This is a genomic window from Streptomonospora wellingtoniae (assembly GCF_031845375.1).
Lineage (GTDB): Bacteria > Actinomycetota > Actinomycetes > Streptosporangiales > Streptosporangiaceae > Streptomonospora > Streptomonospora wellingtoniae.
Genome location: NZ_JAVREK010000021.1, coordinates 56732 through 114402, shown reverse-complemented (window position 1 = coordinate 114402; position 57671 = coordinate 56732). Strand labels below are relative to the sequence as shown.

The following is a 57671-nucleotide window of genomic DNA, read 5'->3' as shown; positions in this document are numbered from 1 at the left end:
TCGGCGTGGTCCGCTCGGAGGACATCACCGACCTGGACGACCTGCGGGAGGCCCGCTACGGCCGCATCGACGACGAGTCGCTGCAGAAGACGGAGGCCAACGGCTTCCCGGCCTACGTTTCCGAGAAGACCGGCGAGCTGTTCTGGGTCCCCGAACGGGGCGTGGCCGTGGAGGCGTACCTCCAGCCGGACCGCTGGAAGGCCGACGAGCTGGCGGCCTTCGCCGGGGGTGTGGAGCGGCGCAGCGCCAACGCGGACTCGGAGGGCGCCGAGGAGGCCGCAGGCGCCGGACAGGAGGGCCAGGAAGGCGCGGACGCCGGCGGCCAGGATGCCGGTTCCGCGGAGTCCCCCGGATCCGGTGAGGGCGCCGCCGAGAAGCCGGAGGAGGAGGTGCCGGAGCAGGGCGCCGGCGACCCCGCCCCCGGCTCCGGCGGCGACCAGCCCGCCGAGGAGGTACCCGGCACCGGCGACCAGCCCGCCGGGGAGGCGGGAGCCGATCAGCCCGCGGAAGCCGCCGAAGACGTGTTCGGGCCGGGTGTCCGGCCGGCGGAGGTGCGCACCTGCGTGGCCGAGGCGCTGCTGAACGGGGACTCCGAGGCGACACCGGCCCGGGTCGCCGCGGACGACGGCGAACTGCTCGAACTGTGGCGGTCGGTCGGCTCCGACTCCCGGGACGAGGCCGCCCGCGCCTGCGCCGAACGCTTCGGGGCCGAACCCGCGCAGGTCGAGCGGATGATGGCCGGCCTGGCCGCCGAGACGGGGGTGGACACCGCGTCGGAGGACGCGGGCGTCCAGGAGGGCGCCGAGCAGAGCGCGGAGTCCGGCCGCGGCGGAACCGGGGACGGGCGGCAGCAGGAGTCCTCGGGCTCCGGGAACCCCGAAGACTCCTCGGACTCCGATCCGCTGGGCCTGTGGGAGGCGATCCCGTGGTCCCTGCCCGACGCGGCGGTCCGCCTGTAGCACGCATGCAGCGGCCGGAGGCCGCAGGGGCGGAACCCGGCGGGCCGATGACCCGGTCGCCGGCCGCCGAGCGGCGGGATCTCGCGCGGGACCCCGCCGCTCGCATGCCGGGCCGCGCCGCGATCGGCGCGTCAAGCTCCGGATCACTCTTCGGAGGGCAGCACCGTGGCGCCGACCTCGCCCAGCCGGATGGGGCCGCCGCCCATCCCTCGCGCCCAGGCGCGGATCCCGACCGTGTCGCCGTCCTCCAGATAGCTGCGGGCCGCGCCGCCGGAGAGCCGGACCGGAGCCTCGCCCGCCGACTCCCGCTCCAGCAGGCTCCCCCGCTGACCCTCCACTCCACCGGACACCGCGCCCGATGTGAAGAGGTCGCCGGTGCGCAGCGCCGCCCCGTTCGCGGTCAGGTGGGCGAGCAGCTGGTCGGGAGTCCAGTACATCGCCGCGTACTGCGGCCGGGAGACGACGTCGCCGTTCAGCCGCACCTCGAACCGGACGCGCAGGCCCCAGTCGGCCACCCGCGCCAGGTTCGGCATCGGCGGCGGCGCCTGCGCGCGGCCGGCGAACCGCGCCGCCCCAAGCGCGTCGGTGGGCACCACCCACGGCGAGACCGGGACGCTGAACGACGATCCGGTCAGCGGGCCCAGCGGCAGGCCCTCCCACGCCTCGACGTCGCGCGCGTTGAAGTCGGCCACCAGCACCGCTCCGAAGACGTGCTCGACGAACCCGGAGACCGGCACGCGGCGTCCCGGCGACGTGGGTACGCCCACGACGAGGCCCAGGTGCGCCTCGGCGTCCACCCGGGTGCTCGGCCCGACCTGCGGCGTGGGACCGCCTGGACCCGCGTGCTGGCCCCCGGGGCGGCGCACACCGCGGCCGCAAGCGGTCAGGGCGCCGGCTCGCCCGTGCCGACCGGAGGGCTGGCGGAACCATGGGGCGGGCAGGGAGGTTCCCGGCCGGAGCAGTCCCTGCACGGCCGCGGCGTGCTCGGCGGAGCCTTGGAAGACGGTGTAGTCGGCCGCCTCGAAGGGGCACAGCAGCCGCACCTGCGACAGCGGGACCAGGTGGGGTTCGGCGGCCGCGCGGCCCTTGTCGGCGGCCAGCATTCCGGCCACCTTTGCCCGGGTCGCGCGCCAGGCCGTGGATCCGCGCGCCATGAAGGGGCCGAGGGAGGGCGCCGCGAACACCGGGTCGCCCAGCACCCCCGCCAGGTCGAGCACCCACCGGCCCACACGCACGCCCACCCGCGGGGGCTCCCCCGCGCGCGCGAACACGCCATAGGGGAGGTTGTCCGCACCGTAGCCCGCGCTGTCGGCCGCGGGCACCCACGTCGTCCGCACGGTCCTCCTCGTCGCTCGCCGCCGCCGCGCGCGGCCCGGGCCTGATAGCGGATCCGGGCGCGCCCGTGCGCTCACACCTGCCAGCTGCCCAGCAGGCCCAGCGCCGCGGCCTCGCGGACGGGGTCGCCGGTGCTACGCGAGGCGTAGCCCGTCAGCACCTCGCGCGTGTGCAGCGCGGTCGCGGGGTGGAGACCGCGAGCGAGGCGGGCGAGGCACCGCGCGTCGGTGGTCGACAGCAGGCCGGGCACGCTGCCGTGGTCGCCGTCGACGGCGGAGGCCGTGGCCAGCAGCAGGTTCAGGTAGCCGTACTGCGGCGCGCCCGTGGCGGGGTCGGTGCAGCCCGCGGCCTGCGGCGGACCGCCGGCCGCCACGAACGGGACGCCGCGCTCCACGCAGGAGCTGATGAACGCACCGAGCTCGCGGACGCCGGGGACCAGCTCCGGGCGAGGGCCGCCGCAGCGGATCTTGACGCCCAGCGGGCGCGCGCCGCTGAGAACGTCCACCGCGTCCAGCCAGCCCGGTTCGCGGAACGGCTCGAAGTAGACGACCCGCCCTGCGGCGCCGATGTCGCCGGTGCGGAACAGCGCGGCCACCAGACGCAGGTCCTCGGGGCGGGCTCGGGTCTCGTAGTGGGAGATCCGCACCCGGGGGTCGCGCTCGGGCACCTCGCCCGCAAGACCCCGGTCGGCGTCGAGCACGAGGCCGACGTCCACCGGACCGTGGCCGTCGAGCCGCCTGAGCAGGTCGCCCCATCGGGCCACCGGGCACAGCAGGCGGTGCGAGAGCATCGGATGGCCGACGATGCTGTCGGAGCGGTGCCGCTCGACCGCCTGCACCACGGGCAGGGGCCGGAAGTCCGGCGAGTCGGCGGAGTCGCCGCGCGGGACGTACGGGCCGGGGCCGGGGATGCGTCCGCGGGCGGCGCGCAGCGCCCCGTCCGGGCGGCGGGTCGTGGCGGGCGGGCACAGCCCGGCGTCGTCGACGAGCCCGCGCAGCAGGATCTGGGCGGGGGTCTCCTCTTCGACCAGCGCCAGCGCTGCGAACCCCCCGTCCGTCGCGTCGTAGGCCCGATAGCCCGCGTAGGACGCGGCCGCCTGCTCGGAGACGCCGGCGGTCTGCGTGCGGAAGCGGCCCGTCCGGCGACGGGCGCGGCGGCCGCCGATGCGGGGCCTGCGCACCGCCGTGTCGTCAGGCCCTCCGCTGCATCCCTCCATGGCGCCTCCTCCTGTGAGGCGCGGACCGCGGCTCGTCCCCGCTCCCGCGCCCCCTGCCGGATATGGGCATCGCTTGTACCTGTATGCCTACTTCTACCCAGCTTTGCCGGAGTCCGTGCCCCTCGGTCCGCCCGATCCAGGCGGCCGGGCGAACGGAGGCGGCGCGGCGCGCCTCCGGTGGGAGGAGGCCGGGCGGGCGAGCAGCGCTGTGTTCCGCCGCCCTGCGCAGGCGTGTTGCGAACGGTTTCCGGTGGTTCCTGTTCATGCGTCCCGCGTGAGGAACGCTCGCGAGGAATACCCGAGAAATGCGGTTTCTGCCCTGTTTACGGGCTCGGAGGGCGTTGAACTCCGCCCTTGCCAAAACGGCCGGGCACTGCTTACCTTGATCCAGAAGTCGACGGGCTCCGCTTTCGCGGGGCGCCGTCTCATACGACCACAAGCAGGGCTGGTTTCGCTGGCTCCCCCTCCCTCAGTGACTTGCCCTGCGCCTCTCCTGCGGAGTCCAGCCAACCCCTCCCGGCTGGCCTCCACCGTGCAGGAGGAAAGGGGCGGTGCCGGCGCGGCGCCGCCCCTTTCGCTATCCCGGTGCGCTCCCCCGCCGGCGGACGGAGACCGCCCGCGCACAGCGGCGGTGCTGGTGCACCGCGCGGGGTTTCGGACTCCTCGGGAGCCGCTCGTCAGCCGTGCACGCGCACGACGCCGGCCATGTTGTCCATGCGGACGTCGGTGACGCGCACGTTCAGCCCCGTCCTGGGCGCCTCCAGCATCCGCCCGCCGCCGAGGTAGATGGCGACGTGGGAGATGTAGTCGGGCGCCGTCGGGTCGTTGCGCCAGAAGATGAGGTCGCCGCGGCGGGCGTCGGCGTAGTCGAGCTGCTCGCCGGCGAACCACTGGTCGTGGGTGACGCGCGGGACCGACACGCCCGCCTCTCCGAACGCCCATTGCACGAGCCCGGAGCAGTCGTAGCCGCCCTCGGACATCGACTCGCCGCCCCACACGTAGGGCACGCCAAGGCGCGTCTCGGCCGCCGCGATCGCGTTTTCGAGTGTCTGCGAGGCCAGGGCCTCGCCGGTCGCGCCGGCGGGGCGGGGCTCGGGGTCATCGGCGAGCACCTGCAGCGAGGCCTCGTCGCCGAGGGTCTTCTTCAGCCGATCCTGCAGATCCCACAGGTCGGCCTCGGGCGCCGAGACGATCAGCGCGTTGCCCCGGGGAAAGCCCAGCTCCCGGGCCAGGTCGCGGGAGACCAGCGCGTCGATTCCGGCGACGCCGGAGGTGGCGTGGGTCCACACTTCGCGGGTGACCTCCCCCTTCGCCCCGGCCAGCTCGACACTGCTGCCCACGTCCAAGCCGCGCTGCTTGCCCGCGTCGTCGGACAGGGCGACGCGGCCCTCGGCGATGCCCTGCCAGATGTCGTCGGACTTCGCGGACGGCTCGGGGGCGTAGTTGCGGAAGCCGGAAGGGTCGACCCCGAGCACGGCGGTGCCCTCGCCGTCGACGTCGAGCCGTGCGGCGTCGACGGTCTCGACGGACTCGACGCCGTCGAGGCCGGCGACCTTGCGTACGCGCTCCCGGGGGATCGACTCGGGAAGCACGGCGAAGTACTCGCGGGAGCGGGCGCGGTCGAACCCGGCGACCTCGGCGTGGTCGTCCAGCTCACCGGTGTCGCCCACGGGCGGAGAGGATCCGGCTGCAACGCCGGTCGGCGAGCCCGGATCGTCGGAGGAGGGTGCTGCGGCTCCTGCGCCGGCCATTTGCTCGCCGACGGACGGGCGCTCCTGGACGTCGGGCGAGGGGGCCGCCCAGACCGGAGCTGCACCGAAAGCGGTGAACGCGACCGCGAAGGCCGCGGTCGTCCCCGCACACGATCTCCACCGTTGACGCACGTGTACCCCGCTCTCCTGCTGTCGGCCCCGACCCTGGGCTACTGCGGCCGTTCGGCCGTCTACAAGCATGGTGTTCCCCGGGCGCCGATTTCAAGCGTCCGAAACGTGAACTGCTGGTGCCTTCCTATACCGCACCAGGTCAAGCCGCGCGAGGAATCCCCGTTGATCTTGTAGCTATCGCAAATGGAAATCGATTGCATTCACGATAGCTACAAGATCGACGGGGGTCCGGCCCCTGGGGAGGGTGGTCCTCCGGTTCCCCCAGGGTTCCTCAGGCGTCGGAGTAGCGGTCGACGACGGCGATGTCCAGCGGGAAGCGCACCGGGGTGTCGCCGAACATGAGCGCCGCGGCCTCGTCGGCGGCGGCGCGCAGGGTCTGCACCGCCGCCTCGGCCAGGGTGCGGGGGACGTGCAGCACGAGCTCGTCGTGCTGGAAGAACACCAGCTGCGGGCGTCCGGCGGCGGTGTCGAGGTCGGTCAGCCCGCGCCGGACCGCCGCCATGAGCACCAGCGCCCATTCGGCGGCGGTGGCCTGGACGACGAAGTTGCGCGTGAAGCGGCCCCGTTCGCGCGCCGCCCGGTCGCTGGGGCCGGCGGGGGCGCCCTCGTCGGGGTCGTCGCCGCCCCACATCGGCGGCGGACAGGTGCGGCCCAGCCATGAGCGCACCAGGTGGCCCTGTTCGCCCTCGCGGGCGGCGGCGTCGACGTGGTCGACAGCCCGGGGGTAGGCCTGCCGCAGCCGGGGCAGCAGCGCTGCGGCGTCGCCGCTGGTCTGCCCGTACATAGCGGCGAGCAGCGCGATCTTGGCGCGCTGGCGGTCGCCGCCGAAGGAGCCGGCCAGGCGCGCATAGAGGTCGTCGCTGCCGGCGGCGGCGGCGAGTGCGGAGTCGCCGGAGACCGCCGCCAGAATCCGGGGCTCCAGCTGTCCGGCGTCGGCGCATACGAGGGTCCAGCCGGGGTCGGCCACCACGGCGCGCCGGACGACCTTGGGGACCTGCAGTGCGCCGCCGCCGCGCGTGGCCCAGCGCCCCGAGACCACACCGCCCACGATGTAGTCGGTGCGGAACCGCCCGCCGGAGACCCAGGTGTCCAGCCAGGACCACCCGTGGGCGGAGTGCAGCCGGGCCAGCTCCTTGTAGCGCAGCAGGAGCGGCACCGCCGGGTGGTCGACGCGCTGGAGCACCCAGGAGCGGGTGGAGGGCACGGGGTGGCCGACGGCCTCGAAGGCCCGCATCAGCTGGACCGGGGAGTCGGGATTGACGGTGCGGCCGAATGCCTCGCTGATGCGGGCGGCGAGGTCGGCGAGCACGGGAGGGCGCGCGCCCGCGGTCGGGCGCGGACCGAGCTGCTCGGTGAGGACCGCGTCGTGGACGTCGGCGCGCCAGGGGACGCCGTCGTGGGCCATCTCGGCCGCGCCGAGCGCGCCGGCCGACTCGACGGCCGCCAGCAGCGCGAACCTCCCCGGATGGTCCAGCTCGGCCATGCGGCGCCGCTGGTCGGCGTAGACCTCGACGAGGGCGTCGAGCGCATCGGCTCCGGACGGCAGGGTGGAGCGGTCGGGTTCGAAAAGGGTCGGCTGGGGGGCGCGGCCCTCGGCGCTCTGGGGCACGGGGTCGGGCGGCGCCTCGCGGCCGTGCAGGCGCGCCCAGGCGGCGCCGAGCGTGTGGGCCTCGCCGAAGCGGCCGGCGTAGCCCATCAGCAGCGCCTCCACCAGGGTGCTGTCGTGGCAGCGGGAGAGGCGCACGCCCCGGCTCAGCAGCGCCGGATAGATCTGGGAGGTGTCGGCGAAGACCCAGCGCACGGGCTCACCGCTGCGTCGACCGAGCGCCTCGTGGTCGGCGACGGCGCCGGCGAGGTCGCCGACGCGCCAGAGGGCGCCGTCGCGGCCGGACGCCTGCTCGCCGAGTTCGCGCAGGCGCCCTCCGCCTTCGGACTCGGCCACCGCAGCGATGCGCATACCGCAAGTCTGCGCCACGGGGGTGACAGTTCCCAAACGGCGCGGCGGTTCAGGCCCCGGTCCGCACCGTGTTGGCCAGCGGTTCGCCCCCCGCCCAGCGCCGCAGCTGGTCGTCGATGAAGCGTCGTGCCCGCGGGTAGAAGGTGTCGGATCCGCCCGCCACGTGCGGGGTGACGAACACGCCCGGGGCCTCCCACAGCGGGTGGCCCGCGGGCAGCGGTTCGGGGTCGGTGACGTCGAGGGCCGCGCGGACACGCCCCTTCTCGGCCAGCAGCGCGGCGGTGTCCAGTAGGGCGCCGCGCCCCACGTTGACCACCAGCGCGTCGTCGGGCATGAGCGCCAGCTCCGCGGCGCCGATCAGGCCCTGGGTGTCGGGGGTGTGCGGAGCGGTCAGCACCACGATCGAGGCGCGGGGCAGCAGCCGGTGCAGCGCGTCGATGCCGTGGACGCCCTGGTCGGGGCGTGCCCGGCGGGCTACCCGCACGACCTCGCACTCGTTGGGCGCGAGACGGGCCTCCAGCGCCGCGCCGATGCTGCCGTAGCCGACGATGAGCACCCGCGTGTCGGCCAGGGAGCGGGTGTAGTGGGGCTCCCAGCGCTGGGCGGCCTGGTCGCCGGCCCAGCGCGGCAGCTCCCGCTGCGCGGCCAGGGTCAGGGCCAGGGCGTGCTCGGCGGTGCTGGCGTCGTGCAGCCCGCGGCCGTTGCACAGCTCCACGCCCGCGGGCAGGTGCTCCAGCGCGTGCTCGTAGCCAGCGGTGAGCAGCTGGACGACGCGCAGGCCGGGCATGCGCGCCATCAGGTCCAGGCGCTGTGTGCGGCCGTAGGGGACCGCCCAGAAGGCGACCCGGGAGAGGTCGGCGGCGGGCTCGCCGGAGCCGTCGAAGACGTCCCCGGCGACGCCCTCGGGCGCCTTCTCCAGGTTCTGCTCCCAGGGCACCAGTACGCGTTCGGCCATGTCTCCCCCACTGCTCGTCCCGTCGTCCCGTTCGCCTTCAGCGGTCCGCGCCCGCTCCGCCCACTACTAGCACCCGCCCTCAGTCCGCTCCGCCCGCGGGGCGCGTCAGCTCGTAGCAGGCGATGGCGGCGGCGGCCGTGACGTTGAGGGAGTCGACCTCGCGCCCGGCCATGGGGATGCCCACCCCGGCGTCCGCCTGATCCAGCCAGCGGGAGGAGAGGCCGTCGCCCTCGCTGCCGAGCATGAGCGCCACGGGCGCCTCCGCGTCCCGCGCCAGCGCCTCGGCCAGCGGGACGGCGCCGGCGGCCGGAGTCAGGGCGAGGAGGCGGAAGCCGCGCCCGCGCAGCTCCTCCAAGCCGCCGTGCCAGTCGGCGAGGCGACTGTAGGGCTGGGCGAATACCGCGCCCATGGAGACCTTGACGGAGCGGCGGTAGAGGGGGTCGGCGCAGCGCGGGGCGAGCAGGATCGCGTCCACGCCCAGGCCGGCGGCGCTGCGGAAGATCGCGCCGACGTTCGTGTGGTCGAGGACGTCCTCCAGCACCACGACGCGGCGCGCGCCGCTCAGGACGTCGCCGGGTTCGGGCAGCGGGCGTCGGTGGAAGGAGGCCAGGGCACCGCGGTGCACGTCGAAGCCCGTCAGCCGCTCGACGGCGGCGTCGCCGACGACGTAGACGGGCGCGTCGACCGCCGCGGCGAGGTCCGCCAGCGCCTCCAGCCGGCGCCGGGTCAGCAGCAGCGATCGGGGCGCGAAACCGGCCGCCAGCGCCCGCCGGATGACCTTGTCGCCCTCGGCCATGAACAGCCCGTGCTCGGCTTCGATGCTCTTGCGCAGGTTGACGTCGCGCAGCCGGAAGTAGTCGGCCAGGCGCGGGTCGCCGGGATCGGGCACCTCGATGACGTCCATGGCCATCGATTATCGGACGCCTGGAGGTCCGCCGCCGACGCAGGCGACCCCGGTCGGGCGCAATCAGCCGAGCGGCTTGGTCACCGGGCGCAGGCGCTGCCAGCGGGCCTCCTGGCAGGAGTCGGACCGGTCTACCTCGGTGTCGACCTTCTGGCCCTCCCAGGTACCTGTGATCACGGCCTCCTGGGGCCCGTAGGATCGCTCGGTGCACACGGCGCCCGGTGCGACCTCGGCGAAGGGGTTGTCGGCGCTGCCCCGGGCGGATCCGGCGGCCCATTCGGCGGCCACGCTGGCGATCTCGGAGCAGGCTGCCGGATCGCTCCCGGGTTCTCCCTTGCATGTGAGGTTCTGCACATAGGCGCGGCCCTTGTCGACGACGCTGATGCGCAGCTCACCCACCGGCGGCGCGGGCGAGGAGCCGAGGTCGCTGACGGTGTTGACCGCGGACTCGGTCGCCGGCGCCGGCTCGGGGGCCATGAGGGAGCCGCCGACGGCGGCGCCGTAGGAGAGTGCCCCGCCCAGGCAGAGAGCACCGAGCACCGTCGTCCCGACAGAACCGAGCACCCCGCGGCGGGGGTTCAGCTTCACCATAGTCGCCACTCTAGGAAGTCGAATCGCAACACAGGGCGACGGCGGGAGGAGAGTCCGCAGTACCCCTGTGCGCCCATGTCTTCCGCGATACCCCGGAAAGCGTCTCTCGCACCGGGAAACCGGCGTTCCGGAGCGGACCGCGCCGGGGAATCCCCGGCGGAGGGGGCACGCTCACGGCAAGATACCGGTCTGAGCCGAGTACGCATACTAGCCATATCCGGTAAGAGTGGCCACCGGGGCCTCTGGTTCGATCCCGTCCGTACTGTGGCACTTCTCTCCCACCGTTACCAACGAGTAAGGTCACGGCCGGAACACCGCCTCCGCCCCGGGAGCCGCGCGAACCGCGTCCGGGGCCCGCGGCTCCGGCACCCAACGCACGCCGCCCCGACCGCCGAGCCCGTCAACCGCATCCCCGCGCCGGACCAGCCGGCCGCCCCGCGCCATCCCCACCGCTTCACCCCGGAGAGCCCGTGCCCAACGGACGACACCGCCAGCCATCGCGCACCCGCACCGCACTGCGGTCCCCCCTCGGGTTCACCGCCGCAGCCCTCGTGCTCATCGCCGCTCTGACCGTGGCGGTGCCCGCGGCCGTGCGCTACGCCGGGTGCGGCGAGACGCGGTATCTGCGCATCGCCGCGGCGCTGAGCATCGCGCCGGTGCTCCAGCAGGCCGCCGACCAGTTCAACGGCGGCGACCGCGAGTACTCCGGGGTGTGCGTGTTCGCCCAGGCCGCCGAGGTCCCGCCGCACCGCGTCATGACCGAGGTCTCCGGCGGACCCACCGGCCGGTCGGAGATCGCCCCCGACGTGTGGGTGCCGGAATCCTCCGCGTGGGTGGAGCTCGCCCGCGTCTCCGAGTCGGGCGCGCGCACCATCGACCCCGACCCGCGCTCTCTGGCATCCACTCCGGTGGTGATCGCCGCACCCGAGGGAACCGAGGGCCTGCCCGATTCCGGCGCGGTCTCCTGGGAGATGCTGCGCCCCGGTGAGCGGCCCGGCGGCGCGCGCCCGCTGGTGATGGTCGATCCCAACCGCGGCGCGGCCGGCATGGCGGCGATGCACGCCGTCCGCCGCGAGCTGGGCAGCGGCGACGACGCCGACACCGCCATGACCGACTTCGTGCGCGACGCCCAGCCAGACACCGCCTTCGGCGAAGTCGACGCCGACGCCGTCTATCCGGTGCCCGCCGGCCCGGCGCCGCTGGCCGTGCTGCCGGAGCGGGCCGTGGTCGACTACAACGGCAGCCGGCCCGCCACCCCGCTGCGGGCGCTGTATCCGCGGGAAGGGACGGTGAGCCTGGACTACCCGTTCGTCTCGACCAGCGACGACCCGGCCATGCGCACCGCAGCCGACGACCTGTGGTCCATCCTGCGCACCGACCCCTACCGCGAGCGGCTGCGCAGGATGGGCTTTCGCGAGCCCGACGGCACGGCCTCGGCCGCGCTGCAGTCCGTCCGCGGCATCCGCGCCGAGCGGCCCGAGACCCACGGCGAGCTGACCGGTGACGCTCTGCTGTCGTCGGTCGAGGACTGGAACCGGCTGTCGATGCCTTCGCGCTCGCTGGTGCTGGCCGACGTCTCGCGCTACATGCGCGCCGGCCTCGACGGACAGGACACCACGCGGTTGGCGGTCACCCGCCAGGCCGCCCAGCTGGGCCTGTCGCTGTTCCCCGACGACACCGAACTCGGGCTGTGGCTGCTCTCCAGCGACTTCGGCGACTCCGGCCGGGAGGAGGTCGAAGGGCTCGCCCGGTTGGGCGCCGCCGACCGCGGGGACGGCACGACCCGCCGCGAGGAGCTGCAGGGCATCGCCGAGGGGATCGAGTCGCGCGGCGGCGAGCCGCGACTGTACGACAGCATCCTGGCTGCGCACGAGACCGTCTCGGCCTCCTACCGCGAGGACCGCATCAACAGCGTCATCGTGCTGACCGCCGGGCGCGACGGCGGCTCCAGCGACATCTCCGCCGATGAGCTGGTGGCGGCACTGCAGGACTCGTTTGACCCCGAGCGTCCGGTGACCCTGTTCATCATCGCGTTCGGCGACCAGACCGACCGCGATGAGCTGGCGGACATCGCCGCCGCCACCAGCGGTACGCTCTCGGTCGCCGACGACCCGGACGAGATCGGCGACATTTTCCTCAGCTCGATCTCGCGCCGGCTGTGCGTGCCCGACTGCGGCAGGTGAAGCCCGGGTGGAAATGCGATGCCTGGGAGGAACCCCGGAAACCGATTACGATCGGATAACGGTGTTACGCACGGTATCACTCGTCCGATCGACGCGGCACCTCCCGGTGCCGCCATCGTCCTCCCTGCGGCCACGGGCGGATCCGCGGTCGCGATCAGGATCGCCGCGCGACCGGTATGCCACCATCCGCCCTTTTAATGATCCTTCACCCTGTGATGTCGAGTTAAGTACCGTTCAGACCGCACCCCTCCAGGTAACAGACCCCCGTGAGGAACACCTTGGGACGCCATAGCGGAACACACGAAGACGGAGCGGGCAGCTGGGACCGCCCTGAGCGGCGACCCTCCGGCCGCAGCCGGCGCCGCCGCCGGCGCGGGCGCGCGTTCACCGCGCTCGCGGCCGCCTTCGCGATCATCATCGGCCTGAGCGTCACCGGCTGGTACGTGCTCGACACCAGCGGCGGCTGCGGCGGCCAGGACGTCGAGCTCAGCGTCGCCGCCTCGCCCGAGATCGCCCCTGCCCTCAAGGAGGTCGCGGCCGACTTCAACACCGGCGACCAGAACGTCGAGGGGCGCTGCGTCAGCGCCGAGATCCGCGCGGCCGAGTCGGCCAACATCACCTACGGCATCACCGGCGCGGGACCGGCCTCCGGTGCCACCGAGTCGGACGTGTGGATCCCCGACTCCTCGCTGTGGCCCAACCTCGTCAAGGGCGACTCCGGAGGCGACGCAGGCTTCACCGACACCGGCACCTCCGTGGCCACCTCGCCGCTGGTGCTCGCGCGCCCCGCGGAAGCCGACGCGCCCGAAGAGCGGCCCTCGTGGGACGAACTGGTACCGACCTCGGCCTCCGACCTGGGCTCCGAGGGACCGCAGGTCCAACTGGTCGACCCCATCCGCAGCTCCTCGGGCATGGCCACGCTCTCCCTGGTCGCCGGCGCGATCGGCCAGGAGGAGGAAGGGCGGCCGCAGCTCGTCGCGGCACTGCAGACCCTCCAGCGCAGCGTGGCCGACGACCAGCAGTCCGCGTTCGACCAGCTCGCCGAGGACCCGGAGGCCTCCAGCCTGCTCGTCCTCTCCGAGCAGGCCGCCTGGCGCTACAACCGGGAGCACAGCGACGCCGCAGCGCAGGTCGACTATCCCGAGGGCGGCACGTACACCCTCGACTACCCCTACATCGACCGCAGTTCCGACCCGGTGGTCTCGCAGGCCGCCGAGCTGTTCCGCGAGGCGCTGACCCGCAACTCCGCGCAGAACGCGCTGCTCCGCGACGGTTTCCGCACCGCAGACGGCGAGGCCGACGGCGACGTCCTCACCGAGAAGGCGGGCTTCCAGGCGGCGGCGCCCAAGGAGCTGCCCACACCCTCCGCCGCGGACGTGCAGCAGCTCGCCCAGGCGTGGAACCGGCTCAAGCTCGACTCCCGGCTGCTGACGATCGTCGACGTCTCGGGGTCGATGCTGGAACCGGTTCCCGGCACCGGGATGAACCGGATGCAGATCACCGCCGCGGCGTCCATCGAGGGACTCCAGCTGTTCCCCGAGAGCTCCGAGCTCGGGATGTGGCGCTTCTCCGTGGGCATCAACGACGACCTCGACTACGAGGAGGTGCTGCCCATCCGCGAGCTGACCGCCGAGGTCGAGGGCGGCACCACCCAGCTGGATGCCCTGACCAGCGCGTGGAGCTCCATACAGCCCGTCCCCGACGGCGACACGGGCCTCTACGACACCTACCTGGCGGCCTACCGGGAGATGTCGCGCACCTACAAGGCCGACCGGGTCAACGCCATCCTGATGCTCACCGACGGGAACAACGACGATCCCGACAGCATCGGCCTGGACGAGCTGGCCGCGAAGCTGGAGGAGGAGTCCTCGCCCGTCAAGCCGATCCCGGTGTTCACCATCGCCTTCGGCCCCGACATCGACGAGGAGCCGCTGCAGAAGATCGCCGACATCACCGGCGGAGCGTCCTACACCACCGAGAACCCGGCCGAGATCGGCGACATCTTCCTGCAGGCGTTCTCGCACCGCCTCGAAACAGGCGACGGCGGCTGACGCGGCCCCGTCCAGGGCACGCGTGCTCCCGTCCCGTCCTCCGCTCCGCGAAGGCGGGACGGGAGCACGCCTTCACAGTCAAGCGCGACGGATAGACCATCCTTGCCCACCGCACGCACCCTCTGGACTTAACCCTCCGCTTCACGTACTCAAAGGGGGTCGGAACGCGATGGAGCGGTGAGAGGTGGCAGCTGTGGTCAATGCTTGGATGCCGGGTACGAAACGAGTTCCCTGCGCAGGCCCGGCGGGGGCGCACCTGCAGGGCGGCGCTCCGCGCGCGGTATGGCTGACGACCGAGTCGGATCCGGCCGCCCTCACCGCGCGGGCGGTGGCCCAGCGGCTCACCGGCGACGGCCGCACCGGGCACCTGGTGTGGAACCCCCGCACGGGCGAGACCGCCCAGCTGCTTCCGGCGACCGCCCCGGCCGCCGGCGGACTCACCGCGGGCGCGCCCGACCGGGCGTGCGAAGGACGCGTCTGCATCGTCGTCACGGTGATCGGATGGTCCCATGCCCCCTTCACCGACTCCCCGATGTGCGGCCTTGCCGCGATACTGCGCTGGCTCGACTCCTGGGGCGTCGCCCGGCGCTGGCCGGCGGGGGCACCGGCGGCCGCACCGTCGCACCCGCGCACGCGCGGCTGCGACGAGCGCTTATGGGCGCGCGGCGGCCACTTCGGCCACTCCCAGGTGCCCGGGGCGCAGACGGCCTCCCCCGGCGCCCTATCCCCGCACCGCCTGCTGGAATCGGTGGAGCCTCCGGGGCGTGCGCGGCCGCTCGCCGCACCGCCGCCCCAGCCGCAGGCGCTGCCCGCCATCGAGTACAGCGCCAACGGCGAGCGGCACTACGCCGGTGCCGCGCACGCCTGAACGCACCGGGGGACAGCCGGTCGGGGCCGGTCCGCACACCCTTTAGTCTGTCCGCCATGGGTGGATCGATCGAGCCAGGCTGGTACGCGGATCCGCAGGGCGGGCAGGACCTCCTCCGCTGGTGGAACGGCGACGAGTGGACGCAGCACGTGCGCTCGCTGTCCGAGCTGCAGGGGGCCGCCGCGAGCGCGGACGAGGACGACGAACCGGCCGCCGGCCTCGGCGGGCAGGACGAGGCGACGGCGCCCGACCTGGGACCCGCGTCAGCGCCGGCCGCAGACGACGAGCCCAGCACCGTGCGCATCGACCCCGGCCAGTGGCCGGCGGCGGCCGCGCCGGCCGGCCCCGGCCCCGGCCCCGGCGACGAACCCAGCACCATGCGCATCGACCCCGCCCAGCGCCCCGGCGCGGGCACCGGCCAGGACGACGAGGAACCCACCGCCGACCTCGGCGGGGGCGGCTCCACCATGCGCATCGATCCCCCCGCGCAGGAGTCCCCCGCAGCACCCGCCGCGCCGGCCGGCCCCGGCACCGGCGACGAACCCAGCACCATGCGCATCGACCCCGCCCAGCGCCCCGGCGCGGGCACCGGCCAGGACGACGAGGAACCCACCGCCGACCTCGGCGGGGGCGATTCGACCATGCGCATCGATCCTCCGGCCGCATCCGGCCGGTCCGCCCCGGACGCCGGCGGCCCGCCCGCCGACGCCACCGCGCGCTTCGACCCCGATTCCACCGCTGTCGCAGGCACGGGCGGCGCCTTTCCACTCGACCGGCCCGCCGATGACGCCCCGGCCGCCCCCGCGGCCGGCTCGACCATGCGCATCGACCCGTTCCGGGACAACGACCAGCCCACCGACGACCTCGGCGGCGGCGGGGAGGGCGGCGAGGCCCCCCGCACGGCCGTCTTCAACCCCGGCGACGCGGGGCTGACCATGGGCACCGGCGCGACTGGGGCCGCGGGCGCCGCCGCTGCCGGCGCCGACTCCGACGAGGAGGGCGTGAAGAAGCGGTTCAGCCTGAACAAGCTCTTCGGCAACCTCCGGGAGGGCTGGTCGGAGATCTCGGAGGAGCGCAAGCAGCGCCAGGAGGAGCAGCGCAAGCAGGCCGCCGTCGAGGCCCGTCGGCGCGCGGAGGAGCAGGCCAAGCGCGCCGAGGAGGAGAACGCCCGGCGGGCCGCGGAGGCCCGGCAGCAGCCCCGGTCCGCCGAGCAGGGGCAGCAGGACCCGCAGGCGCCCGGCGAGGCCGGCTCCGCCGTACCCGGCGCCTCCCCCGCCCCGGACCCCGCACCGCAGCAGCAGGCACCGGGGACTCCTTCGTCCGGCCCCCAGCAGCCGGAGTCGGGACCCCAGCAGCCCCACTCACCCTCCGGTGGGCGGCCCGCAGCGCCCGGCACCCCTCCGGGTACCGCCCATCCGCCGCCCCCCGCGCCGTCCGGCCCCCAGCAGGGCTACAGCGCGCCGCCGCCGGCCTATCCCGGGCCCTCCGGCCGGCAGCAGGGCTACGGTCCCGCCCCGGCCCCGGGCGGATACCCGCAGCAGGGGCCTGCACAAGGCCCGCCGCCGGGCTATCCGCCGCCCGGGGCGCAGCCTCCCGCCGCCCCGCCCCCGGCCCGGCGCGGCCGCAAGGGCGGGCAGCAGGCTCCGCAGGGCTACCCGGGAGGGCCGGGGCCCGGCGGCTACCCGCCGCACGCCGCGCGGCCCCCGCACGCAGCCGGTCCGGGCGGCTACCCGGGGAACGGCCCGCAGGGACCCCAGCAGTGGGGCGGCCCGTCCGGCGGCCAGAGCCCGTGGGGCCGCCCCGGTCCGCCGCCTCCGCCGCAGCAGCCTCAGCAGCCCCGCCGGCGCAAGAAGAAGAGCGGCTGCGGCGGCTGCCTGGGCTGCTTCTTCTTCGTGGTGCTGCTCCTGGTTGCGGCCGTGTGCGCCGTCGGCTATCTGCAGTACACGGGACGGGTCGACTTCCTCGGCGAGTTCGGCATCTACCTGTGACCGCAGCGCCCCGCCTGACACGGATTCTTCGGGCGCGGGGCCGGCCGCCCCGCCCCGACAGGGCGGCGACACCGTCCGGCCGCCGCGCGAGCATCCGCTTCCGCTCACGGACGGCGCACCTGCGCACGCGCTGCGCAACCGGCCGCGCCGGGTTCCGGGCGGCTTGCGGACCGGACGCAGCGGGTCGGACGCACGGTGAAACGGCCTAAGCTGGCTCCTATGAACGACTGCTTGGTGTGGATCGACTGCGAGATGACGGGGCTCGACCCCGAGAACGACGCGCTGATCGAGGTGGCCTGCCTGATCACCGACAGCGAGCTGAACCAGCTCGACGAGGGGATCGACGTGGTCGTCAAGCCGCCGCAGGCGGCCCTGGACCAGATGGGCGAGTTCGTCACGCAGATGCACACCACCTCCGGGCTGTTGGAGGCGCTCGACAGCGGGGTCACGCTGAAGGAGGCCGAGGACCGTGTGCTGGAGCACATCCGGCGCTACGTGCCCGAGCCGAAGAAAGTGCCGCTGTGCGGCAACTCCATCGCCACCGACCGGCTTTTCATCTCCCGCGACATGCCGCGCATCGACGAGTTCCTGCACTACCGGATGGTCGACGTCTCCAGCATCAAGGAGCTGCTGCGGCGCTGGTACCCGCGGATCTACTACGCCAGCCCCGAGAAGCACGGCGGCCATCGGGCGCTGGCCGACATCACCGAGAGCATCCGCGAGCTGCGGTACTACCGCGCCGCGGCCTTCGTCGCGCCTCCCGGCCCCGACAGCACGACGGCGCGGGCCGTCGCCGCCGACGTCGTCGCAGGCGGGACGGGGCGCCTGGAGCAGCAGCGCTCCACCGAGGCGGGAAACTGATCGGAGCACACCCGCGAGTGGGCTAGAATCTAATCCGAACGCAGGCACGGGGTACGATCCCGGTCGGCGGTCATGGTGGGTGTAGCTCAGTTGGCAGAGCACTTGGTTGTGGTCCAAGAAGTCGGGGGTTCAAGTCCCCTCACTCACCCCAAGCGAAAGCCCCGCGCTCACGGCCCCGTGGCGCGGGGCTTTTCTCGTGCTGCGCGTCGGCTGCTCCGCCCCCGCGGGGCGGATCGTCCACAGGCGGACGCGGATCCTGCCGCGCTCCGGAAGGGCTTGGCTACGATACGAGTCCGGTGGGGCCGCTCGTCTGCGCTCCGCCTGCGACGGTGCGCCCGCGCGGCGCACCGTCCGCCCGTTCCCGACACGCACCGAAGGGAGCCGCCGTGCACGCCGACCTGCGCGCTCGGGGCGGCGCGGCGCCCGGTTCCTCCCCGCGGAACCCCGCGGCGTGTCCCGCCCGGCGCCGGCCCGGACGAACAGCCGGCGCGAAAGAGCGGTCGGAATGTCGAATGGTGTGGCGGCGCAGTTCACTTAGCGTTTTATGCCGCGGGAATGGAATCCGCCGGGCCAGGTCCGGTCATTGCCCGCCGGGGCGAACACGGCTCACCGCCGCCGCACAGGGGGATCACGGATCCGCGCAGCCGCTTGAGCACCGGGCGGCCCGCGAATACACAGGAGAGCGGACTCTCACCCATTGATCAGAGTTCCACCGTTACCATATGCCGGGACAGTGCCGAGTTGCCCCTTCGCTGTCCACAACCCGAAAATTCGATCTTGATGTCCATATCAACCCGCCCACCCCCGGGAGCCTGTCACTGTGACCCGTGACCAGACCAGGTCAGCCAGCGTCGTCGCCCTCCTCGCCGACATCCCGAGCACGGGACATCTCGGCGCGGCCCAGGCGCAACGCTTCACCCTGGACGGTCACGACCTCGCCGAACGGGCCGGACCCTTCGTCGACTACGTCGGCCACCACGCCTCTCGGGGCGTCAAGGTCGTGGCGTTGTACCCGCGCTGGCGCCGCGAGCAGGCCCGCCGCGCGGTCGCATTCGCCCGGGGCGCCCTGCGCGAGGACGCCGTCGCGGGCGTCGACGTCGACCTGTCGCCGCTGGCGCTGTCGCTCATCGCCGACCAGCTGGCCTACCTGTGCCCCTACCTGCCGGCCGGCATGATCGCCGGGCTGGCCGACGAACTCCCCCGGCACACGCTGGCCGGGGGATGGCTGCGCAACGTCGCCAACCTCGCGACCATCCCCATCTCGGTCCCCCAGCACCTGGGCTCGTTCGCGCCCGGTGTCACCTACCTGGCGCTGTGTTCGCCCCTGCCGCAGGTGGCGCGCGTGCCCAAGGGCGAGACCGCCGCCCGGCTGCCGTTCCGACCACAGGACCCGCTCCAGGTGCTGTACTCCAGCGGCCCCCAGACCGACACCTCGGCGTTCGAGCAGCAGTTCCTGGCCCCGCTGCAAGCGGTCGCCGCCCGTCGGCTCCCGCCTCAGCCGCTCGGGCCCGCCTACTGGGGCTCGCCCAAGTACGCCGAGTTCGTCGCGTTCAGCGCCCACCCCCGCGCCCTGACCGAGCCCGCCCGCACCGTTCGCCCGGCCACCTGCTCGTGGTGCGGCGAGCCCACGATCGTGCCGGTGTGCCGGTTCTGCGGCGCCGCGAACACGCTGCCGGCCCAGCGGCCCGCCGCCCCGGCGCCCAACGCGGCCCCGGCGCCCCTCGCCCCCGCCGCGCAGAGTCCGCCGCCCGAGCCAGCCGGGCATCCGCCCGCCCGGACCCAGGCCCCGCCCGCGCCGGGGCCGCACCCTGAACGGCCCGCGGCGGAGGAGGCGGCTCCCCAGTACCCGCCCGGCCATGCGCCGTCCGCTCCCGCTCCCGCCGGAGAGGACCGCGACTCGTTCGCCGGCACCCCCGACTCCGGACCGCAGCGGCCGCGTCGCCCGCGGCCGCCGGAGCCGGTCGAGGACGAGGACCTGCCGGTGCCCCAGGCGCTCCCGCCGCTGCCGCACGACCCCGACGGGCCGGCGCCGGGCGGCCGTTCCGCGTCGGCGTCGGCCGGTCCCGCTCACCCGGGGGCGGCGCCGCCCGGGTTCCGCCTGCAGGCGGCGCCCGAGGCCGCTGCGCGCCCCGCCTCGGCGCTGCCCGACACGGCCGCGGGAACCGGCCCGCGCTCTCCGGGGCCGCCGGGCGGCGGTCCCGGCCCCGACCGGCCTTCGGGCCCCCAGCCGCGGCATCCGGATCCCACCGTGCACGACACCGGCGACCCGCACCGGGATCAGGACGTGTCCGTCCCCCGTGCCCCCAGATGAGCGCCGCGGGGCCGCCCCGCCCCGGCGCCGATATCCGCAGCGGCCTTCCGGCCCCACGTCCGCCTAGAAACGGAGCGCCATGAACCCTCGTCAACGGCGCGGAATCCTGCTCATGATCGTCGCCGCCGCCGGCGGCGTCGCCGTGTTCCTCACGGTCGTCGCCTACGTGAGCAACCTCAACAGCGAGCTGGGCAGCTACCGCACGGCCCTGCGCCTGACCGAGGACGTCCAGCCCTACCAGGAGATCACCCCGGACATGCTGGAGGAGTACGAGGTCCCCGCGCGCTTCTTCGACGCCCAGCACTTCATCGGCGACTTCGGCGCGATAAACGAGCAGGCCGGTCGGCTCCCGGTGGCCTCCAGTGCGCTGCGCGAGGGCGAGCTGCTGCAGCGCAGCATGGTCATCGCCGCACCCGACCTGGAGGAGGGCGAACGCGAGATCGCCATCATGGTCGACGCCGAGACCGGTGTGGCGGGCAAGGTGGGCCGCCAGTCGCGCGTGGACGTCTACGCCGCCTTCAACCCCGGCGAGGGACAGCCGCAGGCGTGCGCCTACCGGGTGCTGACCGACATCGAGATCCTCGACATCGGCGACGTGGGCTCCACCATCGACGAGACCACCGGCGACACCGGCAGCGTCGTGCCGGTCACCTTCCGGCTCACCCCCGACCAGGCGCTCAACCTTACCTACGCCGAGTCGTTCGCCAGCAGCCTGCGCCTGGCCGCGGTCAGTCCCCAGGGCTCCGGCGACCCCGGGAACCTGGAGTTCTGCGCCGAGGACCAGCTCGATCAGATCCGTGAGCAGTCCGACGAGCCCGCCGAGTCCGACGGCGCCGAGGCGTCTCCGCAGCCTGAGCAGACCGAGGGCGACTGATGAGCGGATACCAGGTGATGCTCGGGCTCCCCTCGGCCGAGCTGGAGGACGCGCTGCGGGCGCGCTTCGACGAGCTGCTCGACACCGAGGTCATCGGGGTGCACCGCACCTCCCAGGAGATCGGCGACAGCGTCGGGCAGGTGCCCACCCTCGACGTCGTGCTCGTGCACGAGCGGCTCGGTCCGCTTCCGGTGTTCGACCTGATCCGCGATCTGTCGCGAAACCGGCCCCAGCTCGCCGTCATCCTCGTCGTCGACGAGGTCGACGCCGACACCTTCACCAACGCCATGGAGGCCGGGGCGCGCAGTGTGCTGCCGGCGCACTCCACCGTCGAGCAGATCGCCCAGCGCGTCAGCTCGGCCGCCGACTGGTCCCGCACGCTGCGCCGCCACCTGGAGGCCGCCTCCCTGGACGTTCCGATGGACGGCCGGAGGGGCTCCATCGTCACCTTCAACGGCGCCAAAGGCGGCGTGGGCACCACGACCAGCGCCATCCACCTGGCGCGCGCCGCCGCCCGATCGGGGCGCGTGGTGTGCCTGGTCGACCTGGATCTGCAGTCGGGCGACATCCCGGGCTACTTCGACCTCAAGCACCGGCGAAGTATCGCCGACCTGGTCGAGGCCGCCGACGACATCAGCGCGTCCATGCTCGCCGACACCCTCTACGTGCACCCCGAAGGCGTGCACATCCTGCTGGCGCCGCACGACGGCGAACGAGGCGAGGACGTCACGGGCCGCGCCACCCGCCAGATCCTGGGTGCGCTGCGGTCGCGCTACGACCTCGTGCTCGTCGACTGCGGCACCGCGACCACCGAGGCCGGCGCGATGGCGGTCGAGCTCGCCGACACAGCCGTGCTGCTGGCGACCCCCGACCTGCCAGCGCTGCGTGCGGCCCAGCGGGTGGTGGCGATGTGGGGGCGGCTGCAGATCCGCGACTCCCGCAACGTCACGGGGCTGCTGATCCGCCACAGCCGCAAGAACGAGATCCAGCCGGACTTCGCCCGCAAGCTGCTGGCGACACCGGTCCTGCGCACCGCGGTCCCGGCGGCCTACCGGGCGGTCGAGGAGGCCTCCAACACCGGCGACCCCTCGCGCGTTACCGATGAAGGCCTTCTTCGGACGTTCGCCCAGGTCGCCTCCGAGCTGGACCTGCTGCACCGGCCCGAGTCCCCCTACGACCGCGACGGCTCGGGAGAGCCCGCCTACCAGGCCGCTCCCGGCGCCCCCGACCCCTACGGCGAGCCCGCCGACGCGCGTGAGCGCCGTGCGCGGTCGCGGCGGCGGCGCGGCGACTCCGGTGCGCTGTTCGTGGAGTTCGCCTCGACCCTGCCCTTCGTCGGGCTGGCGCTTCTGCTGACCTGGCAGATCCTGCTCGTGGGGCTGACGGGGATGTTCGCCTCGCACGCCGCCAACGAGGGAGCGCGCCAAGCGGCGATCGACCCCTCCGACGACGAGGCCATCGCCGAGGAGGCCGCCAAGCGCATCAGTCCGCCCTGGAACGACGAGGAGACCCTCGATGTGTCGACGGTGGGCACCGGCGCCGGGCGGGCGGTCGAGGTCAGCATCGCCACACCGGTGTTCCTGCCCGGGGTCGACGGCCCTTGGGACATCAGCAGCCAGGCTCTGGTGATCTCCGAGGACACCGGCCGGCCGGGGCAGGAAGCCGGCCCGCCCGCCCCGGAGGACGACGACGATGCCTGACTCGGCCGACGCGGCACGGACGGCGCGCGCGCCCGGAAGCGCGGAGCGGCCGGTCCGCGGGCGCGCGCGCCGGCGGCGCAGAGGCGACCGCGGCTCCCAGATCCTGGAGTTCGCCGCCTACTTCCCGCTCTTCGTGCTGGTCGCGACGATCGCGCTGGAGACCTTCTTCGCGTTCATCGCCGCCGAGCGGATGGAGCACGCCGCCCGCGCCGGCGCCCGCGCGGCCGGGACCGGGGGCGTGGCCGGCGGCGAGTCCACCGCGCGCGCCGCGCTGCCGTCGTGGCTGAGCCAGGCGGAGGTCTCGGTGGGCGACAACGGCCGGGGCGGGTATTACACCGAGGTCACCGTCGACTTCCCGCTGATGTTCCCCACCCCCGGATTCGACTTCGACCTCTCGCGGCGGGTGGAGATGCCGCTATGACCGCACCGGCGCCCCGCGCGTGCCCCTCACCGCCCTCCGACCGCAGGTAGTGCCATGGGACTCAAAGACCGCCTCACCGACGACCGCGTCAACGACCACCAGACCGACCAGATCGCGCACTGGCGCCAGCGCCTCCTGCGCGAGGTCAACCTCGACGACATGGCCATGCTCACCCTGGAGCAGCGCCGAACCCGGCTGGAGAAGGTGGTCGGGCACATCATCTCCCGCGAGGGCCCGGTGCTCAGCGACCGCGAACGCGGCGGACTGGTGCGCCGCGTCGTCGACGAGGCGCTGGGACTGGGCGTGCTGGAGCCGCTGCTGGCCGACGAGAGCATCACCGAGATCATGGTGAACGGCCCCGACAGCGTCTACGTCGAGCAGCGCGGCCGCGTGCACCGCATCGACACCGCCTTCACCAGCGAAGAGCAGCTGATGCAGACCATCGACCGGATCGTCTCGCAGGTGAACCGGCGCATCGACGAGTCCAGCCCGATGGTCGACGCGCGGCTGCCCACCGGCGAGCGCGTCAACGTGATCATCCCGCCGCTGTCGCTGAGCGGTCCGGTGGTCACCATCCGGCGCTTCCCCAAGCCTTTCACCGTCGAGGAGCTGGTGGCCCGCGGCAGCGTCGACGGCACCACCGCCGTGCTGCTGGCGTCGCTGGTGCGAGCCCGGTTCAACGTGATCATCTCGGGCGGCACCGGCACCGGCAAGACGACGTTCCTCAACGCGCTGTCCAGCTTCGTGCCCTCCGACGAGCGCGTGATCACCATCGAGGACTCCGCCGAGCTCCAGCTGCAGCAGGAGCACGTCATCCGGTTGGAGGGCCGCCCGCCCAACATCGAGGGGGCGGGCCAGGTGACCATCCGCGACCTGGTGCGCAACTCGCTGCGCATGCGCCCGGACCGGATCATCGTCGGCGAGGTCCGCGGTCAGGAGACCCTGGACATGATGCAGGCGATGAACACCGGCCACGACGGCTCGCTGGCGACGGTGCACGCCAACTCCGCCGAGGACGCGGTCTACCGGCTGCTCACGCTCGCCTCGATGTCGGAGGTCAAGATCCCGTTCGAGGCGCTGCGCGACCAGATCAACGCGGCGGTCGACGTGATCGTGCACCTGAGCCGCTACCCGGACGGCTCGCGGCGGGTCGCGCAGGTGGGCGTCGTGGCCTCACAGCGCGACGAGGAGTTCCGGCTGGAGCCGCTGCTGCACTTCCAGCCCTACGCCGACGACGGCAGCGGGCACACCAACGGCGAGTTCCGCCGCTACCGGCTGCCCCACCACGTCGCCGCGCGCATCCGCGCGGCCGGCGAGTCCGTGCCGGCGGCGTTCGGAGTCCAGCGCGAGAACGGTCGCGGGCCCGCCTTCCCCGACCACGCCCCGCCCTCCCCGGAGGTCCCCCTGTGATGTACACGACGGTCATCCTGGCCTCGGCCGCGGTCGCGATCTGCCTGTTCGTGCTCGGGCTGGTCCTCTACATCGACGGCAGCGTACAGCGCCGCCAGCTCGCCTCGCGCAGCGCGCTGCACGAGGTCGAGCGGCGCGCCAACACCCCTCTCGCGCGGCTGGACGTGCTGCTGCGGCGCACCGAAGCCGGCCGGCGCATCGAGTACCGGCTGGCGCGAGCCGGGGTCAAGGTGAAGGTGTCGACGTTCGTGGTGCTGATGGCGGCGGCCGCGGTGCTGGCGGTGGTGTTCGTCTGGCAGGCGCTGGCGCCGGTGTTCGGGCTGGCCGCGGCGGTCGGCGTGGCCTTCGCCTTCTTCGCCTACCTCAAGCGCCAGGAGGAGCGGCGCAAGGAGGCGTTCACCGCCCAGCTGCCCGAGCTGGCCCGGGTTCTGGGCAACGCCACCCAGGCCGGCCTGGCGCTGCCGACGGCCGTGGACATGGCGGCCGAGGAGCTGGCCGAGCCGGCGGGGTCGGAGCTGCGGCGCGCGGCGGAGTCGATGAAGCTCGGGCTGCCGTTCGAGGAGGCGATGAACGAGCTGCGCCAGCGCATGCCCTCCCGCGAGATCGGTGTGCTGCTCTCGACCCTGCTGGTGTCGTCGCGGTCGGGTGGCGCCCTGGTCTCGGCGCTGCGGTCGATCTCGGAGACGCTGGAGGAGCGCAAGGAGTCCCGCCGCGAGGTGCAGACCATCCTGACCGAGACCACGTCGACGGCGTGGGCGCTGCTGGCCATGGGGGTGGGTGCGCTGTTCCTCGTCAACCTGCTGCAGCCCGACGCCATCCGCACGATGACCCAGAGCGCGGCCGGGACCCTGGTGCTGGCGCTGTCGTGCGGCCTGTTCCTCACCGGTTTCGTCCTCGTCCGCCGCATCACCACCCGCATCGACCTCTGACCGCCCCGGGCGGCCCGCCCGCCTCCCGATCCGCCGCCCCTGAAACCGGCTCCCGAGCCCCGAAACCCCCGGAGACCTCATGCCCTTCGCGTTCGTCCTGGCGCTGGGCCTCGGCGCCGCCGCGGTCGTCGCGGTCTTCTGCTGGGGCCTGTACCTGTTCACCAAGCAGAGCGAGGTGGCCGGCGACATCACGGCGGCGCCGCCCCGGGCCAAGCCGAAGTCGACGTTCATCCTGAACCGCCTCACCGAACTGATCGGCCGCCCGTTCCTAGGTGCGGTGCGCGAGCTCGTCGGCGAGGAGCGCCAGGAGAGCATCCGTCTGCGGATCGAGGCCGCCGGCCGCCCGGAGAGTCTCACGGTCGAGCGCTATCTGCAGCGGAAGACAGGCGAGATCCTGCTCTACAGCAGCGCCGCCCTGCTGCTGCTCTCCCGCGACCAGACGATGCTGGCGCTGCTGGCGCTGGCGTTCGTCCTGCTGACCGACGCCGAGCTGCTGCTGAAGACCCAGCAGCGCCAGGACGACATCCAGCGCCAGCTGCCCGACTTCCTGGACGTCCTCGCCGTCAGCGTGGGCTCGGGACTGGCCTTCCGCCAGGCCCTCGCCCGGGTCGCCGATGCAATGCCGGGCACGCTGTCCGACGAGTTCCGGATCGTGCTGCGCCAGATGGACCTGGGCACCAGCCGCAAGGACGCCTTCCAGGCCCTCCGCGACCGCAATTCCAACGAGTCGCTGGGGAAGTTCGTCACCGCCATCCAGCAGTCCGAAGAGCTGGGCGCCCCGCTGTCGCACACCCTGCTCAACATCGGTCAGGACATGCGCCGACAGGACGCCCAGTACATGCGGCGCAAGGCTCAGCGCATCAATCCCAGGGTCACCGGGATCACGGCGGCGACGATGCTGCCCGGCCTACTCCTCCTGGTCGGAGGAGCGATGATCTTGGGATCGGGAGTCGACTTCGGAGGTGTCTTCACCGGATGACTTATCCACAATCCATCGGCCGCCCCTACACAACTGGACGCGACACCCGTAGCTTGATATCAACCGCCGGGGACCAAGATCCCCATGTTCGCTTCCGGGAGGGCTGAATGGCCAAACTGCTGGTGTCCCTGCACCTGAGGACACGGGAAATGATCAACAGTCGCCTCACCGCCCACCGAGGGGACAGGGGAGGGAGCATTCTCGAGTACGCAGCAGTGATCATCCTCGTCGGCGGGGTCGCAGTGGCGATCATGCAACTAGAGGTCTTCAACGACATACCTACGACCATTTCACGTAGCATCCAGAACGTTCTGGACCCTTCTGAATAATTCCTGAAATCCATGACAATTAGGACCGGAACCTGCGGGTCGAATCGCGACAGCGGCCAGGCCAACTTATTCATGCTCATAGGCCTGACGATTTCATTGATCGCGATACTCCTACTCTTCGTGCGGGTAGGGAACGCCAACAACCTGCGGAGCGATGCCCAGACAGCAGCCGACGCAAGCGCTCTCGCCGCCGCCGGCGTGGCTCGCGACCATGCAGCCAGGGCCCTCGCGGACGACGAAATCCCTTACAGCAGGCTCTATGATCCAGCCGAAGGAAGGACGGCGGCAGAACATTACGCGGCACAAAACGGCGCGACGGTCGAACAGATCCGCGCGAGCGATGACAGCCAAGGCAACGTCGGAAATATTGTTCGCGTGGAAATTCAAACAAAGAGCTGCCAGCGTGAACTTCAGAAAGACGGTTCGCGGCACTGGTCGGACGCCGCCTGCACGGAATCCGACGACCCTGACGCCGAAACCTCGCACTCCGGCAACGCATCTGCGATAGCCGAAGTGGTGATGCCCGAATGCGAGTATGCATTCGGCGGTAGCGAAATCGTCGGCCTGACATGCGATGGGGAGCAGGTCCAGGGGTTCGCGCACGCTCAACAGTTGATCGATGTGCGCCTCACTGACTCCGAGGGAAAGTACATATACAAGCCGCTGGGCAACGCCTTGGCATTCGCTCCGTCGCGAGGAGAAAATCCATCATGAAGGCGCAGGCAGCAGGCCAGAACCGCCCTCGCGGGGTAATCATCTCCTTCCTGGCGCTGACGTTTCTGCTCTCGGCATGCGTCACCAGCGGTGAGAGCGACGGCAGCAACGGCTCGCAGCAGGGCACGGCGACCGAAACTCCGACGTCCGCGCCATCCCCTTCCGGTTCCAGCTCTCCGGTTCTGGCGAGCACCACGACCACCTCGACCGAGGCAGGTGCGAATCTCCGGATCGACATACATTCACTGCAGCGCCAGAAGAACGACACGGTTGTACTCGAACTCTCCCTGAAGAATCTCGGATCTGAAGAGGATGCAAGCCTGCCTAACCCGCCACTCCAAGGCGAGGGCTCCGCTGATGTACAACCCTTCTCCCTGATCGACGGATCCAACAGGAAAAAGCACCTTCCACTGCTTTACTCCGAGGGCGCGTGCTACTGCAGCGACTGGAGCGAAGCGAGCGTGGAAAGCAGCAATTCCGTGAGCGGCTGGATCGCCTTCCCAGCGCCTCCCGATAACGTAAAGTCGATGATCTTCGTATCGGCCATCGCGCCACCGATCCTCGATATACCCCTGAGTCAAACCGGAAAAAAAGTCGAACATCCGGCAAGGGAAGACCTCGCGGCACCCGAGATCTGGGACGTGCGTTCGCTAGAAGGCGACCTGGCCGGGAATACTCGGGAGGAGACCGGCGACGAGGTTTCCATCTCACTCTCGACCGACGTGCTCTTCGCCGTCGGAAAATCGATTCTCACCGACAAGGCGCAAGACAAACTCCGTCAAGTCGCCCTGGAAATCGACAACTCACCCGGCAAGACCGTGAAAATCGACGGCCATACGGACGATAGCGGCAACGAATCAATCAACAATCCACTCGCAGTGGAGCGCGCTCAGGCGGTCGAGGAGTCACTGTCGTCTATGGTCAACCGTTCAGGAGTCGAGTTCGATGCCGAAGGGCACGGGTCGGACGAGCCCATCGCAACGAATGAGACGGAAGAGGGGCGGAAGAAGAACCGGCGCGTAACCATCACCTTCGCCAGTTAGGAGTACAGCATGCGGATGCGCGTCGCTCGTGCTTCCGGTGTCCCGTTCGCGGCCATATGCTCTATCGGAGCCCTCCTCCTAGTGCCGTCTACGGTGTCGGCCTCGACCTCGCCCCAGGAGCACCAGCCGTCTGCGCCCACGCCCTCGGCGGACTCACCTCCCGCCCTCGGGAGTAGCCAGACCAACGACGAGATTGACGACCTTCCGGATGCCACTGCCGAGATCGTCGGGCTCGACGGATCGAAGACCAGCGGGTTCGCATCTCTGACCGTGAGAATCACCAACAATGGGACAACCGAGGACATCCACTACGCGCAGTTCGAGAATCCCACGTACATATACCGGGAGGCCGTCTTCAGCGGGATATCCCTGATCGACGGGAATGACACCCGCCATCACCCGGTAATGGATGAACACGATTACTGCCTATGTTCCGGGTACGCCCCGCGGCTGCCGTTTGCAGCATTCGTACGCCCGGACGAATCCGTAGATTACTGGGCCATGTACTATCTTCCGGAAAATACCAAATCGGTCGACGTTAAGATTCCCGGATTCGATCCCATTGAGGATGTCCCGGTCGGGTGAGGTTCTTACGGTTTGAGGAGGTCGGTGCGGTGACGGTGCCGAGAAAGCTGCTCGCTCGGCTGCATGGAAACCGCAGCGAGCGCGGCGCGTCCATCCTGGAGAGCGCGGCGTTGATCGCCGTAGCCGCCGTAGTCGTGATCGGCCTCGCCAACACCGCGATCGGCGACACCCTCCACGACGCCACCCGCGAGTACGTCTGCCGCGTCGAAGGTCCCGACTGCGGCGAGGAGACCTGGGTCGAGCGCGAGCGACCGGAGAAGCCCGAAGAGTACTCCTGGGCACCCCTCGCGAGTAGCTGGAACGGCGAGATCCAGGGCGAGGGCAGCGCAAAGGTCGCGATCGAGTTCGCGCTCGCCCAGCGGGGCAAGCGATACGAGTGGGGCGCGACAGGCCGTCAGACCTACGACTGCTCCTCCCTCATGATGGAGTCGTGGAGGGAGGCGGGCGTCTCGATCCCGCGGACCACATGGGATCAGAGCAGCGCTCTCCAGCATGTCCCGAAGGGCGACCTCAAGCCGGGCGACCTGATCTTCTTCCACACGATGTCGAACTATCCCCCGCCCACGCACGTCGGGATGTACATCGGCGGCGGCAACATGGTGCACGCCGGCGACCCCGTGCAAGTCGTCCAGGTTCTCGGCAACCCGCATTGGGAGTCCCTCTGGGTGGGCCAGGCCCGTGTCCCGCAGGCGTGAGTCGGAAGGGTCGGAGGACTCGGTGAAGGCGCGTTCAACTCTGCGCTCGTTTTTTCGCCCGCTCTGGCGGCGCGCGTTCGCGGCTCCTGCCGTGCTCGGTGCCGTGGCCCTGCTGACGGCCTCATGTGTGGGCGCCTCCGGAGAACCTTCCTCTCCCGGGGCCGTTCCCACGCCCGGCGACGCCGAGAACCGCGCCGAACTCGCGGAGGTGCTTCCCCAGGCGCTGGAGGACGCTGAGTCCGCATCCTGGCGGCTGCAGAGCTTCGACAGCAGCGGGCTGATGACCGTCAACCAGGGGCGGTTGAGCTGCGGCGGCGACGGCTCGGGCACCTACGTCGTCGAGGGCGACGCCACCCGTTCCACGCCCGAGCAGAAGTTCGTCCCCGGACGCGAGTTCGACAACCAGGACCTCGTCCCCGCACAGACGCAGGCGGCCGGTTCCGTCGCCACCGACGACGGCCTGCACGCCGACGGCGGCTTCTGGCCGGTCGACGACTCGGAGATCCCCACCGAGTACGCCGAGGACGTCGCGGCGGCCCGCGGCGCCAACTGCTCGCACATCACCGCCACGATCGCCACCAGCGGCGACCTCCGACTCGTCGGCGCGATCGAGATCGAGGGCGCACCGGTCGCCCATTGGAAGGGCACCGCCTACATCGACGAACTGCAGGAGAACGCCACCGGTTACGCCCGGCAGGACTACGCTGCGCTCACCGCGATGGACCTGGGCGAGGCCGCGGTCGACGTCGAACTGTGGGTCGACGCCGACAACCGGCCGGTCGCCTACTACCAGAACCTGCCTCCCGATCGCACGGGTCTGCAGCCCCGCTGGTTCGCGCTGTCCCTGCTCGACTGGAACGAAGGCGCTCCGGTGGCCGTACCCGGCGACTGATCGCGGCGCCGGCGACTCCCGACCCCGGGCCCGCCCGGCCTGGTGGCCCATTCCCCGAACCGCGAATCCCGGGTTCCTGCGATTCCCAGCCTTCCGCGGTTCCCGCTGGTATCAAGGCTCCCGAACGACGCGCGCAACCGAGCCGCTTCCCCCTTCCCCCTTCCACCGCCGATCCGCCCGACCGCATCCGCGCCCGGGTGCCGCATCGCTCGCCCCGTGCCCCTGCCGAACGCCGCCGCACACCGCCCCAGTGGTGGTGGCGCCGCCTCCCGCGCACGGACGACGCCCGCCCAGCCCCGCATCGCGCCTCCTTTGTTCCCATACCTCCCTGCTGTGAGGCCGACATGGCTGCCCGACCGTGCCGCCGACCGCGCCACCGTCCGCGCCCCTCGTCCGCTCGCGTGCGCACCCGTGTGCCCGCTCCCTCGACCCCGTGCCCGCCCGCCTTCGCTGCGGGAGTCCCGGCGCCCCGAACCCGCCCGCGCCCCCGTCCACTCCCCTGCCGCCGCCTCCGACCCACTGGCGACCGCGGGGCGGCCGTCCTGGAGCATGCGGGCGTCGTCCTCCTTGCCTGCACCCTGGGTGTCGCCCTGTTCGGCGCCACCGACAACGGCCAGCGGCTCCTGGCCGAGGTGCGCCGGGCCGTCTGCACCGCGCTGGACATCGGCGCGTGCCCGGACGGCACCGACCGCGCCGACGACCTTCTGCCGGAGCGCTGCGCGACCGACGAGCACCGGCTCAGCGCCTCGGTGGGCGTCTCGGTCGCGGCAGGTTCCAGCGGCAGCGTGCGCATCGGCGAGCGCGTCAGCTCCGACGGATCCGCAGAGGTCTCGCTGACCCGCGGCCTGCATGCCACCGCGGACGCACCCAACCCGCTGCACTGGGGTGCCGAACTGGGTCCGCTCGCCGAGGCCCGGGCCGGGGTGGGAGCCGGCGCGCACGGCGGCGCCGCAGCGACACACGTCTGGACGTTTGCCACCAAGCGCGCGGCCGACCGCTTCCGCGAGCGGGTCGCCCGCTCTGAGCACCTGGAAAGCCTGAGCAGCGACAGCGGCGCGTTCGACGCCCTGGGGGCCCGGATCGTCGGGGCCGTCGGCGACCTGTTCGGTTCGCCGACCGCGGGCACCCTGCCGCCGCCGGACCGCCGCCAGGTGTCGTTGAACGCGGGACTGCATCTGGCGGGCGAGGCGGGCGCGAATCTGGGCGTCGGAGGCCGGGGCCGGTCCTCCGGCAGCCAGGCCGGGCGGCGGTCGGGCGGGGCGAACGGCCGCCCCGCTGCCCCCGGCGATGCGACGGCCGACACCCCGCGCTCGGGCCGAGCCGCCCCCGCGCTCGGGACCGGGGACGACCGGGTCTCCAGCGACCTCGGACTGCTGTACCTGGTTTCGGCCGGGGCCGAAGGAGAAGCGTCGCTGACCGAGGCCGTCGACGAGCGGCGGGGCACCGTGTCCCGGACGGTCGGGTTCCAGTTCGCCGAGTCCGGCCGGGTGGGCCCGCTCATGCCCGCGTCGTCGCTCGGGCGGCCGCGTGAAGCCCGCGACCGCCTCACCCGAGCCTCGGTGACGACCACCCGCGACCGCCGCACGGGCGAGCTCGCAGAGGTCGCCGTCGAGACGGTGAACGCCGACGACGGCGGCGTGCGCGTCGTCGGAACGGCCCGTCTGCAGGTGACCGACGCGAACCGCGCGACGGTCCGCAGCTGGCTCGCCGGACGCGAAGCACTGACGGCGCTGACGTTCCTGGCGACCACGGGGCGCCCGAAGGACGCGGCGTCGCCGAAGGCGGCGCGCAGCCAAGAGATCAGCGAGTTCGACCGCCTGCTGCACCGCGAGGCCACGTACAGCACAGTCGCCTACGCCCGCCGGTCCGCCGGACGGGAGTTCGGCGCCGACGCCACGCTGAACGGTCTGTCGTTCGGCGGCGCCACGGGATGGGAGTCGGTGACGCACACGGCCACCGGTGCGCGCTACCTGGCGGCACCCGGCCCGGACGGGCGCCGCGAGCTCGTCCCGTACGAGGAATGCGCGTGGTGAGGACCGATGCCGTGCGACCGCGCCGCGCTCGCGGCTCCGAACTCCCCCATGAAAGGCAGGGAACGCATGGACCTCCTCCGCGCCTGGGCGGCCGGTGCCGCCGTGTGGCTCGTCTGGGCCGTCTCCGGAACGCTGCTGCACCTGGGGCTGCTGCCGCTCGGGGCATTCGACGTCCTCCCACTCAGGCTGGGATGGGTCGGTGTCACCACGCTGACCGGTTACCTGCTGGTCGCCCTCGCCGCAGACGCGGCCCATCCCCGCTCGCGCCGCGACGGCCGCGGCCGTCGCGGCGCCGCCGTGTGGTCGCTGCCCGCCGTCGGCGTGCCGCTGGAGGGGGTGGCCCACATCCCCCACCCCTCCGGCGCCTCGGCGGCCGACATGATCACCCTGGCCACGGCTGTCGCCGCAATCGCCGCCGGGACGGTGTCAGGCAGCGCTCTGGCCGGTGCGCTCCGCGCGCGCACCGCGCGGAGGCGTCGGCTCCGAAAACCGTGAGGGCGGCTTGACCTTGAGGCCGACTCGAAGGTCTACCGTCGCGAGTGTGGAGACCATGCTCATATCCCAGCTGGCCGAGCGCACCGGCGTCGCCGCGTCGACTCTGCGCTACTACGACGAGCGCGGCATCCTGCCCGCTCGGCGCACCCGGTCCGGTTACCGCGTCTACGACGCCGCCGATCTGGAACGCCTGCGGCTGATCATCACGGCCAAGCGGCTGGGCCTGCCGCTGGAGGAGATCGCCCGACTCCGCGACGTCTGGTGGAGCGGCGCCTGCACACAGGTCAAGTCGTCTCTGCGGACGAGTCTCGCAGCACGGCTGGCCGCGGCCCGGAGCCAGGCGGTGGAGCTGGCGGCCTTCGCCGACTCGCTGCGCGGAGCCCTCGTCCGGCTCGACGCGCTGCCCGACGACCCGGGTCCGTGCGGCGCCGCTTGCGAGCTGATCGACGTGACCGACCACAGCGCCCCGCCCGGCCCGGCCGGCCCGCGGCGGGCCGACTCCGACCCGAGTGGAAGCGACTCGTCGGCGGGCTGTTCACTGGAGTCCGCCGACGCGGTGGCGGAGCGGATCGGCCGGTGGCGCGCGGCGCTGGCCGACGCACGGCGCGAAGAGGTCGAGGGCGGCTTGCGGGCGGAGCTCCCGGCGGAGCGCGCGGGCCAGGTCGCCGACCTCGCCGCCGCCGAACAGCGCTGCTGCGCCTTCTTCTCCTTCGCGCTTCACTTCGCACACGACTCGGTCGTACTGGAGGTCCGGGCGCCGAGCGAGGGGCGGCCGATGCTCGACACGGTGTTCGGCCCCGCCGACGCCGGCGAACCGGCGGACCGAGGGGATCGTTCGTCACCGGCAAGCGACTGGAGTAGCCCACGCCCTGCCGTCGGGCTATCACCGTTGATCTTGTAGCTATCGTCACTGGAAATCGTTTTCCTTCACGATAGCTACAAGATCAACGGGGTGGCGCACCGGGAACCGCCCCGCGGTCCTTCTCGCCCCCGCCGGATCGGCCCGCCCGCAGGTCGACCGACCGGGTGACACGAGCACCCGCGCATTCCCTAGGCTGACTGCATGGCCAAGAAGCGCAGCAAGAACACCAAGAAGCGGGGCGGCGCCCAGCTGAGCGGCAATCCGCAGAAACGCTCCGAACAACTGGCGGACCGCGCGATTCGCCAACTCCCACCGGAGGCGTTCAGGGACGGGTTGCCCTTGCCCGGCACCTACGACGACGACATCTCCGCGGCAATGGCCGACCCGGCCGCGATGCAGGGCGAGCCCGGCGCGGGCTGGGAGGAAACGCACCGTCGCGTGCTGGAGCGGGCCCGGGCGATCGATGCGTCCGCCGGACCGCTCGCACTCGACTCTCTCACCTGCGAACTCGTCGGCGGCGTCTACTGGGATGCCCTCCAGGAGGCCGACGACGGGTTCGAGAAGTACGTGCACGGTCGGGACAGTTTCCACGAGAGCCAGGACGACGCCCATTACACCGACGTGACCGGGTTCGACGACGATTCCCTCGGCTGGATGAGCGGACTGGCCAGGGCCGCCGCCCGCGCGCTCGCCTCCAGGGACGCCGAATCGGATGCAGCGCGGCACCTGCTTCGCGGAATCGCGAGTTGCGCCCTTCACACCAACGGACCGCGGAAGAAGAACGCCGTCCGAATCGCGGCCGACGCCCTGCGCAAAGCCGGCGACCCACTCCTCGGCCGGGGCGCCTCCTCCGCCCGCGCCGAGGCGCAACTGAGTCCGGTGCCCACCGATCGACCCCGCGTGCTGCAGGATGCGTACGGGAGCCGGGTCGCCCTTCTGGCTCCCTTCGCCTTCGGCCCCGAGCGCCGCGATCCCCACTGGTACTACTGGGACCTCGACCTCTGCTTCCAGGACCACCTGGTCGGCGCGGGTGCGGCCGACTCGATGGAGGACGCCGTCGCCGAGTGGCGCAGCACAGTGGGCGCCAGCGCGCCCGACGACGCCGAGCCGCGCCAGTGCGCGCCGGGGGAGCTCCACCGGTATCTGCTTCTCGCCGCGGACAACTCCATGCTGAACGGCATGCGCCTCGGATTCGAGCCCCGCAACCTGGTGGTCGAGCAGTTCCGGGCTGCGCGCCGAGCCCAAGAGGTGGTGACCGAGTTCGACTGGGACTTCGGGGCGCCGCCGCGCGGGTACGGCGGCGAGGACGATTCGGTGGAGGACTTCCGTTCCTGGTATGCCCGCCGCAACGGCGACGCGCCGGACATCGACGAAGCCGTCACGCTTCGCGAGGAGTGGGGGACGGTCGACTGCATGCCGCCGCAGCTGTACTCCAGCTCGCCCCATCGAATCCGGCACAGCGCCAACCTGATCGGCGACGCCTACTGGCCGGAGCACGTGCCCGGAATCCTGGCCCTGATGCCCGAGTGGGTGGAGTGGTGCCTCGAACACACCGGCCTCACCGGGGCGCCCGCCGACGCCGCGCGTGCCGAGGCCCGCAGGGTCGCCGACCAGGCGGCCAAAGGCGGATTCGAGCCGGACCCGGCATACGAGATGCGGGTCAAGGAGCTGTGACGGCGGTCCGTCGACGCCGTCGGGATCCGGCGCACGCGGCGGCCGCGGGCGCCCGCTCGTCCGCCGCACTCCGTCGGTGCCGGTCGCCCACTACGAGCCCGCGCGGTCGGTCTCGCCTCGGACTCCGTCGGCGTGTGCGTCCGCGTCGGCCGTGACTTCGGTGTCGGCCTCCGGGGCGCCGGCTGCTTCTCCCTCTCCCACAGCCGAGGTGACCCTGCTCTCCTCGGCCCCGGTGTCCTTGCTCCCGGTCTCCTCGACCGCGCCCTCGCGCTCGCCTGGCTCGGTGCGGTCCCAGTACGTGCGGGGGACGCGGACGCGGCTACCGGTGGCCGACTCGACCACGGCCGGGGTCTGCACGCGGCGCATCAGCAGAAAGGCGGTCGTCGCGCCCGCCAGTGCGACGGCCGTCCAGCTGAGGTAGAGCGTCCAGTTGACCCCCGATCCGGTGAGCAGCCGAGCCGTGTCGACGGCCGTGCCCACCACGGGCGCGGCGAGGACCGCGAGCGCATTGCGGCCGAACCGGTGGCGGTCGGGGGCTCGGTGGACCAGGGCGGAGGCGACGACGGACAGGAAGTAGGCGGCGAAGCCGATCGCGCCCAGCCACAGTAGCGCCCAGCCGAAACTGCCGACGTGCTCGGCGGGGGCGAGCAGCTGGAAGACGAGCGACCCGACGTTGGTCAGCATGAACCACGCCACCGCACCGATGACCCACGCCCGGATGAACTCCACCATCGCCTCTCCGCCGATCCGCCGACTCGTGTTGCTCTGCCCGGTGTCCGGTGACCCCGTCGCCGCCCCGAGGCCGCTGCCGGGACGCGCCGCAGCTCGCCCCGGTCGCTCTCCGGGCCGCGGTCCGCGGCCCGACCGGAACCGCCGCCGAGGGCCGCGGCCGTCCCGCCCAGGGGTCACCCGCCGTGCGGGGGCGCGGTGCGGCGGCCCCGAGTCTAGACCCAACCCGGCGAAGATCGGCAGGCTCCCCTGCCCCCGGATCCTCCGCAACCCCCGGGCCTTCGGAACCTGCCCGGTCTTTCGACCGCCGACATCCGATTCCGCCCTCCCCTCCCCCGCGGAGCCGCGGCCGCACACGGCGCTGCCCCCGACCATCGGATGGTCGGGGGCAGCGCCCGGGTGCCGGAGGGCCACCGCCGGCCCGGCTACCGGCTACCGGCTACCGGCTACTTGGTGTAGCCCATGCTCTCGTAGTCGACGGAGGCGAGCCCGCGAGCGCCCCAGTTGGCCATCTCGGGGTCGACCGCGTAGATGCCGGGCCGCTGGAAGAGCGGCACCGCCATGCTCTGCTCCCAGAGCATCTTGTCGATCTCGTTGGCCTTGGCCGCATACTCCTTGGGATCGGTGATCTTCGAGAGGTCGTCGAAGGCCGTGTTGATCTCGTCGGTGCTGAAGTTGTGCAGGTTGTTGCCCCAGGTGGGATTGCCGTTCTCGTCCTCGCCGACCGGGCCGATGAAGTTCTCCGCGGAGTACCCGGCGTAGGGGTTGGTGCTGGAGTAGACGAAGGTCGTCGCGTCGTAGTTGCCCGGAACGATGTACTCGGAGAAGAACACGTTCGTGGGCACGGTCTCGACCTTGACGCCGACGCCGATCTCCTTGAGCTGGGCCTTGGCGATCTCGGCCTCGTCGGCGGTGTTCTGCAGGCCGCTGGGGATCACCCACTGCAGCTGGAGCTTCTCGCCGTCCTTGGTGCGGACCGCGTCGTCGGACTCGCGGGTCCAGCCGGCGTCGTCCAGCATCTTGGCGGCCTTTTCGGGGTCGTACTCGCCGTAGCCCTCGCTGTTGTCCTGGAACCCGGTCTGGGTGGAGCGCAGCAGGCGGTTCGCCGTCGGGTCGGTGGTCCAGTTGACGCCGCTCAGCGTCGCCTTGGCCATCTGCGCCCGGTCGATGGCGTGCACCAGAGCGTTGCGCACCTCGACGTCGGAGGTGACGCGGTCCTCGCCGCCGTTGAAGGTCAAGTGCCGGTAGGCGTTGTCGATGGCCTTGGTCAGCCGGACGCCGTCGGCGTCCTTGAGCTGGTCGTAGGCCGCGGCGTCGTATCCGAGGTAGAACCCGTCGATCTCGCCGTTGTTCATCACCTGGCCGAGCGCGTCGGGCTCGTAGGCCCGGACGACGATCGAGTCCAGCTTCGCCGGGTCGCCCCACCAGTCGTCGTTGCGATTGAGGGTGACGCTCTCGGAGGTCTTGTCGACCTCGACGTCGCCGAACGGGCCCGCCGTGACGGGGATCTCGTCCTTGTAGGCCTCGTTGAACTTCTTCGGGTCCTTCATGTACTTGGCGGGGTACAGGGCGTCGAAGAGGCGCGGCCACTCGGAGAAGGGCGTGTCGAAGTGGAAGATCACCTCGAACTCGTCCTTGCCCTTCTCGACCTCGCCGATGCGCTCGTAGCCGGTGGTGTCGCCGATGTCGAACTTCTCGGCGTTGTCCCGGTGGGCGCCGACGGTCTCGACCTGGGCGGCGTAGTCCTTCCAGGTGATCGGGTCGCCGGTGGACCACTTCGCGTCGGGGTTCAGCTCGAAGGTCACCGTGGAGCCGTCGTCGCTGGCCTCGCTGGAGAGGACGAAGTCCTCGTCCGGGTGCGGCTGGCCCTTCTCGTCGTAGTAGTGGGCCCGGGGCATGACCCCGTTGACGATGGACGCTCCATGGGCCTCGTTGCCCTGCGTGTGGAACACCTGGAACTGCGGCGGGAAGGAGTTGATGCCCCAGACGAACGTCCCGCCGTCCTTCAGCTCGGAGCGGTCGGTCTCGTTGATGTCGATTGCGGGGATGTCGGCGAGGGTCTCCTTGTTCTCGCTCCCCTCGTCACCGCCTCCGCCGCAGGCGCCGGCCATCAGGGCCAGGGCCGCGAGCGGGGCGCCGACCTTGACGGCGCGTCTGATTCGCACGGGGAATCTCCTCACTGCTCTGTTAATCGGGGGATCCGGCGGGGTGGGGCGAACAAGCGGTCACAGGACCGCCTCCGTGTCCGCGTAGTGGCAGGCAGCGGCCTGGTCGGCCGCCCCTTCGACGCGGTTGCGCAGTTCCGGCTCCCGTTCCCGGCACGCGGAGCGCTCGTCCTCGCCGAGGACGGCGAACTTCTGGCACCGGGTGCGGAAGCGGCAACCGGACGGAGGGTCGGCGGGGTTGGGCAGATCGCCTTGGAGCACGACGTGCTCGCGCCGCCGCTCCTTCTCGGGGTCGGGCAGCGGGATGGCCGACAGCAGCGCCTTGGTGTAGGGGTGCGTAGGCCGCCGGTAGATCGACTGCACATCACCGATCTCGACGATCTTGCCGAGATACATCACCGCCACCCGGTCGGCGATGTGGCGCACCACCGAGAGGTCGTGCGCCACGAACAGGTAGGAGAGCCCGAGCCGCGCCTTGAGCTCCTCCAGCAGGTTCACCACGCCGGCCTGGATGGACACGTCCAGCGCGGAGACGGGCTCGTCCAGCACCAGCAGCTTCGGCTCCAGCGCCAATGCGCGGGCGATGCCGATGCGCTGCCGCTGCCCGCCGGAGAACTCCGCGGGCGCGCGGGTCACGGCCGCGGTGTCCAGTCCGACCAGCTCCATCAGCTCGAGTACGCGCGAGCGGATGCGCTCCTTGGAGTAGCCGTGGGTGCGCAGCGGCTCGGCGATGATCTCGAACACCCGCATGCGCGGGTCCAGCGAGCTCATCGGGTCCTGGAAGACGACCTGGACGTCGCGGCGCACGTCCATGCGCTCGCGGGTGGAGACCTTCCCCGAATGCTTGCCGAGGACTTCCACCCCGCCCTGCTGCGGCGCGTCCAGGCTGAGGATCTCCATCAGCGTGCTGGACTTGCCGCAGCCGGACTCTCCCACGAGGCCCAGGGTTTCGCCTTCGCGGATGTCGAAGCTGATGCCGTCGACGGCGTAGACGGTACCCACCCGCCGCTTGAACAGCGCGCCGCGCATCAGCGGATGGTGCTTGGCCAGGTCCTCCACGCGCAGCACGGTCCCGCGGTCCTCGCGCGGCAGCTGCGCCACCGGGTTCTCCGCGATCTCGCCGACCGGATAGACGTCGCGAGCCGTCCACGCGTTCGCCTCGATCTCGCTCGCGCGGATGCACGCGGCGCTGTGGCCCGCTCCCCCGACCTGCTCCAGCGGCGGCTCCCCGGCGTCGCACTCGCTCGTGGCGATCGGGCATCGCGGAGCGAAGGGGCAGCCGGGCGGCATGTCGGTGAGGCTGGGCGGGTTTCCCTTGATCGGGATCAGCGGGGTCTTGCCGTCCCGGTCCAGGCGCGGGACGGAGCCCAGCAGGCCCATGGTGTAGGGCATGCGGGTGCGGTAGTAGACGTCGTCGACCGAGCCGGTCTCGACGAGCCGGCCCGCATACATCACCTGGACCCGGTCCACGAGACCGGCGACCACGCCGAGGTCGTGGGTGATCATGACGATCGCGGCGCCGGTCTCGCGCTGGGCGGCCTTGAGCACCTCCAGGATCTGGGCCTGGATGGTGACGTCCAGCGCGGTGGTGGGCTCGTCGCAGATGATGACGTCGGGGTCGTTGGCGATCGCGATCGCGATCATGACGCGCTGGCGCATGCCGCCGGAGAACTCGTGCGGGAAGGCCCGCCGGCGGCGCTCGGCGTCGGGGATTCCCACCAGGGTGAGCAGCTCGGCGGCGCGCTTCTGGGCCTCCGCCCGCGAGGTCTTCGGGTTGTGCACCCGCACCGCCTCGGCGACCTGGTCACCGACCGTGTAGACGGGCGTCAGTCCCGACAGCGGGTCCTGGAAGACCATGGAGATGGCGCGGCCGCGCTTGCCCGCCATGGTGCGGTCGTCGAGGCCGAGGAGCTCCTCACCGTGCAACCGGATGGATCCGCGCACCCGCGCGTAGTCGGGCAGCAGCCCGATCGCGGCCAGCGAGGAGACGGACTTGCCCGATCCGGACTCCCCGACGATGCCGAGGATCTCGCCGCGCCGCACCTCGTAGCTGACACCGCGCACCGCGGTGACGTCGGCGTTGCCCCGGCCTCCGGGGAAGGACACCTCCAGGTCGCGGACCTCGAGGACGGGTGGCCGGGCTTCCCCGCCCTCGGGGGCCGCGCCGGTCTGCTCCTGCTCAGCGGCGGTTCCGCTGGTTGCGGTCATGGCGGTTCGATCCCCCTCTTAGGTCCTGCTCTTGGAGTGCGGGTCCAGCGCGTCGCGCAGGCCGTCGCCGATGAGGTTCACGGCCAGTACGAGCACGATGAGCAGGCCGGTGCAGAACCAGAACGTCCACGGGAAGGCCAGGGCCTGGCGCGAGCCCTCGGCGATCAGCGAGCCGAGGGTGACGTCGGGCGGCTGGATGCCGAATCCGAAGTAGGACAGCGCGGTCTCCAGGATGATTGCGGAGCTGACGTTGATGGTTGCGTCCACGATCAGCAGCGAGGACATGTTCGGCAGGATGTGGCGCAGGATGATCCGCCCGTGACTGACGCCCATGTAGCGCGCGGCCAGCACGTACTCGCGCTCCTTGAGGGAGATCGTCATGCCGCGCACCATCTTCGCTGTGACCATCCACATGAGGCAGCCCAGCAGCAGGACGAAGATCAGCCAGCCGCTGTCGCGCAGCACCGGGTAGAGGATCGCCAGGATCAAGAACTGCGGCAGGACCAGGAAGAGGTCGGTCACCCACATCAGCGCGCGGTCGGTGATGCCCAGGTAGTAGCCGGCGAACGCGCCCACGAGGGCGGCGATCACCGTGGTGAACAGTGCGGCGCAGAGTCCGATGAGGATGGACTTCTGCAGCCCGACCATCGTCATGTGGAAGATGTCGCGGCCGGTGTTGCCGGTGCCGAACCAGTGGTCGGCGCTGGGAGGGCTGCGGAAGGCAGTAAAGTCGCGCTCGCCGAACCCCCACGGGCTGAGCATCGGGCCGATCCATGCGGCGGCGATCAGTCCGAGGATGATCGCGAGCCCGATGACCACGCGCCTGGTGGCGAGCAGCTCCTTGGCCAGCGAGGACCACCGGCCGGAGATCTCCGCGGCGGCCTCGGTCGTGATCGCCTCGCGCTCGGCGGACAGGCTCATGGGGTGTTCTCCAACACGGTGAGCGGGGACGGGCGGGGCCGGGTCGGCGCGGGGCCGGCCGGCGGGCGGGAGCGGCTCATGTCAGCTCACCCGTACCCGCGGGTCCAGCCACGCGTAGAGCACGTCGGACAGGAAGGACGCGACCATGACGCAAACGGCCATGAAGAAGGTGACTGCGGCGACCGCGTTGACGTCCTGCGTGGCGATGGAGTCCACCACCCATGCGCCCATGCCGTGCCAGCCGAAGATCTTCTCGGTGAAGGTCGCGTTGGCGATGAGGATGCCGAACGTGAAGGTGAAGTAGGTGATCGTGGGGATCAGCGCGGTGCGCAGGGCGTGCTTGATCATCGCGGCGCGCCGGGTGAGGCCCTTGGCCATCGCGGTGCGCACGAAGTCCGAGCCCAGCACGTCGAGCATCATGTTGCGCTGGTAGCGGCTGAACGCGGCGAACAGGGACAGCGACAGGGCGAGGGTGGGCAGGATCGCGTGCTGGACGCGGTCGGCCAGCGTGCCCCAGAAGCCCGCTTGCAGGTTGGCGCTGTACTCGCCGCCGTACTCGAGTAACCGCATGCCGGAGACGTCGTTGATCCACACGGCCGTGACCTGCAGCGTGACGGCGACGACGACCGCGGGCACCGCCAGCAGGAAGAACGCCGCGACGGTGGTGGCCTTGTCGAACTTGCCGTACTGGCGCACGGCGGAGTAGGCGCCCATCGCCACACCCAGCGTCGCGCCGATCAACGTCCCGGCCACGATCAGGCGCAAGGAGACCCCGGCCTTGCGGGCGATCGACTCGTTGACGCTCTGGTCCTTGATGGTGCTGCCGAAGTCGCCGGTGACCACACCGCCGATCCAGGTGGCGTAGCGCTCGGCCAGGGGCGTCTCGTCGTTGAGGTTGAGCTTGTCCAGCTCTTTCTCGATCGCCTGGTCGCTGGGCGGCGGCTGGCGCTGCTCGAAGTAGCCCCGGGGGTCGAGGGTCGTCGCAGCGATCAGATAGGCGATGCTCGACGCCAGAAAGATCAGGACGAGATAACTCAGCAGTCTCCTGATCAAGAACTTCGCCAACTGATGCCCCTACCTCATCGCCCGGACGGACTGCCTCGGAACAACCCGGTGAATCGGTGCGGCCCGGCGGGCACGCCCAGTCACGACGTACTCACAAAGACGCAGTCGGCGCAAGGGAGGGTGCCCGGTTCCGCCGGAGGGTCGGCTCTCGACGGTGACCGCATCCCACTTACATCCGATTCACGGTCAGTGATCCGAATTCACACGAGTTTGGGCTGTTTGCAGACACTGCAGGGTTACCGGCGCATCAAGAAAGCGCAACAGGAGTTGCTTTCCTGCATCTCAGTGCCCACACCGGAAGGATAGTAACCGCTCCCTCCGGCGCCTCGTGGCGGAGGGGCCGAATTCGCCGCGCGGCCCCAACGGCACGGTCGGGAGCGGCGCGGGACGCGTTGTCGCAGCGTGCCGGCGGCGTCCCGTCCGGCTGCCCGCCGCGGGGCCGCCGCCGCGGCCCCGCGGCGGCTCCGCGGCGGCGGCGAGCCCCGCTCCCGCGGCGCTCAATGATCGCTGGAGCGCCTCCAGATGTTGACGTCCAGATCCACCGCGTACGCGTCGATCTCGGCGAGCTCCGCGCGGGTCGGCGCCGGTGCGCGCACGGCCGCCAGGCTGTCCTCCAGCTGCTCGACACTGCTGGCGCCGATCAGGGCCGAGGTCACCCGCGGGTCGCGCAGCACCCAGCTGATCGCCAGCTGGGCGAGCGTCTGCCCGCGCCCGCGGGCCACCGCGTCCAGCGACCGGATCAGCTCCAGGTTGCCCTCGGCCAGCCACTCCCGCGAGAAGGACCCGGCGCGGCTGGCCCGGGAGCCCTCGGGCACGCCCTGCAGGTAGCGGTCCGTCAGCAGCCCCTGGGCCAGCGGCGAGAACACGATGCAGCCGGCCCCCGCGTCCTCAAGGACGTCCAGGAGTCCCTGCTCCTCGATCCAGCGGTTGACCATCGAATAGGAGGGCTGGTGGATCAGCAGCGGCACGCCCATCTCGCGCAGCAGCGCGGCCGCCTCGGCGGTGCGCTCGGCGGAGTAGGAGGAGATCCCGGCGTAGAGCGCCCGGCCCGACTTCACCGCCGACGCCAGCGCCCCCATCGTCTCCTCCAGCGGAGTGTCGGGGTCGTAGCGGTGGCTGTAGAAGACGTCGACGTAGTCCAGGCCCATGCGCGCCAGCGACTGGTCCAGGCTCGCCAGGAGGTACTTGCGGGAGCCGCCGCCGCTGCCGTAGGGGCCGGGCCACATCTCGTAGCCCGCCTTGGTCGAGACGACGATCTCGTCGCGGTAGGCGCGGAAGTCCTCGCGCAGGATGCGGCCGAAGTTCAGCTCTGCCGCGCCCGCCGGCGGACCGTAGTTGTTGGCCAGGTCGAAGTGGGTGACGCCCAGATCGAAGGCGCGCCGCAGGATGGCCCTCTGGTTCTCCAGCGGCCGCGAGTCGCCGAAGTTCTGCCACAGCCCGAGCGAGACCTCGGGAAGCTGCAGACCGCTGCGCCCCGTGCGCCGGTAGGGCATCCGGCCGTCGTAGCGGTCGTCGCCGGCTCGGTGGACACCGGCGCTGGGGACGTCGAGTCGGGGTATGTCGTTCTCTCGCACCATGGGACCGATCATCCCACCGCACACGAGGTGTCCGCGCCCGCCGCCGCGGCATCGCGGGCGCGGACCGTGCGCTCGCCGGGGCCCGAGCGGCCCCCGGGCCCCGGCGAGCGGCCGATGTCCTGCTCAGCTACCGATGTCCTTGCCGCGGCCGTGCCAGATCGACACCACCGACGGGCGCGGGAACCCCTTGTGGTCGGGCCAGGTGCTCTCCGGGTCCGCGTAGCTGCCGCCGTCGCCGGGGTGCTGCGGTGCGATGAACACGGTCTTCTGGTCCTCGGTGATCAGCGGCCCGCAGCACTCGGCGCCGTTCGGGACCCGGGCGAACATCTTGAGGTGGCCCTTGTGCCGTCCCTCCACCGGAACGGCGAACAGACCGTCGTTGCCCCATGCCATGCCGTCGGTCGCGATCCACAGGTTGCCGTGCTCGTCGAAGGTCAGGTTGTCCGGCGAGGAGACCGCCGTGACCTTGGACTTGTCGAAACCGGAGAAGTAGGTGGCCGGGTCCTCGGGGTCGCCGCAGACGATCGGCACGTCCCAGCGGAACCTCGTTGCCGCTGCGTCGTTGTGCCGCTCGGTGATCTCCAGGATGTGGCCGTAGCGGTTGGGGCCGCGCGGGTTGGGCTCGTCGGCCTGGCCGGGCTCGCGCGCACTGTTGTTCGTCAGCGCGCAGTAGATCTTGCCGGTGGCCGGGCTGGCCTCGATGTCCTCGGGGCGGTCCATCTTGGTGGCGCCGGCCTTGTCGGCGGCCAGGCGGGTGTGCACCAGCACCTCGGCGACGGTGAAGCCCTCGACGAAGCTCTCCTTGTGGCTGGCGAGCGGTATCCACTCGCCCCAGCCGTCGAACGCGCCGTCGGACGGAAGCTTGCCGGACCCGTCGAACTCGTTCTCCGGGCTGTCGCCGCGCAGCTTGGCGGCGTAGAGCGTGCCCGAGTCGAGCACGCGGCCGTTTCCGCGCCGCGAGCCCCTGCGGTAAGGGTGCTCGCTGACGAACTTGTAGATGTAGTCGAACCGCTCGTCGTCGCCCATGTAGACCGCGACGCGGCCGTCGCGGGTGATGCGGATGTTGGCGCCCTCGTGCTTGATGCGGCCGAGCATGGTGCGCTTCTTGGGTGTGGAGTCCGGGTCGTAGGGGTCGATCTCCACCACGTAGCCGAAGCGGTTGGCCTCCTTGGGGTGTCGGGAGAGGTCGAAGCGCTCGTCGACCCGGTCGAAGCGGCGGTTGCCCGCGCGCGTGTCGCCCTCGGTGGCGATGCCGTAGCGGGCCAGCGCCGGCTTCGCGTCCTCGGGGGCGTTCTCGCCGCCGACGAAGTACTGGTTGTAGTTCTCCTCGCAGGTGAGGATCGTGCCCCAGGGGGTCGTGCCGCCGGCGCAGTTGTTCAGCATGCCGAGCACGCGGGTGCCCTCGGGGTCGGCGTCGGTGCGCAGCAGCTCGGCGCCGGCTGCGGGGCCGGTCAGCTCCATCGGCGTGGATGCCGTGATGCGGCGGTTGAAGCGGCGCCGGCCGCGGGAGAGCCGCCAGCCTCCCGTGCGCCTGCCTCTGCCGCGGCCCTTGCTCTCGAACTCGCGCCGGATCTCCACGATCGAACCGCCGTGGGCGGCCATGGCGATGCGGATCTGCTCGGGGTCGGCGTCGTTGCCGTCGGTGTAGCCCTCGAACATCAGGGCCTCGTTGGTGTACTCGTGGTTGACCCACAGCAGCCCGCGGTCGCGGCCCAGCGCCTGGAACGCGACGAAGTCGCAGTTGTAGCCGAACTGCTTGGCCTGGGCCTCGGCTCTCTGGGCGGTGAAGTCGAACTCCGGCGCATCGGGCAGGACCGGGTCGCCCCAGCGGACCACGACGCGCTGCTCGTAGCCGGCGGGGATCTCCACGGCGTCGCCGGTGCCCGGCTGAATGCCCTCGAACCCCAGGCGGGGGTTGCCGCGGCCTCGACCGCGGCTGTTGTCGGCCAGAGCTGGGGCGAAACCTCCCAGCCCGGCTGCGGCGGCGGTGGCGCCGGCGCCCACGGCGCCGGCGCGGAGCATGTTCCGGCGTGAGAGCGCTGTCGCGGCGACCTCGCCGAAGTACGTGTTGTCGCTGGTGTTGGGTGCGTCGTGGAAGCAGGCGTCCCCGCAGCGGAAGCGGCACGTCTGGCGGGACCGGCCTCCGCCGACCTGCCCGAGCAGCGGCAGCGAACGGCGATTGGGCGCGGATTGCGGCACTGGGTCCTCCTATGGCTCGCGGGGACAACCGTCGACCAGGGCGCGGAACGGTCGCGGACGCCGCGCCCGAACGGTGCGGGTACGGGCAGGTGGGAGGTGCCCGAACCTCCATGACCATGGCGGAGCCGTCGTTCGCCGGTGTGAATCCGCCGTGAATGGGCCGCCAACTCCTCGGCACACCTGACGCCCGCCCGCACCCCCGTACCGGCCTGCGGCGGGACGGCGGCAGGCGGACGCGCGGCGACGGGCGCCACCGGTCGGGTGCGGACACACGCGGCCGGCCCGCGCAGGCTGCCTGCGCAGCAACCGGACAAAGGTGCCCATACCCGCATCTCCTACCCGCTCGTGGAGCCGGTCCATCGCCGTGGACGCCCTCACCGCCGTGCAATACAGACACGCAAGTGACGGTAAGGGTACGGTCCGTAACGAGAGACATACCACCCCCACCTGCCTCACGAGAAGTCAACCCGCGTATTCTGTCCGTGGATATGACCTCAGAGGCTGTGAGGTTGGGCCCCACTGACCCCGCACACCGCACGAGACCGACCCGATGAGCGATCCCCTCGCGCCCGTGCCTCCCACGCGTCGTGACCCCGAGCGGGCACGAACGCCCCCGGCAAGGCGTCGCTCAACGTCACCGCGGCACGTTCGCGGCGCGGCGCGCCACAACGTCACAGGGGAGTGAGACCCGTATGCCCGACACCCCTACGGCGGGACCGCACGGCCTCACCGGCCCGCGTACCCCGCCGGTCCCAGCGGGCACCGCCAGCCCTTCGTCCACCGAACCGGCCCACACCATGGAAGAGCGCCAACCGCCAACGCCCTCCGGACCCGATGACCGCGGCCCGCTCGCGCGGCGCCGCTTCCCCGGGCTCGCCAGCCAGATCCACCACGCGCGCCGCTTCGTCGAACGGATGATGGCGCCCTCCCCGGAACTGACCACCGCGACTCTGCTCACCAGCGAACTCGCCACCAACGCCATCACCCACAGCGCTTCGGGCATGCCCGGCGGAAAGTTCGAGGTCGCCGTCGACCTCGCACAGGGCTGGGCCCGGGTGGAGGTCCGCGACCTCGGCAGCCCGGAGCAGCCCCAGGCCCAGCACCGCGATCCCTACGACGTCAGCGAGCACGGGCGCGGCCTCGATCTGGTCGATGCGCTCGCCTCGAAGTGGGGCGCCGAGTCGCGGCCCGACGGACTGGGCCGGCAGGTCTGGTTCGAGCTGATGTGGGACGAGGAGGCCGAAGACGGCGCACCGGCCGCAGCCGAGTGAGTGCCCGGCGGTCCGCATCAGCTGTCGGGGCCGCCGGGCGGAGCGACCGCGGGTGCGGCCCCGGTGGAGAGAGGGCGTGCCCTCGCCGCGCATGACGAAGGGCCTCCCGCTCAGGGAGACCCCCGTCGTCGTGGAATGAGTCGGCAGGTCGGGCAACTGGCTGGGCGAAAGCCCATGAACTAGGCGTCCTCCTCGGCGTCGGCAGAGGTGCTGGGCAGCCGGTACTTCTCGTAGAGCTCGCGCGCGTAGTCCTTGGCTTCCTGGGAGGGCTCGTCCCCGAGCTCCTCGCGGACGAGCTCGTCGAGTTCCGTGTCCTTGCGTTCCATATCTGCAGCTTGCCTTTCGTGGGGGCTCGATCACAAATCAGCGCTCCGAGAACCCCGACATGCACGTCATGCGGAGCGCCTACGCCGCAGGACGGCGGCGGGCGGCGGGCGAGCGGCGCGGAGCCTGCGCGAACCCGGCGCGCAGCGCCCTCCCGCCGCCTGTGGCACCGCGCCGCCGCACACGCGGCGGCCGCCGCGGAGAACCCCCCGCGGCGGCCGCTTTCCGTGCTCGGGCCGGGCCCGTGTTCCTCAGGCGGAGGAGGACCCGGAGTCGCCGTCGGCCGCCGCCGGCGCCGGCTCCTTGTCGTCCTGCTCGTCCGCCTTCTCCCGGCCCTCGGCGCGGGCCTTCTCCAGCGCCGCCTCGCGCTTGGCGCGGCGCCGCTGGGCGCGGCGCTCCTTGCGGCCCTCGGCCATCGTGTAGAGCACCGGGACCAGCACCAGCGTGAGCAGCGTCGACGTGATCAGACCGCCGATCACCACGATCGCCAGCGGCTGGGAGATGAAGGCCCCGCCGCCGGTGATGCCCAGCGCCATCGGCGTCAGCGCGCCGACGGTGGCCAGTGCGGTCATCAGGATGGGGCGCAGCCGGTGCCGCGACCCTTCCACGACCGCCTCGCGCAGCTCCATGCCGTCGTTGCGGTACTGGTTGACCAGGTCGATGAGCACGATGGCGTTGGTGACGACGATGCCGATCAGCATCAGCATGCCGATCATCGCCGCCAGGCCCATCGGCTGGCCGGTGGCCAGCAGCAGCCCGATCGAGCCGGTGGCCGCGAACGGGATCGACACCAGCAGGATCAGCGGCTGAATGAGGCTCTTGAAGGTCGCCACCATGATCAGGTACACGATGGCGATCGCGGCCAGCATGGCGATGCCCAGCTGGGTGAACGCCTCGCTCTGGTCGGAGCTGACGCCGCCGATCTGGGCGCTGGCACCTTCGGGCAGGTCCAGGTCGTTCAGCTTCTGGGTCAGCTCGGTCGAGACCGCGCCGAGGTCGTCGGCGGTCGGCGAGGCGCTGACGGTCGCGCTGCGGACGCCGTCGGAGCGGGTCAGCTCCGGCGCCTGCATGACCTTCTGCACGTCGGCGACCTTGTCCAGGCGGATCTCGTCACCGGTTCCGGTGGTCAGCTTGAGGTCCTCCAGGTCCCCGACACCGGCCGGCTTGGCGATGTCGCGCACCACCATGTCGTGCTGGGTGCCGTCGATCGTGGCGGTACCGACCTCGGAGCCGCTGAACGCCTGGGTGACGGCCTGGCCGATCGCTCCCTCGGTGAGGCCCTCCTCAGCGGCCTTCTCACCGTCGACGTCGACCTCCAGCGCCGGCTGGGAGGCGGCGATGCTGTTCTCGACGTCGGCGGCGCCGGGGATGTCGCGGACGGCGCCCTCCACCATTTCGGCGGCCTCGACCAGGGTCTCCCGGTCGTCGGCGCGGACGTCGACCTCCAACGCGGTGCCGCCGGCGGCACCGGCCGTCGCGACGCGCAGCTCGGTGTCGGTGTCGACGTCCTGCATGGCGTCGCGCAGCTTGTCCGACAGCCCTTCCTGCTCCAGCTCGGGGTCGGCGGTGACGGTGTAGGTGACGGTGTCGGCGCCGCCGCCCATCATCGCGGCCATGCCGCCTCCGCCGCTCCCGACGGAGGTCTGGTAGGACTCCACCCACGACAGGCTGTCGAGGGCCTCCTCGACCTTCTTCGCCTCGTCGTCGGCGGCGTTGAGCGAGGTGCCCTTGGCCAGCTCCTGGGTGACGGAGTAGGTGTTCTGCCCCTGGTTGCCCAGGAAGCTGGTCTGCAGGCTGCCGGCCGCGACGAAGGTGCCGACCAGGATCAGCACGGAGGCGGCCAGCGTGGTGATGCGGTGGCGGGTCGCCCAGCGGATGATCGGCAGGTACATGCGCTGCAGCGGGGTGCGCAGCTCGCGCTGGTGCTCCTCGGCCTTGATCCGCTCCAGTTGCTCGGGCGGGACGATGCGCGGGCGCATGAACCAGTAGGCCAGCACCGGGATGATCGTCAGCGACACCAGGAGCGAGGCGCCCAGGGCGAGGCTGACGGTGACCGCGAAGGGGCGGAACAGCTCACCGGTCTGCCCGCTGACGAAGCCGATCGGCAGGAACACCGCCATCGTCGTCAGCGTGGCCGAGGTGATGGCCGTGGCCACCTCCCGCACACCCGTGTAGACGGCGGTGAACTTCTCCTCGCCGTAGGCCATGTGCCGCTTGATGTTCTCCAGCACGACGATGGAGTCGTCGACCACGCGCCCGACCGCGACCGTGAGCGCGCCCAGGGTCAGCAGGTTGAGCGAGTAGCCGAACGCCTGCATGCCGAGCATCGCCACCAGCAGCGAGACCGGGATGGACACGGCCGTGACCAGGGTGGATCGGATCGACAGCAGGAACACCAGGATCACGACGATCGCGAAGAGCAGCCCCAGACCGCCCTCCTCGGCCATGGCCACGATGGAGTCGTTGATGTAGGGCGCCTGGTCGAAGACCACGGTGACCTCGGCGTCGTCGCCGAGCATGGGCTCGATGTCGTCCAGCGCCGAGGTGACCTCGTCGGAGATCTCGACGGTGTTGCCGTCGGGGGTCTTGGTGACCATCACGCCGAGGCTGGGGTTGCCGTCGGTGCGGGTGATGCTGGAGGCCTCGTCCATGCGCAGCTCGACGTCGGCGAGCTTGCCCAGGCGCATCGGATCGGCGCTGGGAGCAACGGCTCCGGCCGCACCCGCGGCCGCGCCCGCTCCGGCAGCCGCGCCGGCGCCCGTCCCGGCGCCCGCGGCGCCGCTCCCGCCGGCGGATGCGCCGGACGGTGTGACCCAGACGTCCTCGACCTCGTCGACCGACTGCAGCTTGCCGCCGGTGGTGACGGTCAGGGTCTCGCCGTCCTGGGTGATGTCGCCACCGGGGGTGAGTGTGCCGCTGGCCTGGAGCGCGCCGGTGAGGTCGGCGACGGTCAGGCCCTCGTCCTCTAGCTTGTCGTCCTTGGGCTCGATGACGACCGAGGACTCGCGGATGCCGGTGACCGTGGCCGCGCGCACGCCGTCGATGGACTCGAGCTCGGGCACGACCTGCTCCTTGAGCGGGTCGGCCAGGGCCTGCTCGTCGCCGTCGCCGGCGCCGGCGGCCAGCATGACGACGGGGATGTCGTCGGTGCCGAACGCGGTGACGGAGGGGTCGACGTCGTCGGGCAGCATCGGCTCGGCCTGGTCGACCGCCTGCTGGACGTCGCGCACGACGGCGTCGCTGTCGTCGCCGTAGTCGAACTCGGCGGTGACCTGCACCGATCCGGTGCTGGAGGTGGACGTGTAGCTGACGACGCCGGGGACGCCCTGCACCGCCTGCTCAAGCGGTTCTGCGACGTCGGTCTCGACCACCTCGGGTGAGGCGCCCTGGTACTGGGCGTTGACCATCACCATCGGAACCTCGATGGAGGGCATCAGCGCGCGCGGGGTGCTGACCGTCGCCAGCGCGCCGAAGACCAGGGCCGCCAGGGTGATGAGCAGGATGAGCGCCCGGTTGCCGAGGGAGATCCGTGCTAGTCGGTTCACGCCGTCCCCCTAACCCGCTGCGCGCCCGCTCGTGGGAATGGGCCGGATGGGACGCCAAGAGGGCACTTGGCAGATTGGGACATGAGAGTCGTTACTCCTCGAAGAATGGCTTCTCGCGCTGCAAACGGCACCGCTGCGACGAGCGGTAGACGAACGAACTGCCGTGCGGACGTCGGCACGGGGGAGCCGCACGGGGTACTGCCGGGCACGCTGCAAACACGATACTTCGCGAGTCGGGGCGAAATCCCCAGGAGCGTGCCGAGATCAGGTGGTTGTCAGGGACGTGTCAGGGGTCTATCAGGGTCGCTACGCTGCCGGTCCTCCGCTGTGAGCGGCGCCGAAGCGGCGTGCGGCCGGAGGCGGCGGCCGCGGCGCGCTGCACGGGGCGGTGCCGGGCCGCATCCGGCCACACGGCGGCTGCCCCGGGCCGACCGCATTTCGCGGTCGGGCGCGGGCCGGGCGGTGGCGGTGGCTCCGGTCGGCGAGGGCAGACGGGGCGACGGGCCGGGCGCGGGGATTGCTCAGCCGGCGGGGACCGGAGTGTGCTCTCCCGGCGGCACGTGCTCGGCGGCCACGCCCCACACAACGCGCAGCAGGTCGTCGAGGGCGTGTGCGAGGGAGTCGTCGACCAGCTCGTAGCTGACCTGGCGACCGCGCGCGGTGGTGGTCACCAGGCCGCACTCGCGCAGGCAGGCCAGGTGGTTGGACACGTTCTGCCGGGTAAGCCCCAGATGCTCGGCGAGGTGGGCCGGGTAGTCGGGTCCGTCGAGGAGGGCGAGCAGGAGGCGGCAGCGGGTGGGGTCGGCCAGCGCACGGCCCAGGCGCTGGATCGCGGCGAGGCGCTGCTCGGAGGTCAACATGAAAACCATTTTACAGCATTTGCTGTATTGACAGCCTAGGCTGTATAAACAGTGAGGACTGAACAGTCCCCGCGCCTGCGCCGCGGCCGCCAGCGCGGCGCAGGCAGGGGCCGAGACGAGCGGGGAGCCGGGATGGGCATGGGCCACGGGCACGGGCACGGGCACGGGCACGGGCACGGCGACACCACCGCCGCCACCGCCAACCGCGGCCGCCTGGCGATCGCGCTGGCGCTGATGCTGTCGGTCGCCGGCGTGCAGGTCGCCGGAGCGGCCGCGTCGGGGAGCCTGGCGCTGCTCGCCGACGCCGGGCACACCGTCACCGACTCCTTCGGCGTCGCACTTGCGCTGGTCGCCGTGTGGATCGCCAATCGCCCCCCCAACGCGGAGCGCACGTTCGGACTGCAACGGGCGGAGGTGCTGGCCGCCGCGGTGAATGCGCTGACCCTGTTCGCGCTCTGCGCCTTCGTTGCCTACGAGGCGGTGCGGCGGATGCTCGACCCCCAGCCGGTGGCGGGCCCGTGGATGGTCGCGGTCGCCTGCATCGGCCTGGCGGCCAACATCGCCGCGCTGCTGGTGCTGCGCGGCGGCCAGAGGGCGAGCCTGAACGTGCGCGGCGCCTATCTGGAGGTGATGGGCGACGCGCTGGCCTCGGTCGGCGTCGTGATCGGCGGCGCGGTCATCTGGCTGACCGGCTGGGAGCAGGCCGACTCGCTGATCTCCCTGGGCATCGCGGCCTTCATCGTCCCCCGCGCCTGGGGCCTGCTGCGCGAAGCCGTGCACGTGCTGCTGGAGTCCACACCGCGCCACGTGGACCTGGAAGAGGTGCGCGAGCACCTGATGCGCCAGGCGGGCGTCATCGACGTGCACGACCTGCACGCCTGGACGATCACCTCGGGAATCCCGGTGATGTCGGCGCACGTGGTGGTCGAGAAGCACCGCCTCGCCGACGCCGGCCGCCTCCTCGACGACCTGCACGCGTGTCTGTCCGGGCACTTCGACGTCGAGCACTCCACACTGCAGTTGGAGCCCGACGGCCACGTGGACCACGAGGGCGCCCGCCACGCGTGACACACATCACGCGTTCGCGGCGCCGGACACGAGCGGCGGGTGCGGTAGGCACCAGGAAAACCGGAGCTAACGCCTCTGACCTGGACAAAACGCCAAAATATCTGGCAAAGTCAGCGCTCGGGCTCGGGCGATCTTGATCGTGCGCCTCATGGCAATACATCGGCGACCTTGCGCATCGGGAGTGTGCCGAGGCCCGCGGTCGGCGAAGTAGACGGCGTGAACAGCGTGACGAGAGGTTCGAGCCAGCCTGTGGGGGAGACGCGACACATGACCAACCGCCTGAGAGGGATCGCCGACGCCCTGCGCGAGGACGTCGTCAGCGGATTCCTCCTTATAGCCGGCGCCGTGGTCGCCCTGATCTGGGCAAACTCCCCCTGGGGACATTCCTACGAGGTCATCCGCACCATCACCTTCGGACCCGAGAGCCTGCACCTGCACCTCTCGGTCGAGGAGTGGGCCGCCGACGGGCTTCTGGCCGTCTTCTTCTTCGTCGTCGGCAACGAGCTCAAGCAGGAGTTCGTCCACGGCGAGCTGCGCAACCCCCGCCGGGCGATGCTTCCCATCGTCGCCGCGCTGTGCGGCATGGTCGTGCCCGCGACGATCTATGCCCTGATCAACATCGGGCAGGGCGACGCGCTGCGCGGCTGGGGAATCCCCATGGCCACCGACATCGCCTTCGCCGTGGCCATCCTGGCGGTGATCGGCCGGTTCCTGCCGCCGGCGCTGCGCACGTTCCTGCTGACCCTGGCCATCGTCGACGACCTCGGCGCCATCGTCGTCATCGCCGTGTTCTACACCGACCACCTGTCCTTCGCGCCGCTGCTGGGGGCCATCGCCCTGCTCGCCGTCTTCGGCTACCTGCAGCGCGGGCGCGGAGCCGCCGCCGCACTCGACCGCTCGCCGCTGCCCGGCTGGGCCGTCTACCTGCCGCTCGCCGTCGCCATCTGGGCCCTGATGCACGCCAGCGGCGTGCACGCGACCATCGCCGGGGTCGCCATGGGCATGCTCATGCGCACCGTCGAACTGCCCGGGGAGACCGGCGACCCCAGCCACCGCGCCGAGCACGCCATCCGGCCGTGGTCCTCCAGCCTCGTGCTGCCGGTCTTCGCGCTGATGTCGGCGGGGGTGGCCTTCACCGGGCTGGACGCGATCTTCACCGACACCGCGGCCGTGGGAATCATCGTCGGGCTGGTCGCCGGCAAGCTCATCGGCATCTTCGGCGGGGCCTGGGTCACCACCAAGATCACCAGCGCCGAGCTGAACCCGTCGCTGCGCTGGGTCGACATCTGCGGCATGTCGCTGCTGGCCGGCATCGGCTTCACGGTGTCGCTGCTGATCACCGAACTGTCCTTCTCCGACCATCAGCACATGCTGGAGGACGCCAAGGCCGGCGTGCTGATCGCGTCGCTGATCGCCACCGTGCTGGCGGCCGCCGTGCTGGGTGTGCGCAACGCGCAGTACCGCAGACACGGTCCGCCGGCGAAACGCAGCACCGGCTCTCCGGGCGGCGGAGCCCGATGAGCGCTCCGACCGGGCCCGGCGCGACACGCCGCGCCGGGCTTGCCTAGGCGAACACGTACGCGGAGCGGTTGGATGGAGACGCACACCGGTGGCGGCACACCGCGCCCCGAGAGACCGGGGCCTCGCCACTGCCGCCCGCGGCGGGCTCCCCCGCCCGCCCGCCGAAGCCCCCGAGGCGGTACAACGGGACCACGATGCACGTGAACACGCCAGGACGGGGCTCGCACCTTCGCAGCCGGCTGTCCCGCAGGCTGCGGCGCCTGCCCCGCCCCCGGATGCCGCACGACCTGCGCAACGTCCTCTGGGCGAGTCCCGCGCGGCTGTTCGTCGTCCTGTTCGTCGTGGTCGACCTGGCCGGCGCCGCCCTGCTGATGCTCCCGGTCGCCCACGCCGAAGGCTCCGGGCTCACCCCGGTCGAGGCGGTGTTCACCTCCACGACGGCGCTGGCCGTCTGCGGCCTGTCGGTCATCGGGATCGGCTCGGAGCTGACGGTGTTCGGCCAGGTGGTGGTCGCCGTACTGATCCAGGCCGGCGGCATCGGCATCATGACCCTGGCCTCGGTGCTGGGCGTGGTGGTCATCCACCGGTTCGGACTGCGCCTGCAACTGGGCGTGCAGGCCGAGACCCGCAGCCTGCAGGTGGGCGACGTCCGCGGCATCGTCATGCGGGTGGTGCGCGCCAGCCTGGTGTGCGAAGCGCTGCTCGCGGCGGTCCTCGTACCCCGGATGTGGCTCGGCCACGGGATACCGCTCGGCGAGGCGCTCTACAGCGGGCTCTTCCACGCGATCTCGGCCTTCAACAACGCCGGGCTCTCGCTCTACGACGCCAGCCTGACCCGCTTCTCCGGCGACGCGCTCATCCTGCTGCCGGTGGCGCTGGCGACCATCCTGGGCGGCCTGGGCTTCCCGGTGCTCCTGGAGCTGCGCCGCCACCTGGCGAGTCCGCGCGCCTGGAACCTGCACACCAAGCTCACTGTGAGCACCTCGCTGCCGCTGTTCGCCGCCGGCATCGTGGCGATCACGGTCCTGGAGTGGTCCAACCCCGCGACCCTCGGGCCGCTGAGCACCTCCGCCAAGCTCGTCGACGGCGCTTTCCACGGCGTCATGCCGCGCAGCGGAGGCTTCAACACGCTCGACGTGGGCGGGATGGACCAGTCGACGCTGCTGGTCACCGTGATGCTGATGTTCGTGGGCAACGGCAGCGCCGGTACCGCCGGCGGCATCAAGGTGGCCACCCTGGCGGTGATCTTCCTGATCGTGTGGTCGGAGATCCGCGGCCACCCCAACGTGCACGTCTTCGGCCGCCGGTTGTCGCCCGGAGTGATCCGCGAAGCGCTGAGCCTGCTGTTCCTGTCGATGACGGTGGTCGTGGCCTCCACCGTCGCTCTGCTGGTGGCGACGCCCTTCCAGCTCGACCAGGTGCTTTTCGAGGTAGTCTCGGCTTCCGGGGTGGTAGGGCTGTCGACCGGCATCACCGGCGACCTGCCCGAGCCGGCCCAACTGCTGCTCGTCGTGCTCATGCTGGCCGGCCGCATCGGTCCCATCACGTTCGCCTCGGCGCTGGCCCTGCGCGAGCACACGCGGCGCTACGACCTTCCGGAGTCGCGGCCGATCATCGGTTGATCCAGGCCCTTCACCGCGAGGGGCGCACCTGAGGAGGCGGAGAAGAAAGTGCAGCGCAGCAGGCCCCACGACAAGCGCGTCCTGGTGATCGGCCTGGGGCGGTTCGGCAGCTCCCTGGCGCTGGAGCTGGTCGCCCACGGCTGGGAGGTCCTGGGCATGGACTCCAACCCCCGGCTGGTGCAGGCGTTCTCGGAGTCGCTCACCCATACCGTCGTCGCCGACGCCACCGACGACGAGGCGTTGCGCCAGATCGGCGCGCACGAGTTCACCCGCGCCGTCGTGGCCATAGGAACCCACCTGGAGGAGAGCATCCTCGCCTCCTCCCTGCTGGTCGACATGGGGGTGCCGCACATCTGGGCGAAGGCCACCAGCCGCCGCCACGGACGCATCCTCCAGCAGATCGGCGCCCACCACGTGGTGCTGCCCGAGCACGACATGGGCGAGCGGGTTGCCCACCTGGTCTCGGGGCGGATGCTCGACTACGTCGAGATCGAGGAGGACTTCGCCCTGGGCAAGACCCGCGCCCCCCGCGAGATGATCGGCCGCAAGCTCGGCGAGACCAGGGTGCGCACCAAGCACGGCATCACCGTGGTGTGCATCAAGCGCCACGGCGAGCAGTTCACCTACGCCACCGCCGAGACGGTCCCGCAGAAAGGCGACGTGATCGTGGTGGCCGGCAGGACCAACGACGTGGAGAGGTTCGCCGAGATCGCCTAGCGCGTCCGGTCCGTCCCCAATGCCGGCCCGACGGTTGCGGCCGCGCGTGGCCGCCCGGCAGCCCAGGCCTCCGAGGCGCCTCTCCCGGCGGCGCAGCCGCCCGACCCGCCGATGATCTTGGACAAAGCCCTTCAAACAACCCGAATTGACAACCATTTTCATTGTCCTCATGATTAAGCCAT

Annotated in this window: 45 protein-coding genes and 1 tRNA gene (2 of these 46 running past the window's edge); 29 read left to right on the top strand and 17 right to left on the bottom strand. The window is 71.8% G+C overall.

Annotation, left to right across the window (positions count from 1 at the left end; translation table 11 throughout):
• A protein-coding gene (locus RM446_RS18625) for a prolipoprotein diacylglyceryl transferase (RefSeq protein WP_311546623.1) crosses the window boundary here: on the top strand, window positions 1-959 show its 3' portion. The gene continues 298 nt to the left of window position 1, outside the view; 959 of the gene's 1257 nt are visible here — the last part of the coding sequence; its start codon lies off the left edge, out of view; it ends in the stop codon at window positions 957-959.
• A gap of 143 nt (window positions 960-1102) precedes the next feature.
• On the opposite strand, the gene RM446_RS18620 is transcribed toward RM446_RS18625, so the two are convergent.
• The 7 genes from RM446_RS18620 to RM446_RS18590 form a co-directional block, all read right to left on the bottom strand.
• Window positions 1103-2296, bottom strand: coding sequence for a fumarylacetoacetate hydrolase family protein (locus RM446_RS18620; protein WP_311546622.1), 1194 nt, complete (start codon window positions 2294-2296; stop codon window positions 1103-1105).
• Between the two features lie 71 nt (window positions 2297-2367).
• The gene (locus RM446_RS18615) at window positions 2368-3510 is read right to left on the bottom strand and encodes a hypothetical protein (protein ID WP_311546621.1); all 1143 of its coding nucleotides are present in this window, start codon (window positions 3508-3510) and stop codon (window positions 2368-2370) included.
• 677 nt (window positions 3511-4187) lie between these two features.
• Window positions 4188-5393: a C40 family peptidase gene (locus RM446_RS18610; protein WP_311546620.1), complete on the bottom strand. Its 1206-nt coding sequence runs from the start codon at window positions 5391-5393 to the stop codon at window positions 4188-4190.
• A gap of 271 nt (window positions 5394-5664) precedes the next feature.
• Window positions 5665-7350 carry a bifunctional 3'-5' exonuclease/DNA polymerase gene (locus tag RM446_RS18605; RefSeq protein ID WP_311546619.1) on the bottom strand — a complete coding sequence of 562 codons (1686 nt, stop codon included), beginning with the start codon at window positions 7348-7350 and terminating at the stop codon, window positions 5665-5667.
• 49 nt (window positions 7351-7399) lie between these two features.
• Window positions 7400-8305 (bottom strand): 2-hydroxyacid dehydrogenase, encoded by a 906-nt coding sequence (locus RM446_RS18600; protein WP_311546618.1) that lies wholly within the window; start codon window positions 8303-8305, stop codon window positions 7400-7402.
• A gap of 79 nt (window positions 8306-8384) precedes the next feature.
• Window positions 8385-9209, bottom strand: a complete 825-nt coding sequence (locus RM446_RS18595) for a TrmH family RNA methyltransferase (RefSeq protein ID WP_311546617.1) — start codon at window positions 9207-9209, stop codon at window positions 8385-8387.
• 63 nt (window positions 9210-9272) lie between these two features.
• Window positions 9273-9800, bottom strand: a complete 528-nt coding sequence (locus RM446_RS18590; protein WP_311546616.1) for a hypothetical protein — start codon at window positions 9798-9800, stop codon at window positions 9273-9275.
• 470 nt (window positions 9801-10270) lie between these two features.
• Between RM446_RS18590 and RM446_RS18585 the strand changes: the two genes are divergently transcribed.
• From RM446_RS18585 to RM446_RS18480, 22 genes are all read left to right on the top strand, one after another.
• Complete coding sequence (locus tag RM446_RS18585) at window positions 10271-11983, top strand: substrate-binding domain-containing protein (RefSeq protein WP_311546615.1); 1713 nt, start codon at window positions 10271-10273, stop codon at window positions 11981-11983.
• 278 nt (window positions 11984-12261) lie between these two features.
• Window positions 12262-14034 (top strand): substrate-binding and VWA domain-containing protein, encoded by a 1773-nt coding sequence (locus RM446_RS18580; RefSeq protein WP_311546614.1) that lies wholly within the window; start codon window positions 12262-12264, stop codon window positions 14032-14034.
• A gap of 193 nt (window positions 14035-14227) precedes the next feature.
• On the top strand, window positions 14228-14902 hold the full coding sequence (locus RM446_RS18575; protein WP_311546613.1) for a hypothetical protein: 675 nt from the start codon (window positions 14228-14230) through the stop codon (window positions 14900-14902).
• Between the two features lie 56 nt (window positions 14903-14958).
• Window positions 14959-16890, top strand: coding sequence for a hypothetical protein (locus tag RM446_RS18570; protein ID WP_311546612.1), 1932 nt, complete (start codon window positions 14959-14961; stop codon window positions 16888-16890).
• Window positions 16891-17109: 219 nt separating this feature from the next.
• Window positions 17110-17751: an oligoribonuclease gene (gene orn / locus RM446_RS18565; RefSeq protein WP_311546611.1), complete on the top strand. Its 642-nt coding sequence runs from the start codon at window positions 17110-17112 to the stop codon at window positions 17749-17751.
• Window positions 17752-17826: 75 nt separating this feature from the next.
• Window positions 17827-17902 (top strand) — tRNA-His (locus tag RM446_RS18560).
• A gap of 669 nt (window positions 17903-18571) precedes the next feature.
• On the top strand, window positions 18572-20062 hold the full coding sequence (locus tag RM446_RS18555; protein ID WP_311546610.1) for a hypothetical protein: 1491 nt from the start codon (window positions 18572-18574) through the stop codon (window positions 20060-20062).
• Between the two features lie 79 nt (window positions 20063-20141).
• Window positions 20142-20936, top strand: coding sequence for a Flp pilus assembly protein CpaB (gene cpaB, locus RM446_RS18550; RefSeq protein ID WP_311546609.1), 795 nt, complete (start codon window positions 20142-20144; stop codon window positions 20934-20936).
• Complete coding sequence (locus RM446_RS18545; protein WP_311546608.1) at window positions 20936-22636, top strand: AAA family ATPase; 1701 nt, start codon at window positions 20936-20938, stop codon at window positions 22634-22636. Before cpaB ends, RM446_RS18545 begins: the two co-directional genes overlap by 1 nt.
• The gene (locus tag RM446_RS18540) at window positions 22629-23057 is read left to right on the top strand and encodes a TadE/TadG family type IV pilus assembly protein (RefSeq protein ID WP_311546607.1); all 429 of its coding nucleotides are present in this window, start codon (window positions 22629-22631) and stop codon (window positions 23055-23057) included. Before RM446_RS18545 ends, RM446_RS18540 begins: the two co-directional genes overlap by 8 nt.
• Before the next feature lie 54 nt (window positions 23058-23111).
• The gene (locus tag RM446_RS18535; protein WP_311546606.1) at window positions 23112-24467 is read left to right on the top strand and encodes a CpaF family protein; all 1356 of its coding nucleotides are present in this window, start codon (window positions 23112-23114) and stop codon (window positions 24465-24467) included.
• Complete coding sequence (locus RM446_RS18530) at window positions 24467-25396, top strand: type II secretion system F family protein (RefSeq protein ID WP_311546634.1); 930 nt, start codon at window positions 24467-24469, stop codon at window positions 25394-25396. The genes RM446_RS18535 and RM446_RS18530 overlap by 1 nt, the downstream gene beginning before the upstream one ends.
• A gap of 79 nt (window positions 25397-25475) precedes the next feature.
• The gene (locus RM446_RS18525; protein WP_311546605.1) at window positions 25476-26375 is read left to right on the top strand and encodes a type II secretion system F family protein; all 900 of its coding nucleotides are present in this window, start codon (window positions 25476-25478) and stop codon (window positions 26373-26375) included.
• A 341-nt stretch (window positions 26376-26716) separates the two neighbouring features.
• Window positions 26717-27418 carry a pilus assembly protein TadG-related protein gene (locus tag RM446_RS18520; protein WP_311546604.1) on the top strand — a complete coding sequence of 234 codons (702 nt, stop codon included), beginning with the start codon at window positions 26717-26719 and terminating at the stop codon, window positions 27416-27418.
• On the top strand, window positions 27415-28461 hold the full coding sequence (locus tag RM446_RS18515; RefSeq protein WP_311546603.1) for an OmpA family protein: 1047 nt from the start codon (window positions 27415-27417) through the stop codon (window positions 28459-28461). Before RM446_RS18520 ends, RM446_RS18515 begins: the two co-directional genes overlap by 4 nt.
• A 9-nt stretch (window positions 28462-28470) precedes the next feature.
• A complete protein-coding gene (locus RM446_RS18510) occupies window positions 28471-29046 on the top strand; it encodes a hypothetical protein (protein ID WP_311546602.1) in 576 nt (191 codons plus the stop codon).
• A 29-nt stretch (window positions 29047-29075) separates the two neighbouring features.
• Window positions 29076-29741, top strand: coding sequence for a C40 family peptidase (locus RM446_RS18505; protein ID WP_311546601.1), 666 nt, complete (start codon window positions 29076-29078; stop codon window positions 29739-29741).
• 91 nt (window positions 29742-29832) lie between these two features.
• Window positions 29833-30633, top strand: a complete 801-nt coding sequence (locus RM446_RS18500) for a hypothetical protein (RefSeq protein ID WP_311546600.1) — start codon at window positions 29833-29835, stop codon at window positions 30631-30633.
• Between the two features lie 401 nt (window positions 30634-31034).
• Entirely contained in the window at window positions 31035-32666 is a 1632-nt protein-coding gene (locus RM446_RS18495; protein WP_311546599.1) for a hypothetical protein, read from the top strand.
• Between the two features lie 66 nt (window positions 32667-32732).
• The gene (locus RM446_RS18490; RefSeq protein ID WP_311546598.1) at window positions 32733-33161 is read left to right on the top strand and encodes a hypothetical protein; all 429 of its coding nucleotides are present in this window, start codon (window positions 32733-32735) and stop codon (window positions 33159-33161) included.
• A gap of 55 nt (window positions 33162-33216) precedes the next feature.
• Window positions 33217-34062: a MerR family transcriptional regulator gene (locus tag RM446_RS18485; protein ID WP_311546633.1), complete on the top strand. Its 846-nt coding sequence runs from the start codon at window positions 33217-33219 to the stop codon at window positions 34060-34062.
• A gap of 162 nt (window positions 34063-34224) precedes the next feature.
• Window positions 34225-35697, top strand: a complete 1473-nt coding sequence (locus RM446_RS18480) for a hypothetical protein (protein WP_311546597.1) — start codon at window positions 34225-34227, stop codon at window positions 35695-35697.
• 90 nt (window positions 35698-35787) lie between these two features.
• Here RM446_RS18480 and RM446_RS18475 read toward each other — a convergent pair whose 3' ends face one another.
• From RM446_RS18475 to RM446_RS18445, 7 genes are all read right to left on the bottom strand, one after another.
• Window positions 35788-36429: a hypothetical protein gene (locus tag RM446_RS18475; protein ID WP_311546596.1), complete on the bottom strand. Its 642-nt coding sequence runs from the start codon at window positions 36427-36429 to the stop codon at window positions 35788-35790.
• A 443-nt stretch (window positions 36430-36872) separates the two neighbouring features.
• Window positions 36873-38591, bottom strand: a complete 1719-nt coding sequence (locus RM446_RS18470) for an ABC transporter family substrate-binding protein (protein WP_311546595.1) — start codon at window positions 38589-38591, stop codon at window positions 36873-36875.
• Between the two features lie 60 nt (window positions 38592-38651).
• Entirely contained in the window at window positions 38652-40799 is a 2148-nt protein-coding gene (locus tag RM446_RS18465) for an ABC transporter ATP-binding protein (RefSeq protein ID WP_311546594.1), read from the bottom strand.
• Between the two features lie 18 nt (window positions 40800-40817).
• The gene (locus tag RM446_RS18460; protein WP_311546593.1) at window positions 40818-41720 is read right to left on the bottom strand and encodes an ABC transporter permease; all 903 of its coding nucleotides are present in this window, start codon (window positions 41718-41720) and stop codon (window positions 40818-40820) included.
• An 81-nt stretch (window positions 41721-41801) separates the two neighbouring features.
• Window positions 41802-42785 carry an ABC transporter permease gene (locus RM446_RS18455; RefSeq protein WP_311546592.1) on the bottom strand — a complete coding sequence of 328 codons (984 nt, stop codon included), beginning with the start codon at window positions 42783-42785 and terminating at the stop codon, window positions 41802-41804.
• Window positions 42786-43282: 497 nt separating this feature from the next.
• Window positions 43283-44362 carry an L-glyceraldehyde 3-phosphate reductase gene (gene mgrA / locus RM446_RS18450; RefSeq protein WP_311546591.1) on the bottom strand — a complete coding sequence of 360 codons (1080 nt, stop codon included), beginning with the start codon at window positions 44360-44362 and terminating at the stop codon, window positions 43283-43285.
• 123 nt (window positions 44363-44485) lie between these two features.
• On the bottom strand, window positions 44486-46561 hold the full coding sequence (locus RM446_RS18445; RefSeq protein WP_311546590.1) for a PhoX family protein: 2076 nt from the start codon (window positions 46559-46561) through the stop codon (window positions 44486-44488).
• A 797-nt stretch (window positions 46562-47358) separates the two neighbouring features.
• Here RM446_RS18445 and RM446_RS18440 point away from each other — a divergent pair.
• Window positions 47359-47832 carry an ATP-binding protein gene (locus tag RM446_RS18440; RefSeq protein ID WP_311546632.1) on the top strand — a complete coding sequence of 158 codons (474 nt, stop codon included), beginning with the start codon at window positions 47359-47361 and terminating at the stop codon, window positions 47830-47832.
• A 179-nt stretch (window positions 47833-48011) separates the two neighbouring features.
• Here RM446_RS18440 and RM446_RS18435 read toward each other — a convergent pair whose 3' ends face one another.
• The 3 genes from RM446_RS18435 to cmtR all read right to left on the bottom strand — a co-directional run bounded on the left by RM446_RS18435 (window position 48012) and on the right by cmtR (window position 52570).
• Window positions 48012-48158 carry a hypothetical protein gene (locus RM446_RS18435; protein ID WP_311546589.1) on the bottom strand — a complete coding sequence of 49 codons (147 nt, stop codon included), beginning with the start codon at window positions 48156-48158 and terminating at the stop codon, window positions 48012-48014.
• A gap of 249 nt (window positions 48159-48407) precedes the next feature.
• Entirely contained in the window at window positions 48408-51701 is a 3294-nt protein-coding gene (locus RM446_RS18430) for an efflux RND transporter permease subunit (RefSeq protein ID WP_311546588.1), read from the bottom strand.
• A 521-nt stretch (window positions 51702-52222) separates the two neighbouring features.
• Window positions 52223-52570 carry a Cd(II)/Pb(II)-sensing metalloregulatory transcriptional regulator CmtR gene (gene cmtR, locus RM446_RS18425; RefSeq protein ID WP_311546587.1) on the bottom strand — a complete coding sequence of 116 codons (348 nt, stop codon included), beginning with the start codon at window positions 52568-52570 and terminating at the stop codon, window positions 52223-52225.
• 123 nt (window positions 52571-52693) lie between these two features.
• Between cmtR and RM446_RS18420 the strand changes: the two genes are divergently transcribed.
• The 5 genes from RM446_RS18420 to RM446_RS18400 all read left to right on the top strand — a co-directional run.
• Window positions 52694-53629, top strand: coding sequence for a cation diffusion facilitator family transporter (locus RM446_RS18420; RefSeq protein WP_311546631.1), 936 nt, complete (start codon window positions 52694-52696; stop codon window positions 53627-53629).
• Window positions 53630-53896: 267 nt separating this feature from the next.
• A complete protein-coding gene (gene nhaA / locus RM446_RS18415; RefSeq protein WP_311546586.1) occupies window positions 53897-55150 on the top strand; it encodes a Na+/H+ antiporter NhaA in 1254 nt (417 codons plus the stop codon).
• Between the two features lie 275 nt (window positions 55151-55425).
• Entirely contained in the window at window positions 55426-56772 is a 1347-nt protein-coding gene (locus RM446_RS18410) for a TrkH family potassium uptake protein (RefSeq protein WP_311546630.1), read from the top strand.
• A 48-nt stretch (window positions 56773-56820) separates the two neighbouring features.
• Window positions 56821-57489, top strand: a complete 669-nt coding sequence (locus tag RM446_RS18405) for a potassium channel family protein (protein ID WP_311546585.1) — start codon at window positions 56821-56823, stop codon at window positions 57487-57489.
• A gap of 180 nt (window positions 57490-57669) precedes the next feature.
• On the top strand, window positions 57670-57671 hold a 2-nt sliver of the coding sequence (locus tag RM446_RS18400; protein WP_311546584.1) for a metal ABC transporter substrate-binding protein. The gene runs 982 nt beyond the window's last position; a 2-nt sliver of its 984-nt coding sequence is all that appears in the window; its start codon straddles the right edge of the window (only 2 of its three bases are visible, at window positions 57670-57671); the stop codon falls past the right edge of the window.

Coding starts and splice junctions, on each gene's coding strand:
- RM446_RS18615 (WP_311546621.1), bottom strand. CDS start 3,510: ATGGAGGGATGCAGCGGAGGGCCTGACGACACGGCGGTGCGCAGGCCC.
- RM446_RS18605 (WP_311546619.1), bottom strand. CDS start 7,350: ATGCGCATCGCTGCGGTGGCCGAGTCCGAAGGCGGAGGGCGCCTGCGC.
- RM446_RS18600 (WP_311546618.1), bottom strand. CDS start 8,305: ATGGCCGAACGCGTACTGGTGCCCTGGGAGCAGAACCTGGAGAAGGCG.
- RM446_RS18595 (WP_311546617.1), bottom strand. CDS start 9,209: ATGGACGTCATCGAGGTGCCCGATCCCGGCGACCCGCGCCTGGCCGAC.
- RM446_RS18590 (WP_311546616.1), bottom strand. CDS start 9,800: ATGGTGAAGCTGAACCCCCGCCGCGGGGTGCTCGGTTCTGTCGGGACG.
- RM446_RS18570 (WP_311546612.1), top strand. CDS start 14,959: ATGGGTGGATCGATCGAGCCAGGCTGGTACGCGGATCCGCAGGGCGGG.
- orn (WP_311546611.1), top strand. CDS start 17,110: ATGAACGACTGCTTGGTGTGGATCGACTGCGAGATGACGGGGCTCGAC.
- cpaB (WP_311546609.1), top strand. CDS start 20,142: ATGAACCCTCGTCAACGGCGCGGAATCCTGCTCATGATCGTCGCCGCC.
- RM446_RS18545 (WP_311546608.1), top strand. CDS start 20,936: ATGAGCGGATACCAGGTGATGCTCGGGCTCCCCTCGGCCGAGCTGGAG.
- RM446_RS18540 (WP_311546607.1), top strand. CDS start 22,629: ATGCCTGACTCGGCCGACGCGGCACGGACGGCGCGCGCGCCCGGAAGC.
- RM446_RS18535 (WP_311546606.1), top strand. CDS start 23,112: ATGGGACTCAAAGACCGCCTCACCGACGACCGCGTCAACGACCACCAG.
- RM446_RS18530 (WP_311546634.1), top strand. CDS start 24,467: ATGTACACGACGGTCATCCTGGCCTCGGCCGCGGTCGCGATCTGCCTG.
- RM446_RS18525 (WP_311546605.1), top strand. CDS start 25,476: ATGCCCTTCGCGTTCGTCCTGGCGCTGGGCCTCGGCGCCGCCGCGGTC.
- RM446_RS18520 (WP_311546604.1), top strand. CDS start 26,717: ATGACAATTAGGACCGGAACCTGCGGGTCGAATCGCGACAGCGGCCAG.
- RM446_RS18515 (WP_311546603.1), top strand. CDS start 27,415: ATGAAGGCGCAGGCAGCAGGCCAGAACCGCCCTCGCGGGGTAATCATC.
- RM446_RS18510 (WP_311546602.1), top strand. CDS start 28,471: ATGCGGATGCGCGTCGCTCGTGCTTCCGGTGTCCCGTTCGCGGCCATA.
- RM446_RS18490 (WP_311546598.1), top strand. CDS start 32,733: ATGGACCTCCTCCGCGCCTGGGCGGCCGGTGCCGCCGTGTGGCTCGTC.
- RM446_RS18485 (WP_311546633.1), top strand. CDS start 33,217: ATGCTCATATCCCAGCTGGCCGAGCGCACCGGCGTCGCCGCGTCGACT.
- RM446_RS18480 (WP_311546597.1), top strand. CDS start 34,225: ATGGCCAAGAAGCGCAGCAAGAACACCAAGAAGCGGGGCGGCGCCCAG.
- RM446_RS18475 (WP_311546596.1), bottom strand. CDS start 36,429: ATGGTGGAGTTCATCCGGGCGTGGGTCATCGGTGCGGTGGCGTGGTTC.
- RM446_RS18465 (WP_311546594.1), bottom strand. CDS start 40,799: ATGACCGCAACCAGCGGAACCGCCGCTGAGCAGGAGCAGACCGGCGCG.
- RM446_RS18460 (WP_311546593.1), bottom strand. CDS start 41,720: ATGAGCCTGTCCGCCGAGCGCGAGGCGATCACGACCGAGGCCGCCGCG.
- mgrA (WP_311546591.1), bottom strand. CDS start 44,362: ATGGTGCGAGAGAACGACATACCCCGACTCGACGTCCCCAGCGCCGGT.
- RM446_RS18440 (WP_311546632.1), top strand. CDS start 47,359: ATGGAAGAGCGCCAACCGCCAACGCCCTCCGGACCCGATGACCGCGGC.
- RM446_RS18435 (WP_311546589.1), bottom strand. CDS start 48,158: ATGGAACGCAAGGACACGGAACTCGACGAGCTCGTCCGCGAGGAGCTC.
- cmtR (WP_311546587.1), bottom strand. CDS start 52,570: ATGGTTTTCATGTTGACCTCCGAGCAGCGCCTCGCCGCGATCCAGCGC.
- RM446_RS18420 (WP_311546631.1), top strand. CDS start 52,694: ATGGGCATGGGCCACGGGCACGGGCACGGGCACGGGCACGGGCACGGC.
- nhaA (WP_311546586.1), top strand. CDS start 53,897: ATGACCAACCGCCTGAGAGGGATCGCCGACGCCCTGCGCGAGGACGTC.
- RM446_RS18410 (WP_311546630.1), top strand. CDS start 55,426: ATGCCGCACGACCTGCGCAACGTCCTCTGGGCGAGTCCCGCGCGGCTG.